At 31.5% G+C, this 57,671-nt stretch carries 37 protein-coding genes (2 of these 37 cut by a window edge); 26 read left to right on the top strand and 11 right to left on the bottom strand.

The genetic code is table 11. The annotated features are described in order from the left end of the window. The 3 genes from MC378_RS11830 to MC378_RS11820 all read right to left on the bottom strand — a co-directional run. Window positions 1-988, bottom strand: the 5' portion of a protein-coding gene (locus tag MC378_RS11830) for a M20/M25/M40 family metallo-hydrolase (RefSeq protein WP_242178966.1). Its footprint begins 446 nt before the window's first position; 988 of the gene's 1,434 nt are visible here — the first part of the coding sequence; it begins with the start codon at window positions 986-988; its stop codon lies beyond the left edge, outside the window. 65 nt (window positions 989-1,053) lie between these two features. Then, entirely contained in the window at window positions 1,054-2,826 is a 1,773-nt protein-coding gene (locus tag MC378_RS11825) for a porin family protein (protein ID WP_242178965.1), read from the bottom strand. Next, a complete protein-coding gene (locus MC378_RS11820) occupies window positions 2,826-5,888 on the bottom strand; it encodes a tetratricopeptide repeat protein (protein ID WP_242178964.1) in 3,063 nt (1,020 codons plus the stop codon). Before MC378_RS11820 ends, MC378_RS11825 begins: the two co-directional genes overlap by 1 nt. Before the next feature lie 164 nt (window positions 5,889-6,052). On the opposite strand from MC378_RS11820, the gene MC378_RS11815 reads away from it, so the two are divergent. Both MC378_RS11815 and MC378_RS11810 read left to right on the top strand, forming a co-directional pair. After that, complete coding sequence (locus MC378_RS11815; protein ID WP_242178977.1) at window positions 6,053-6,739, top strand: cell division ATP-binding protein FtsE; 687 nt, start codon at window positions 6,053-6,055, stop codon at window positions 6,737-6,739. Next, window positions 6,739-7,611 (top strand): glycosyltransferase family 2 protein, encoded by an 873-nt coding sequence (locus tag MC378_RS11810; RefSeq protein ID WP_242178963.1) that lies wholly within the window; start codon window positions 6,739-6,741, stop codon window positions 7,609-7,611. The genes MC378_RS11815 and MC378_RS11810 overlap by 1 nt, the downstream gene beginning before the upstream one ends. Here MC378_RS11810 and MC378_RS11805 read toward each other — a convergent pair. Continuing rightward, window positions 7,582-8,667, bottom strand: coding sequence for a glycosyltransferase (locus tag MC378_RS11805; protein ID WP_242178962.1), 1,086 nt, complete (start codon window positions 8,665-8,667; stop codon window positions 7,582-7,584). The genes MC378_RS11810 and MC378_RS11805 overlap by 30 nt on opposite strands. A gap of 721 nt (window positions 8,668-9,388) precedes the next feature. Between MC378_RS11805 and MC378_RS11800 the strand changes: the two genes are divergently transcribed. The 18 genes from MC378_RS11800 (at window position 9,389) to MC378_RS11715 (ending at window position 42,116) form a co-directional block, all read left to right on the top strand. Beyond that, complete coding sequence (locus MC378_RS11800; protein WP_242178961.1) at window positions 9,389-11,488, top strand: bifunctional aldolase/short-chain dehydrogenase; 2,100 nt, start codon at window positions 9,389-9,391, stop codon at window positions 11,486-11,488. Between the two features lie 21 nt (window positions 11,489-11,509). After that, window positions 11,510-12,781 carry a sugar isomerase gene (locus MC378_RS11795; RefSeq protein ID WP_242178960.1) on the top strand — a complete coding sequence of 424 codons (1,272 nt, stop codon included), beginning with the start codon at window positions 11,510-11,512 and terminating at the stop codon, window positions 12,779-12,781. A gap of 8 nt (window positions 12,782-12,789) precedes the next feature. Then, window positions 12,790-14,169: an FGGY-family carbohydrate kinase gene (locus MC378_RS11790; RefSeq protein ID WP_242178959.1), complete on the top strand. Its 1,380-nt coding sequence runs from the start codon at window positions 12,790-12,792 to the stop codon at window positions 14,167-14,169. 5 nt (window positions 14,170-14,174) lie between these two features. Continuing rightward, window positions 14,175-15,323 carry an alpha-hydroxy acid oxidase gene (locus MC378_RS11785; RefSeq protein ID WP_242178958.1) on the top strand — a complete coding sequence of 383 codons (1,149 nt, stop codon included), beginning with the start codon at window positions 14,175-14,177 and terminating at the stop codon, window positions 15,321-15,323. A 53-nt stretch (window positions 15,324-15,376) separates the two neighbouring features. After that, the gene (locus MC378_RS11780) at window positions 15,377-17,500 is read left to right on the top strand and encodes a right-handed parallel beta-helix repeat-containing protein (RefSeq protein ID WP_242178957.1); all 2,124 of its coding nucleotides are present in this window, start codon (window positions 15,377-15,379) and stop codon (window positions 17,498-17,500) included. A 326-nt stretch (window positions 17,501-17,826) separates the two neighbouring features. After that, window positions 17,827-20,115 carry a T9SS type A sorting domain-containing protein gene (locus MC378_RS11775; RefSeq protein ID WP_242178956.1) on the top strand — a complete coding sequence of 763 codons (2,289 nt, stop codon included), beginning with the start codon at window positions 17,827-17,829 and terminating at the stop codon, window positions 20,113-20,115. A gap of 28 nt (window positions 20,116-20,143) precedes the next feature. Continuing rightward, a complete protein-coding gene (locus MC378_RS11770; protein ID WP_242178955.1) occupies window positions 20,144-21,784 on the top strand; it encodes a T9SS type A sorting domain-containing protein in 1,641 nt (546 codons plus the stop codon). 110 nt (window positions 21,785-21,894) lie between these two features. Beyond that, the gene (locus MC378_RS11765) at window positions 21,895-24,177 is read left to right on the top strand and encodes a T9SS type A sorting domain-containing protein (RefSeq protein ID WP_242178954.1); all 2,283 of its coding nucleotides are present in this window, start codon (window positions 21,895-21,897) and stop codon (window positions 24,175-24,177) included. Window positions 24,178-24,193: 16 nt separating this feature from the next. Beyond that, window positions 24,194-25,231, top strand: a complete 1,038-nt coding sequence (locus MC378_RS11760) for an alpha/beta hydrolase (protein WP_242178953.1) — start codon at window positions 24,194-24,196, stop codon at window positions 25,229-25,231. 6 nt (window positions 25,232-25,237) lie between these two features. Then, window positions 25,238-26,065, top strand: coding sequence for a polysaccharide lyase (locus MC378_RS11755; protein WP_242178952.1), 828 nt, complete (start codon window positions 25,238-25,240; stop codon window positions 26,063-26,065). A 10-nt stretch (window positions 26,066-26,075) separates the two neighbouring features. Beyond that, window positions 26,076-27,575: a sialate O-acetylesterase gene (locus MC378_RS11750; protein WP_242178951.1), complete on the top strand. Its 1,500-nt coding sequence runs from the start codon at window positions 26,076-26,078 to the stop codon at window positions 27,573-27,575. Window positions 27,576-27,644: 69 nt separating this feature from the next. Further along, window positions 27,645-30,026 (top strand): alpha-L-rhamnosidase-related protein, encoded by a 2,382-nt coding sequence (locus MC378_RS11745; protein WP_242178950.1) that lies wholly within the window; start codon window positions 27,645-27,647, stop codon window positions 30,024-30,026. Between the two features lie 21 nt (window positions 30,027-30,047). Next, window positions 30,048-32,348 carry a GH36-type glycosyl hydrolase domain-containing protein gene (locus MC378_RS11740; RefSeq protein ID WP_242178949.1) on the top strand — a complete coding sequence of 767 codons (2,301 nt, stop codon included), beginning with the start codon at window positions 30,048-30,050 and terminating at the stop codon, window positions 32,346-32,348. A 4-nt stretch (window positions 32,349-32,352) separates the two neighbouring features. Continuing rightward, entirely contained in the window at window positions 32,353-34,008 is a 1,656-nt protein-coding gene (locus MC378_RS11735) for an MFS transporter (RefSeq protein ID WP_242178948.1), read from the top strand. A 14-nt stretch (window positions 34,009-34,022) separates the two neighbouring features. Next, window positions 34,023-35,252 carry a glycoside hydrolase family 88 protein gene (locus MC378_RS11730; protein ID WP_242178947.1) on the top strand — a complete coding sequence of 410 codons (1,230 nt, stop codon included), beginning with the start codon at window positions 34,023-34,025 and terminating at the stop codon, window positions 35,250-35,252. 278 nt (window positions 35,253-35,530) lie between these two features. Further along, window positions 35,531-38,704: a SusC/RagA family TonB-linked outer membrane protein gene (locus MC378_RS11725; RefSeq protein WP_242178946.1), complete on the top strand. Its 3,174-nt coding sequence runs from the start codon at window positions 35,531-35,533 to the stop codon at window positions 38,702-38,704. Window positions 38,705-38,707: 3 nt separating this feature from the next. Next, a complete protein-coding gene (locus MC378_RS11720; RefSeq protein WP_242178945.1) occupies window positions 38,708-40,372 on the top strand; it encodes a SusD/RagB family nutrient-binding outer membrane lipoprotein in 1,665 nt (554 codons plus the stop codon). A 16-nt stretch (window positions 40,373-40,388) separates the two neighbouring features. Beyond that, on the top strand, window positions 40,389-42,116 hold the full coding sequence (locus tag MC378_RS11715) for a hypothetical protein (RefSeq protein WP_242178944.1): 1,728 nt from the start codon (window positions 40,389-40,391) through the stop codon (window positions 42,114-42,116). A gap of 89 nt (window positions 42,117-42,205) precedes the next feature. On the opposite strand, the gene MC378_RS11710 is transcribed toward MC378_RS11715, so the two are convergent. Genes MC378_RS11710 through nqrF form a run of 3 tightly spaced genes read right to left on the bottom strand, consistent with a single transcriptional unit; the run spans window position 42,206 to window position 46,222 of the window. Next, window positions 42,206-43,168, bottom strand: a complete 963-nt coding sequence (locus MC378_RS11710) for an aldo/keto reductase (protein ID WP_242178943.1) — start codon at window positions 43,166-43,168, stop codon at window positions 42,206-42,208. Next, the gene (locus MC378_RS11705; protein WP_242178942.1) at window positions 43,165-43,878 is read right to left on the bottom strand and encodes a creatininase family protein; all 714 of its coding nucleotides are present in this window, start codon (window positions 43,876-43,878) and stop codon (window positions 43,165-43,167) included. Before MC378_RS11705 ends, MC378_RS11710 begins: the two co-directional genes overlap by 4 nt. A gap of 13 nt (window positions 43,879-43,891) precedes the next feature. After that, a complete protein-coding gene (nqrF, locus tag MC378_RS11700) occupies window positions 43,892-46,222 on the bottom strand; it encodes an NADH:ubiquinone reductase (Na(+)-transporting) subunit F (RefSeq protein WP_242178941.1) in 2,331 nt (776 codons plus the stop codon). Window positions 46,223-46,409: 187 nt separating this feature from the next. On the opposite strand from nqrF, the gene MC378_RS11695 reads away from it, so the two are divergent. From MC378_RS11695 to MC378_RS11685, 3 genes are all read left to right on the top strand, one after another. Then, entirely contained in the window at window positions 46,410-47,273 is an 864-nt protein-coding gene (locus MC378_RS11695) for an AraC family transcriptional regulator (RefSeq protein WP_242178940.1), read from the top strand. 416 nt (window positions 47,274-47,689) lie between these two features. Continuing rightward, window positions 47,690-50,575, top strand: a complete 2,886-nt coding sequence (locus tag MC378_RS11690) for a T9SS type A sorting domain-containing protein (RefSeq protein WP_242178939.1) — start codon at window positions 47,690-47,692, stop codon at window positions 50,573-50,575. Window positions 50,576-50,602: 27 nt separating this feature from the next. Beyond that, window positions 50,603-50,773: a hypothetical protein gene (locus MC378_RS11685; RefSeq protein WP_242178938.1), complete on the top strand. Its 171-nt coding sequence runs from the start codon at window positions 50,603-50,605 to the stop codon at window positions 50,771-50,773. A 71-nt stretch (window positions 50,774-50,844) separates the two neighbouring features. Here MC378_RS11685 and MC378_RS11680 read toward each other — a convergent pair whose 3' ends face one another. From MC378_RS11680 to MC378_RS11665, 4 genes are all read right to left on the bottom strand, one after another. Continuing rightward, the gene (locus tag MC378_RS11680) at window positions 50,845-52,143 is read right to left on the bottom strand and encodes a TRAP transporter large permease (RefSeq protein ID WP_242178976.1); all 1,299 of its coding nucleotides are present in this window, start codon (window positions 52,141-52,143) and stop codon (window positions 50,845-50,847) included. After that, on the bottom strand, window positions 52,143-52,607 hold the full coding sequence (locus MC378_RS11675) for a TRAP transporter small permease (protein WP_242178937.1): 465 nt from the start codon (window positions 52,605-52,607) through the stop codon (window positions 52,143-52,145). Before MC378_RS11675 ends, MC378_RS11680 begins: the two co-directional genes overlap by 1 nt. A 69-nt stretch (window positions 52,608-52,676) precedes the next feature. Continuing rightward, window positions 52,677-53,657 (bottom strand): TRAP transporter substrate-binding protein, encoded by a 981-nt coding sequence (locus MC378_RS11670; RefSeq protein WP_242178936.1) that lies wholly within the window; start codon window positions 53,655-53,657, stop codon window positions 52,677-52,679. A 118-nt stretch (window positions 53,658-53,775) separates the two neighbouring features. After that, window positions 53,776-54,810, bottom strand: coding sequence for a LacI family DNA-binding transcriptional regulator (locus MC378_RS11665; RefSeq protein WP_242178935.1), 1,035 nt, complete (start codon window positions 54,808-54,810; stop codon window positions 53,776-53,778). 181 nt (window positions 54,811-54,991) lie between these two features. Between MC378_RS11665 and kduI the strand changes: the two genes are divergently transcribed. The 3 genes in view from kduI to MC378_RS11650 are tightly spaced (at most 18 nt apart) and all read left to right on the top strand, a layout consistent with a single transcriptional unit that may run on beyond the window. After that, the gene (gene kduI / locus MC378_RS11660; protein ID WP_242178934.1) at window positions 54,992-55,834 is read left to right on the top strand and encodes a 5-dehydro-4-deoxy-D-glucuronate isomerase; all 843 of its coding nucleotides are present in this window, start codon (window positions 54,992-54,994) and stop codon (window positions 55,832-55,834) included. A gap of 18 nt (window positions 55,835-55,852) precedes the next feature. Then, the gene (locus MC378_RS11655; protein ID WP_242178933.1) at window positions 55,853-56,647 is read left to right on the top strand and encodes a gluconate 5-dehydrogenase; all 795 of its coding nucleotides are present in this window, start codon (window positions 55,853-55,855) and stop codon (window positions 56,645-56,647) included. A gap of 13 nt (window positions 56,648-56,660) precedes the next feature. Further along, a protein-coding gene (locus MC378_RS11650; RefSeq protein WP_242178932.1) for a DUF4861 family protein crosses the window boundary here: on the top strand, window positions 56,661-57,671 show its 5' portion. 165 nt of this gene lie beyond the right edge of the window; only the first 1,011 of its 1,176 coding nucleotides appear in the window; it begins with the start codon at window positions 56,661-56,663; the stop codon falls past the right edge of the window.

Genomic DNA, 57,671 nt, shown 5'->3' with positions numbered 1-57,671 from the left:
TATTTTTGGGCTTGATATTGTTTTTTTTGAATAAATACGCAACTTCTAAAGATTGTACAATTCCTGCACCATCATCATGAGCGCCTTCTCCTAAATCCCAAGAATCTAAATGACCGCCAACAACCATAATGTTTTCTGGGGTTTGAGTGCCTTTTATTTCGCCAATTACGTTAAAAGAAGGTACATCTGCTAAAGTTTCACAGCTTTGTTTAAAGTAGAATTGTAAGCTTGGGTTTTCTTTCAAATCGATACTTAACATATTTGCTGCTCTTGTGCTAATGGCTGCGGTAGGTATGTGTTTTTCTTTGGGCAAATCACCATAAATCATTGTTCCTGTGTGAGGAATGTCATCAACGGCATTTGTCATTGAACGTACAATTACGCCTTTTGCTCCAAATTCTCCACAAACGGCTGCACCTGCGACCCTTTGATCTACACAGCCTCCGTAGGCTCTAAATGTATTGATTAAGGTATTGTCAAAAGGACGGTTAAAGAATACGATTTTTCCTTTCATTTGATCTCCTAAAGCTTTGGCTTCTTCTATGCTTTTTACTTCTATGACTTCTGCAAGAATTCCTGTTTTTGGTGTTGCTACCGAAAATCCTAAAGCACAGATTGGAACATTTTTCTCTTCGCCATTTATAGTGTAAGTTGCAATTTCTTTTTCTCCTCTTACCCAATGAGGAACCATAACGGGTTGTAACCAAACAGAATCTAAACCAACTTCTTTCATTAATTTTTCTCCCCAAAGAACACTTTTAGCAGCTTCTGGAGAACCCGATAAACGTCCTCCAATATTTTGAGTTAAATCTCTTAACCATTCATAAGATTTACCATCTGTTAATGCGCTATTAAAAAGGGTTTTGATATTTGCTGAATCAATTTTTTCTTCTGAAGACAAAGTTGTTAGATCCAGAATCTTTTCATTTTTTTGATTACACGAAATAATAGATATTAATAAGGTAAGTAAAAGGATTGATTTTTTCATTTTGTAGAGCTAGTTAATTATTTTAATTGTTAAAGCTACAAAAATGAAATGAGAAATTAATTTATTTAAAAATCAAATTTATAAGTTATACCTCCTAAAACTTGAAAACCTTGTGTATCAAAATTTGCAAAACGCTGGTAATTGCTATTTAAAATATTGTTTAATTTTAAAAAGGCAGAAAATTTGTCGTTAAAATGATATCCTCCATTTAAGTTTATATCAACAAAATTAGCAAGCCATTTTGTTCCTTTAATACTAGACGGGTAAGCATCGTTGTATATAACACTCTCTCTATCACTAACGTAAAAAATATTACTAGTTGCATACCATTTGTCACTTTTATATTTTCCAAAGATAGTTGCTTGCATATCTGGTAAATTCCATTTTGTGATGGCATTTGTTACAGTATACATATCATATTGAAAATTTGTACCCAAGGTGATTTTTTTAGAGAAATCATATGCGATTTCTCCAAAAATGGTTGTTGTTTTTACATCATCGTAAAAAATATCAAAAGAATTTCCATATTCATATCCTAAAAGACTAAGTCCGTTGCTAAAGTTTGAGGTTCCATCTGACTTAGAGTTGTTTCTAAAAAAGAGCGGTTTGTCTTCTTCGGTTTTTAAAATTCCAACAATATTAAAACTAATATTGTTATTGACCTTTCCGTTAAAGCCTAAATAGAAATTAGATGTTTCGGCTGTTTGAGTAATAAATAATGTTGGAGAAACATAAGGGTTCTCTTCTGTGAAATTTTTATATGTATTTGTTTTTAGTCCACCTGTTAATCCTCCATAGGCATTTAAGTAATCTTTAATAATTTCTCTTTGAATTTTAATTTCTGGAAATAGAAATAGATTTGTTATATCGTTTTCAGAATCAAGAGAGGCTATGATTTTTAAGCCTGTGTTTAAAGAAAATCCTTTGTAGCTTAATTTATATTCTGGATGAAGTTTTGCTGTAACAGTAGAGTATGTTACTTTATTTTTATCAGTATAACTATTGTTAAATTCTCCTTTTAAAAATTCTACGCTTGCTTTTACCGAAATGTCATCGAGTCCAAGGTGTAAAAAACTTAAAGGAAAATCTAATTTGGCATTAAAATTAGCAAGTATTTCTTTGCTACCATAATCATCTGTAAAATAAGCTGCAGAAATTTTTCCGTAATCAATATAAGAATCTATAAAATTAAACTCACCTATTAAATTAAGGTAGTTGTAGGTTTGTTGAGGATTAATTAGGCTAATGGTAGATTCTGTGTAAGGAGTTTCGCTTGGTAAACCATACCAATTGTATCTATTTCTTTCTGTATTTAAAGTTGCTTTCCAGTGAAAATAACGATCTTCTTGTTTATAAAAAAAGCTAGTATTAAAATTAGAGAAATTACTATTTAATACAGAACGACTAACATTATCTTGTGAAGATAAGTATTTAGCAGACAGTCCAAATTCATTTTCAAAACGAGTACTGTGATGTATGAAGGCTTCAATATATGGTGTTGTGTAATTACCAAAACCAGCAGCTAAATAGTTTTTATAAATACGTTCTTTTACGCCTACATCGATTCCTTTAACTACTCCGCTTTTTGGCGTAAAAGTAGATGCAACAGGAGCAGAAAAAATAGTGTATTCTAATTTTTTTTTCTCGCTTTTTTTAAGCAATTTAATAGTTGGGTTTTTCTTTATTTTTTTTGCATCAGCAATTTTTGGGTTATACTTTGTAATTACATTTACAACCTCAGTTTTTACTGTGTCTTTGGCTTGTTCTTTTTTCTTTTCTTGAGCAAATATTGCAGAAAAAACAAATAGCGATAAAAATAGTGTAAAGCCTTTTTTCATTAATTATCGTTTTCTTTTTTTATGATTTCTGTTTTTTTAGGGATAACAGAATTGTTTGTTTTGGCTTCGTTTTCTTTAATTTGGTCTAATTCTTTTTGCGCCTGTTTTACAATATCTTCATATTGTTTAAAGTTTTTAATGATGTTTTCTAACACAAAAGTTGCCTGATAAACATCTTTTAATCCGTAATAATTTTTACCCATTATTACATAACTTTTTACTGCCCAATATTTGTAAGCAGAGTAGTCCGCAATTAATTTTTGAACAACTTTATTAGAGGCTTCATAATCTTTTTGTTGATTTTTGAAAAGCGCACTATAATACAGTGCTTCTGCTTTTAATTCGCCATTTGCAATTCTTTCTATTTCCGTATAATATTCTTCAGAGGTAATAAAGTCCTCATTTTTATAGGAAGCTCTAGCTATTATTATTTTGGCATCGTGTTCTAAACTTAGATCTAGTTTGTCTCTTGATAAAATCTTTTTGGCGTATTCTATAGCAAAATCATAAGCTTCGGTTTCATAATAACCTTTCATTAAATTACTCTGAGCAAAAAGTACATTTTCTGTCGTATATGCTTCTTGTTCTAGCCTGTCTAATAAAGGAAGTGCATTGCTAAAATCTTCTTTTTGTAAATAGATTTGAGACAATTTGTTTAAAGATTCTTCACTAAATTCGTTTTGTTCTTCTTCTAAGACTACTTTATAGCTAGGTATTGCCTTTTCAAATTCTTTAACTTTAAAATAGATTTCACCTAAATAAAAGTTGGCTTTAAGTTTATGAATTCCTTCTGGAAAAGTTCTAATATATTTAAACAAACTGTTTACAATTTCATTACCATCTCTAGATTCAAAATATTTTTTCTCTGCAACGGCAAAAGTAGTATTGTCAATGTCAGAATTTGTAATATTGATGAATTTTAAGGTCTTAATCCATTTTAAATATTCATCTAAATTACCATTGTCAATATAAATGTTACGTGCATTGGCAACAGCTTCAAAAGCGTCTGGAGAATTAGGAAATTTACTTGTGGTTAGTTTGAATTTTTTTAAAGCTTTTTCATTATCGTTATCGTTATAGTACAATAGCCCCTGTCTTACTAAAGCTTTTGGTAAAAACACACTCTTAGGATGTTTTTCTAGTAATCTATCGTAAGCTAAATGTGCTTTTTCATTGTCTTTTAGTTTTGTGTATGTGTTTGCCAATTGATACAAAGCATCATCTTTTAAAGAAGAAATTTGATATTCATTCACAACATTTGTCAATGCTTTTATTTTGGCTTCATGATTGTTTAAAAAGCCATAACTCATCCCTATTTGATATTGGGCATAATCTGCTTTAGAACCAATTTCGTCTACAACATTTTTGTAAGAATCAATTGCTTTTGTATAATTTCTTGTCGCAAAATAACTATCTCCCAAACGTATTCTAGCATCATCTTTTACGTCGTTTTCAATAGCCTCTGTTTTTAGGAAATTTTCAAATGCATCTGCTGCTTTTTCATATTCTTTTAATTGAAAATAACTGTAACCAATATTGTATTCTACCAATACAAAATCTTTGTCTTTTTTAGAGTTTAAGAATTTGTTTAAAATAATGAACTTTGTTAAAGCTTCTTTGTAATTCTCTAATCTATAAAGGGTTTCTGCTTCCCAATATTGTGCTTTTTGATTAATTTCTGGGCTTTCTGATTTCTTGCTTTCTGTGAAAAAAGGGAGTGCTTCTTTAAGTTTTTTATTGTTGAATAACTGAATTCCTCTGTACAAACTAACTTCTAGTGCTAAGGCGATATTTTCTTCAGATTTTTTTTTAGATAAAAGCTCTAGAGCACCCTTATAATTTTGTTGATGAATGAATGAAGAAACAACGAGTTCATTAATTTCATTATACGCTTTAGATTTTGGATATTTTTTTAAATATTCTTGTAATATATCAGAAACATTTCTAAAAGGATTTCCTTCTTCGTAACTTAATTTGGCATAATTTAATGCGGCATCTTGCTGAATATCTTCACTAAAGTCCATTTCAGAAGCTGTTTTAAATGCATTTAGAGCCTCTGTTTTTTGCTCTAAATTTAAGTAACATTCTCCTAAATGGTAGTAAGCATTTTGTGCAATAGCATTTTTTTCATCTATGATTTTATTAAAGTAATTAATGGCATTTTCAAAATCATTTTGTTTAAAATAGGCATATCCTAATTGGTAAAAATCGGTATTATTCCATTTTCCTTTTTTTCCTTTATAACCTTTTAAATAAGGAATGGCTTCTTTGTATTGTTTTAAGTTAAAATAACTTTCTCCAATAATTTTAGAAATCTCAGATTGTTCTTTCTGTCTAACAGTACCAATTAATTTAGTTCCAACATCTATACATCGTTTAAACTTTCCTGCTTTAAAACTGATGTCTAATAAATAATATGAAATTTCTGCTCTGTAAGATTCGTTATCAGCAATTTCTTTTAAAGTAGATTCGGCAATGCCATAATCTTCTAGTTTGTAGGCAATATAGCCATAGTAATATCTTGAGTCGTTACCGTATTTTGCATCGTTAATTAACGGTAAAAAACGTTCTTTAGCAAGCGTTAAGTTTTTAGTTGTTAAAAAACAATATCCCATTTTAAAATTCAACTCTTTTCTATTCTCTTTAGAGAGTTGATCGGCATTAACTTTCTGAAACCATTTTAAAGAATAAGCGGCTTTTTTGTTGGCAAAATAATAATTCCCAACATTAAAAAAAGCTTTGTTTTTCTTGTTGCTAGTTGGATTTTCTTCAACAAAATTCAATACTTTTTTATCTGCTTCGGTTTGATTTAATTTTACAGCACACATTGCATCATAATAAGATGCATCTGCTTTTAGGTTAGAATTAGGGATTGCATTTTCTTTAACTTTAACAAAAGTTTTTTGAGCTGCCGCATAAGATTTATTGTTAAATAAACTTAGGGCGTTATTAAAATCGGTTAAAATGCTAGCATCAATAATAGATTGCTGACAAAAAACCAGAGTAGAAATAAAAAAAGAAAAAATGAATAGAAATAGTTTTCTATTATAAACAAACTTCATACAATTATTTTTGATGCTCAAAATGAATAACGCACTTTTTTTTATTTTGTTGGATAGATAAAGAAAAAAAAAGTAAAATATTTTGTATCAAAAATAAGAATTGTTTGCAATTCATAGTAAAAAAATCGTTAGAAACTTCTAAGTTTGTAGAAACTAGTTATTTTATGGAAAAACCTGTCTTACATTTAGAAAATGCTGATATTTATCAACGAGATAATTTAGTCTTGTCTAAGGTGAATTTAACTATATTTAAAGGGGATTTTTACTATTTAATAGGAAAAACGGGAAGCGGAAAAAGTAGTTTAATGAAAACCTTGTATGGAGATTTAAACTTACAAAAAGGTACTGGCTCAATTGTTGGTTTTGATTTAAAGGGTTTGAAAGAAAAAGAAATTCCTTTTTTAAGAAGAAAAATTGGTATTGTTTTTCAGGACTTTAAATTATTAAACGATAGAACTGTTTTTGAAAACCTAAAGTTTGTTTTAAAGGCAACAGGGTGGAAAAATAAAGAAGAAATTAAGTCTAAAATTAATGAAGTTTTGCAGAAAGTTGGGATGCAAGAACAATATTATAAGAATACGTTCGAACTTTCTGGAGGAGAGCAGCAAAGAATAGCTATTGCAAGAGCTTTGTTAAATGATCCGGAGTTAATTTTGGCAGATGAACCAACAGGTAATTTAGACCCGAAAACTTCATTAGAAGTAATGGAGCTTTTAAATGACATTCATAAAAGTGGAAAAACCATTTTAATGGCTACGCATGATTATCAATTAATTGTAAAGTTTAAACAAAAAACCTTAAAGTGCGAAGGAGGAGATTTGTTTGAAGTTGCACAACAAGCTACTGTTTAATGCTTTCGGTTTTAGTTGCTACATATAATTGGGATATACGTTTATTGGTAAAAAAACTCTATACTCAATTAGAAAAAGCTTCAATTCCTTTTGAAATTATTTGTATTGATGATGCCTCTGTGTCTGAGCGAAATATTAAAAACGAGCAGTTAAATTCTTACAAAAATTGTTCTTTTACAACACTTTCTAAAAACATTGGTAGAAGTAGTTTAAGAAATTTGTTGGCTCGTAAAGCAACTTACGATTCATTATTGTTTTTAGATGCTGATGTTTTTCCTGTGTCGGATAAGTTTATAGAAAACTACATTTCTAATCTAGATAAAGTTAATGTTTTAATTGGGGGAATAGCTTATAAAGATGGTATAGACACTTCTAAATTACGTTGGAAATTAGGAAAGAAAAGAGAAGAGTTTTCTGCGGATATAAGAAATAAAAACTCCTATAAATATTTTTTCACAGGAAATTTTTTGATTAAAAAAGAAATGTTTCACCATTTACAATTTGATGAAAATTTAATTAAATATGGTTATGAAGATTTGCTTTTTAGTAAAGAATTAGAAAAGAGAAATATAAAAATTAAGCATATTAATAACCCTGTTTTTCATCTAGGAATTGATGAAAATACTGTGTTTATTGAAAAGACAAAACAGGCAATTAAAAATTTAGTTTTTTTAATTTCAGAGAAAAAAATTTTAAAAGAAGATACTACTTTAACTGCTACTTATTTTAAATTAAAACGCTTTGGTCTCGTTTTTCTTTTAAATAAAAGATCAAAGAAATTAGAGAGCTTAGCCATTAACAAATCGTCATTGTTCTTTTTACAACTGTTCAGATTAAGTTATTTACACCAAGTTCTTAAAAATACCAATTAATTCTTCTTCTTGATTTTCCCAAATCAAATCATTTTTCGCTTTTTGTAATGCTTTAGAAAAGTCTTTTTTAAGCATCTTTTTAATTTGATCTGCTATTATTTTTGGATTTCTATTTAATGCGATTTCACCTACATTATAATTTAGAATCACTTGTTTCATTTCGGGTAAATTAGAAACTAAAACAGGAACTTGAGCCTGTATATAATCGAAAATTTTATTGGGCAATGCAAACCTGTAATTTAAGCCTAAATCTTCTTCTAAACTTATTCCAATAGCTGCCAATGGTGTAATATTGTGTAGTTTTTTTGGATCGATTTTCCCTAAGAATTTAACTTTATCCTCTATTTTTTTAGCAATAGTTTCTTTTTGTAAACGATCAAGAATATCTCCAGAGCCTGCAATTACAAAAATACAATTCGGCAAATGTTGTACTGCTTCAATCATTAATTCTAGTCCTCTACCAATATTTACGGAACCTTGATATAGAATTACTTTTTTATCATTTACTTGAAAAGGAAAATGAGAGGGTTTCAGTTCTTTTTGTAATGGCAGGTTTTTAATAATCTTAAACTCTGAATTATATTTTTCAGAGTAAAAATCAGCAATACTTTTACAAACAGTATAGTTGTTTTTAAGTTTAGGAATCATCAATCTTTCTAGACTTAACCAAAATTGTTTAATAGAAGGCTTATTTACCAATTCTGGAGTTTCAGAAAATAATTCATGACTATCAAAAACAATGGGTTTTTGCTGTATTTTACTAACAAGAAAGTTGGCTAGTAAAGTGTCTAAATCGTTAGAAAGCAAAATGTCTTTTTTAGAAAAAAGTAAAAGAAAAAAAAGCCTAAAGTTGTATTCTGCATAAAATAAAAAGCCTTTATTAAAAAGTAGTTTTATACGCTTAGTTTTGTAGTTTCTTTCTATTTTTAAGCTGTTTTTTTGTTTTCTTCCAACTAATAAAATATTGTAACCAGCAGTATGTAAAGTTGTACAAACTTTTGCAACGCGTTGGTCAGTAGATAAATCAGTGGTAACAGAAACAATAACTCTTTTCAAGTAAAAATATTTAGCAAAGGCAAGATAAAATAAAAATAGCACTTCTATGTCAAAGTAGAAATATTGCTTAAAAAAAAGGGAATACTTTTTTAATTATTTTTTGATTGGAATTTATTTGTAAATAATTATAAAACACCTGTTTTATAGCTAAAAACAATCAAATACTACCCAAATACTACCTTGTTTTTTTTACAAATATATCTTTTTAAGGTGTAAATTTGTAGAAAGCTATTCTTTTACCCTAATAAATTTATGGCGGAACAAATGGTCCCCCAATATTTAATAAAAACCTTCAATGATAAATTGGAGGTTTTTTTTGTTGATAAATTATTCTAAAATCAAAATCTTGCGATGAAAGTAATTCGTATTCTCATACATCTAAAATTAGAGGATAATTATAACCTTACTTTTTTAAGGATATCTTACTCTAAATTTCCTGTTGGTAAGTTCAATTTTATACTTTTATTTCGCAAAACTTCCTGTTTTATACGATCTGCTTAATTGCTTGTTTTATTTGCCTTTTATGTGGTTCCGGTAGTATTTAAGGCGTAGAATTGTTGCCTATTTATGTATTTTTGAAATTGTCAAAAGTTTTTACTCTCGTTTAAAATGAGGTTCTTTATTAAAAGAAAGTTGCATTTTATTTCACACAAAACGAGTGAAAACTGTTTTTAATAAGAACCTTATTAAATGTATTTTAATTTATAAAAACCACCAACAAATGTCAATAAAGAAATATCGTTACGTTAATGATCTCTGGGATGAAAAAAAAGTAGCACAAATAAAAAATGATGAAGTAGCACAGTTTTTATATCGTTCTAACATTCTTGGGAGTGACCTTAGAATTACCAATTACGGAGGAGGAAACACAAGTTGTAAAACGATAGAAAAAGACCCGTTAACAAACAAAGATGTTGAAGTAATGTGGGTAAAAGGTTCTGGTGGTGATATCGGAACTTTAGACAGAAGTGGTATTGCAGGTTTGTACACAGAGCGTTTACGAGATTTAAAAAAAGTATATAAAGGTGTTGAGTATGAAGATGAAATGGTAGCGCTTTTTAATCATTGTATTTATGATTTAAACAGTAAAGCGCCATCTATTGATACACCATTGCATGGTTTGTTGCCTTTTAAACATATTGATCATTTACATCCTGATGCATTAATTGCAGTAGCTGCAGCAAAAGATAGTGAAAAGATTACCAAAGAAATTTGGGGAGATACTATGGGGTGGGTGCCTTGGAAAAAACCAGGTTTTGAACTTGGGCTAATGTTAGAGAAATGCTTAAAAGATAATCCAGGAATCCGTGGAATAGTTTTAGGAAGTCACGGTTTATTTACCTGGGGAGATACTTCTTATGAATGTTATGTGAATAGCTTAGAAGTTATTGAACAAGCATCTATTTACATCGAAAATAAAATTATAGAAAATGGTGCGGTTTTTGGCGGAAAAATTATTGAAAGTTTACCGAAAGAAGAACGATTAGAAAAAGCTGCAATTTTAGCACCACTTTTAAGGGGCTTATGTTCTTCTGAAAATAGAATGATTGGTCATTTTACAGATGATGATAAAGTTTTAGAGTACATTAATAGTAAAGATTTACAACGTTTGGCTCCTATGGGAACTTCATGCCCAGACCACTTTTTAAGAACTAAAATTCAACCTTTAGTATTAAACTTAGATTCATCTGATGATATAAATGATACCGATGCCATTCTTAAAAAATTAGAACCAGCGTTTGATGTTTATAGAAAAGAGTACGAACAGTATTATGAAACGTGTAAAAATCAAACAAGTCCTGCAATAAGAGATGCAAACCCAGTAATTATTTTATATCCTGGTGTAGGGATGTTTAGTTTTGCAAAAAACAAACAAACAGCTCGTGTAGCAAGTGAGTTTTATATCAATGCAATCAATGTAATGCGTGGCGCTGAAGCGATTTCAGAATATACATCATTGCCTCGTCAGGAGGCTTTTGATATTGAGTATTGGTTGTTAGAAGAAGCCAAATTACAACGTATGCCAAAAGAGCAACCACTATCTAGAAAAGTAGCTTTAGTTACTGGTGCTGGTGGTGGAATTGGAAAGGCAATTGCCGATAAATTAGCTGCCGAAGGAGCCAATGTTGTACTTGCAGATTTGTCTGAAGAAAGATTAAAAGAAGCAGTTGCTACTTACAAAGGTGATACAGCCATTTATGTTCAAGGTGATGTTACTGATAGCAATTCAATTGCAAATACTTATAAACAAGCATGTTTAGCTTTTGGTGGAGTGGATATTGTGGTTCATAGTGCAGGTTTGGCAATTTCAAAACCACTAGAAGAAACCACTGATAAAGATTGGGATATTTTACAAAACGTTTTAGTAAAAGGCCAGTTTGAGTTAGCAAAACAAGGAGTTGCTATTTTAAGAAAGCAAAATTTTGGGGGAGATATTGTAAATATTGCGAGTAAAAATGGATTAGTTTCAGGACCTAATAATGTGGGGTATGGAACAGCAAAAGCAGCGCAACAACATATGTCTAGATTATTAGCTGCAGAATTAGGAGCGGATAAAATAAGAGTAAATGTTGTAAATCCAGATGGTGTTATTGTTGGTAGTAAAATTTGGGAAGGCGAATGGGCAGAAGGACGTGCCAAAGCGTATGGGATTACAGTAGAAGAATTACCTGCGCATTATGCTAAAAGAAACTTACTAAACGAAATTATTTACCCTGCAGATATTGCCAATGGGGTATTTTCGTTAGTTGCAATTTTAAATAAAAGTACTGGAAATATCATTAATGTTGATGGAGGAATGGCAAATGCTTTTGTAAGGTAATTAGCTTTTAAAACTAAAATTATGCAAATAGATAAAAAACAAATAGCCACATTTAATAAAAATTTATTAGTTGAGCATAAAGAGAACTTAACAAGTTTATCAAAAAAGCACAAGAATATTGAGCAAGTTATTGATACAATTTCAAATTATAATATAGCAATACCAAGTTGGGCTTTAGGTGCAGGAGGTACTCGTTTTGGAAAATTTGGTTTTGGTGGCGAACCTAGTAATTTAGAACAGAAATTAGAAGATATTGGTGTTATAAATACTTTAACTAAATCTGCAAATGCCGTTTCATTACACATCCCTTGGGACATTCCTAAAGATGCAGAAGCGATTAAAGCAAAAGCAAAAAGTTTAGGCATTCAATTTGATGCAATGAACTCCAATACATTTCAAGATCAAGAAGGTCAAGAACATAGTTATAAATTTGGATCTCTATGCCATACAGATAAAAAAGTAAGAGATCAAGCTGTTGCTCATAACAAACAAGTAATTGATTATGGTGTGGCACTAGGCTCTAAATCTTTAACAATATGGTTAGCAGATGGCTCAAACTTTCCGGGGCAATTAAACTTTAGACGTGCTTTTGAAAATACATTGTCAAGTTTAAAAGAAATATATGCGCATTTACCATCCGATTGGAAATTGTTTATAGAGTACAAACCTTACGAACCAAATTTCTATTCAATGGTGATTCAAGATTGGGGAACCTCACATATGTTGGCTAAAGATTTAGGAGAGCAAGCCTATACTTTGGTAGATTTAGGGCATCATTTACCAAATACAAATATAGAACACATTGTTGCTACTCTTATGACAAGAGGTATGTTAGGTGGTTTTCATTTTAATGATAGTAAATATGGTGATGATGATTTAAGTGTTGGTGTAATCAAACCGTATCAGTTATTTTTAATTTTTAACGAATTGGTTTTTGGAATGGAAAATAATTCTTCAAACAACCCAATTCCTGCATGGATGATTGATGCAAGTCATAATTTAAAAGATCCTTTAGAAGATTTAATTCAGTCCATAGAGGCTATAGAAACGGCTTATGCAAAAGCATTGCTAATAGATCAAGAAGCACTAGAGAGTGCGCAATTAAATAACGATGTGGTAGAAGCACAACGAATCTTACAGGATGCTTTTAATACAGATGTTAAAACAATTTTAGCAGAAGCCAGATTAAGAAATGATGGAGCTATAGATCCTATTTTAGCATTCAGGAATTTAGAGGTAAGAAATGAATTAATTAAAGAAAGAGGTTTGAAATCTACCGCAACAGGATTATAAAAAATACAATGGACGCTCTATTAAAGCAAAAAGTGATAGCAGTATTTGATATTGGAAAAACTAATAAAAAGTTTTTTCTTTTTGATACTAAATATAGAGAAGTCTATAAAGAATATATTACGTTAACAGAAATAGTTGATGAAGATGGATTTCCAACAGAAGATATTTATGCTCTTCAAAATTGGATGAAATCTCTTTTTGATACAATGTTACTTTCTGATAAATTTGAAATTACAGCGGTAAACTTTTCTACATACGGAGCTAGTTTTATTCATTTAGATGAAAATGGAAAAATACTTACTCCACTTTATAATTATTTAAAACCGATTCCATCAACTATTTTGGACGATTTTGAAAGTACTTATGGAGACATTTCTGTTGAAACGGGTTCGCCAAAATCTGCAATGTTAAATTCTGGAATGCAGTTGTATTGGATAAAAAAAAGTAATCCAGAAGTTTATAAAAAAATTAAATACTCCTTACACTTACCACAATATTTAAGTTACTTATTTACGGGAATTCCGTTAAATGAATATACAAGTTTAGGGTGTCATACGGCACTTTGGGACTATCAAAATAAAGATTATCATAGTTGGGTTTATCAAGAAGAAATTCATAAAATTCTTCCGCCTATAGTTTCTGCTGAAACAAGTATTCATAAAGTTTACAATGGAAAGCCAATTAAAATTGGGGTAGGGATTCACGATAGTTCGTCGGCTCTTATTCCGTATATGAGAAGTTATAAAAAACCATTTATATTGGTGTCAACAGGAACTTGGAGTGTATCATTAAATCCGTATTCTAAATCATTGTTAACCAAAGCTGATCTTCTAAATAATACTATTAATTATATGAAAGTTAATGGTGAAGCAGTAAAATCATCAAAATTATTGTTAGGAAAAGAATATCAATACCAAGTAAATCTACTAAGCAATTATTTTAAAGTTCCTTCTGATTTTCATAAATTGGTAAAATTTGACGATAAGATTTTTAAAAACATAGAAAACAATTTTGCAGATTGTTTTCGTTGGGAATATTTGTCAAATCAAAAGAAACCTATTAAAACAACAATAACTCAAACTAATTTTCAAGAAGCCTATCATCAATTAATGATGGAACTTGTTCAATTACAAATAAAGAATATAGAAGCATCGAAAGGAGTAAATAAATCTATAAAAAACATATTTATAGATGGTGGATTTAGTGATAACGATGTGTTTATTCAATTACTAACATATTATTTAAAAGATCTTAAAGTGTGGTCTACAAACTCCTCTTTAGGTTCTTCTTTAGGTGCAGCTATTGTAATTTCAAACAAAAAACTAGGCGCTAAGTTTTTAAAGAAGAAATATGTGTTAAAAAAACATATTCCATTTATTTTAAAGTAAAAAATATGACACTAAATATAAATTCAAAGTACCCTTCTGTAAACGACTTAAGGTTGAAAGCACAAAAAAAAATACCCAAATTTGCTTTTGAATATTTAGATGGTGGTTGTAATGAAGATGTAAACTTGCATAGAAATACGTCTGAACTTAGAGAGGTACAATTAAAACCAAACTATTTAAGAAATCATTTAAAATCATCTTTAAAAACCAAACTTTTTGGAATTGAATACGATGCTCCGTTCGGTATTGCTCCTGTTGGTTTACAAGGATTAATGTGGCCTAATTCTCCAGAAATATTAGCAAAAGCTGCATTTCAACACAATATTCCCTTTATACTTAGTACAGTAACTACAACAAGTATCGAAAGAGCAAGTGAACTTACGGAAGGTAAAGCTTGGTTTCAATTATATCATCCAACAGAAGATAAATTGAGAGATGCTCTTATTAATAGAGCAGCAGCGGCAGAATGTCCAGTTCTTGTTATTTTATGTGATGTTCCAACCTTTGGTTTTAGACCTCGTGACATTAGAAATGGATTGGCTATGCCTCCAAAAATGTCTGTAAATAATATTTTACAAATATTAGGCAAACCGCATTGGGCTTTAGAAACCTTAAAATATGGGCAACCTAATTTTGAAAATTTAAAACCTTATATGCCAAAAGGATTGGACTTAAGACAGTTGGGGAAATTTATGGATCAAACATTTAGTGGTCGCTTAAATGAAGAAAAAATTAAACCGATTAGAGATATGTGGAAAGGAAAGATTGTTTTAAAAGGTGTTGCTTCTGATTCTGATGCAGAGGAAGCCATACGCTTAGGTTTAGATGGTATTATTGTTTCAAATCACGGAGGAAGACAATTGGATGCAGGGCAATCTACAATAAAACCACTGAAAACGATTGCTGAAAAATATGGAGATAAAATTGAAGTAATGATGGATAGTGGTCTTCGTTCGGGACCAGATATTGCCAGGTCATTAGCTTCAGGAGCAAAATTTACTTTTTTAGGACGTTCTTTTATGTACGGAGTTTCTGCTCTAGGAAAGAAAGGTGGCGATCATACCATCTCTTTATTAAAAACAGAACTACAACAAGTGATGGAGCAAATAAACTGTGAAAAAACAGAACATTTTCCAAATTTCTTAATAAAATAAGGAAACTTTATTTAATTTCATTTGTCTTTTTAATATCAAAAATGTGTAATAGTATGAAAACTTATTTCTATTTTATTCTTTGCTTTTTATCAGTACAAACAATTTTTGCTACCGATTTTTATTGCGACCCAATTCATGGAAGTGAAAATAATAACGGAAGTAAAAATAGCCCATGGAAAACCTTAGAAAGTGTTTTTGAAAAAGGGGTGAAATTTAATTCTGATGATGTAATTTTTTTACTTTCAGGAAATCATGGGGATGTAAAAGTAATTGGTGAAAACCAAAAATACATTAATATTAAAGTATTAAAAGGTCAGAAGCCTATTATTAATTCTATTGTTTTTGGATCGGATGAGTTGCCAGCTTCTAAATGGATTTTTACAGGGATTCTTTTTAAAGAATCTACAAACACGAATACTGTTTTGATAAATCAAAATAGTTCTAAGATTCGATTCATAGGAAATCATTTCATTTCAGAAGGGAATAATGATACGGCAATTGTAATTAATGGAGCAAATTGTAAAATTGAAAATAATATCATTTCTAATTATAAAAAAGGAATTCAAGTTTCGGGTCAAAAAAATCAAATCAGAAATAATAGAATAGATTTTTTTAGCAATAAAGCAATAGAAGTTTCGGGGAGTTATAATCAGTTTGAGTACAACTTAATTAAAGAAAGCAGAGCAACAGACGTAGAAGTAAATACTGCTATGTTCTTAACAGAAAAGGCAATAAAAGGAAATATTTTTAGGGGAAATACAATAATCAATTTTATAAAGTTTAATAGAAATGATATTGGTTTGTTAAATGGTATTTACGCAACAAATTCAATAATTACAGAATCTATTTTTGAAAATAATGTAATTATTACAAATGGTGAAAACGGAATATCACTAAAAGGAACTTTAAATAACTTAAAAATCGTAAACAATACGGTTGTAAACCCCTATTTTGGTCTAAAAATAAAAGGTGAAAATAAAATCAATTCTCCATTGGCAATTAAAGTTATTGGTAAAAATGATTCATCAAATCTTATTATAAGAAATAATTTGTCTAACAATTTTATCTTTGAGAGTATAAAGGGAATTGCAGATTACAATCTAAGTATTCCAGTTTCTGTACATGAATTTGATTTGTGTTTTAAAAATTGGGCGCTTTTTGATTTTTCTTTAAGCGAGAACTCTAAAGCATTAAACAAAGGAACAAAAGAGATGGCTCCTAAGTTAGATGTCAGCCTCAATAGTCGTTCATTAGGAAACTTTATAAATATAGGGGCTTTTGAATATTCTAAAATTAATGAATCTAATGAGATTTTTACAATACAAGCAGAAATTTCAGACAGACAGCTGCACTCAAAAGGGAAAGGAGATTGGGACGGACAACCTCAAATAAGAATTGGTGGTGTGGCAGAAAAAGTAGATGGAGCAGGAGTTTTTCCTTTTAAATTGCCTGTAATACCAGGAGGTAAAGAGATCATCTCTGCAAAATTTAAAATAAACTTATCTAAAATAGATAATCAGCCTAATGGAGGAATTGACTTATATGGATTAACACCAAAATCTAATTTTTGGGTGACTGACGATATGTTTTATCAAGGTACATTTGGACAAGATGTAAAGGCAAGACCAATTCAGAATAATTTTGTAGATTCAGATATGTATTTTGGAGAAATTACAACAAATAACGTTGGAAAAGAAGGATTAAAGTCCTATTTAAATACTGTTTTAGAAACTGGGAGTAAATCGGGAGATTATGTCTTTTTAAGGATCAATCCAAATGCTAAAGATGTTTCCGATTTTAATAGATGGAATTTTGTAAGTGCAAATAGCAAACAAAATGATAAAAAACCAAGCCTAGAAATTACGGTTGGATACCAAGAATTAAATAAAGCTGTTCTTGCTAAGACAAAAACGATAAAAAATACAATTGTTGTAGCTCCAAATCCTATTCGTAATGGTGATGTTTCTTTCTACTTCTTAGGTTTTCAAAAAGATGAGCAAGTACAATTAAAATTATTAAATTTTTTAGGTGAAGTTGTTCTAAATCATACCTTAAAAATGAATGAAGCAACTGAAAATGTTTACCGAACAAATGGCTTAAAATTACCGATTGGTAAATATATTTTAGAGTCAACGGTAAAGTTACAAGCCACAAAACAAATGTTATTTATTTGGTAATTTTTTAGAAATTTTACTTTTGAGTAATTCATAGAATTGATTAAAAATAATTTCAGATAATATAATTTTAGCCCATTTTTTTTATTTAAACTGTTTTATTTAAGAAATTAGATTAAAAAGTATTTCAGGTATTTATACTATCTGTTTATTTGTTTGTTTGATTTGACTTTTTGATGGTTTTTGTGCTTTAAAACTGAATAATTGTCAAACTTATATATGTATATTTGAGAATAGCACTTTTTATTTTTTAATAATTTCAAAAATATTTATTCCTAAAATATTCTTATAATATGTACAAAAAAACCTTTTCATGTCTATTTTTACTTATGGCATTTGTTCAATTAAATGGACAGAATAATTTAAATTTAGATGCATCGGCAAGCCCAAGATTTACCGTAACAGATAAAGTATGGCCTGCAAATGTAGGAGAGGCAGATGTTTGCCTTTGGAATGACGATAAATTGGCAGCTTTTACCGTAACTATAGATGATAATAATGAACAAGATATTCCCTTCTGGAAATCTATGATTACCAAATATGGTTTTCATTTTACTTGGTTCGTGATCAATCAAGCAGATTCTCAATACAATGTTCAAGACTGGAGTCTTTTTAATGACTTAGCAAATATGGGAAGTCAAATTGATGGGCATGATGATCGAAACTGGTACAATAATCCTACTGGAGGAGAAACAAATCCAACAGATGCAGATTACTTAGCAAGATTACAGGCAACAAAAACTAAGATAAATACGGAGGTTACATCTGGAAATAATAACAACTTAACCTATGCTTATCCATTTGGAGAAGGAAACGAAACTGAAGCTAGAAAAGTTTTTATAGGAATCAGAGGAACAAATGGTATTTTAAATCAAGCAAATTCAGTTAATTATTTAGATGTAAATAGTGTTTCTAATCCTCATATCTATGGGAATGATACAGATAGAGATAAGTATATTTTACCAATTTTAGATAAGGTAAGTAAACTTTATGGAGTTAATTATTATAGAGGTTGGGCAAGTACACATTTTCATGGTTTAGATGCTGCTCAAGAAACATTAGCAGATGAATTTTTACAATATTTAGCAGACAAACCAGATATATGGGTTGCTGGTTTTACTGAAGTTACTCAATATTCTCAATCTTTTGCAACTCATAACTTAACAGTTGATAGTGTTTCTGGTACAGAAATAAAATTTACGCTTACTGATGATATGTTAAATACAGCATTCTATTTTCCTTTATCTGTGAAAATTAGAATTGATAACAGTTGGTCTACGGTTTCAGCAATTCAAAACGGAGTAGCTGTTGATACACAAATAATAACAAATAATGGTAACAGGTATGCAATTGTAAAAGCAGTGCCGGATTTAGGTCAAGTTACTGTAACGGGCATTGTAGATGCAGACCCGGCAATAATTAATCCAACTATAGGGAATCAAGCAATGATAGAAGAAGCTACATTGCAAATAGATTTTTCTGCTAGCACAACGGGTTCAGATGCCATTACTTTTACTGTTTCTAATTTGCCAAGCTTTGGAGTCTTCACCGATAATGGAGATAATTCAGGAAAAATTGTTTTTTCACCGGCGATTGCTGATGCAGGAGATTATCAAAATATTGCAATCATAGCAGACAATGGAAGAAGTGTCTCTTCACAATCATTTCAACTAACTGTTAGTCCTAATTCTGGAGGTGAACCTACTACAGAATATACCATCAACCCAACAGGGGATGGAATTATTTCTGATGTTGCTAATTTAGCAGAAGGAAATACAAATCCTTGGTTAAGTGGAAATGATGTAGATGGAACAAAAGTATTAAAGTTAGGACAAAGTGCATCAACAGGTGCTCCTTATACTACCAATGCAATACTTCCATTTCAACTACCTGTTCGTCCTGCAGGAAAATTAGTAACTTCTGCAAATCTAAAAATAAATGTTGCGTATTTAAGACATTGGGTTTCTTCGGATATTGATCTATATGGGTTGCCATATAGTACATCAAACACAATATCTCCAAGTAATTTTTACGATGGAACTTTCTCAGATCCAGAAAGTACAGTTACGGGTATTCAAGATGCATATTTTGTAAGAGATGTAAGCGGTGCAGAACCAACAGGTACAGAGATATTAACAGATAGAGAAGTAAATTCTAACTCTAATGGAGATACAGCTTTGGCTGCTTATATTAATGCACAATATGATGCAGGTGCAGTTGCAGGAGATTATATTTTTTTAAGATTAAGCATAGATGCAACCTCAGGTTCAACGGGCTCTCATTATTACGGTATAAGTGATGAATCTACAGCAGAAGCTCCTGTTTTAACTCTAGAAATAGAAAATGTTTTAGGAGTTGATTCATATGATTTATCAGAGATGAAGCTTTCTCCAAATCCTGTAAAAGATGGTCAATTAACAATTTTATCAGATGATATAGAACTTAATAACGTTAATGTTGCCATTTATACTTTAACTGGGAGTTTAGTGCATAAAGAAATGATTGCAAACAACTCAGATAAAAGGTATAACTTAAGTATTCATCTAAAACCGGGTATTTATATTGTTAAACTAACCAATGGAAAAAAAATAAAAACACAAAAATTAATAGTCCAGTAAAATAAACAAATCCTTAAAACAAATAATTATGATAACAAAATTACTTAAATCATTATTAATCATTTTATTTAGTGTGTCTTCATACATGATGCAAGCACAAACAACAACCTATAATGTAACCCCAGAAATTGTTACAGATCAAGCTTATCATGTAGATGGAATTGTTTCTGATATAACGAATGTTCCTGCAAACAATCCATATTTAAATGGAAATCCAGTAGGTGGAATCAACTCTCTAAAAGTAGGAGCAAGTGCAGCAAATGGAGATCCATACACAACAAGTGCGATCATTCCTTTTAAATTACCAAATAGACCAGCAGGTAAATTAGTAACTGCTGCAAACTTAAAAGTACATGTAAATTATGGGAGACAATGGATCACGTCAAATGTAGATTTATATGGTCTTAAATACAATGCTGCGAGTACAATCGATCCTGCAGATCATTTTGATGCTGCTTATCCAGATACAACAACTGATGTTACTCCAATAGAAGATGATTATTTTGCGAAAAATGCTGCCGCAGGTTCTTTTGATACCGCTCGTTTTGAAGAAACAAGTGCTACAGGAGACGCTGCATTAGTAGCTTATATAAATGCTCAATACGATGCAGGAGCAGTGGCTGGAGATTACATCTTCTTAAGATTAAATGTAGATGATCCTGCAACAACAGGAGCGCATTACTTTGGAATTAGTGATGGTTCTACTGCAAATGCACCAACATTAACTATAGAGGTTGAAGATGCTGCCGTAACTCCAACTACAGATTATGACCTAGTACCAGAAATTGTTACAGATCAAGCTTATCATGTAGATGGAATTGTTTCGGATATAACGAATGTACCTGCAAACAATCCATATTTAAATGGAAATCCAGTAGGAGGAATCAACTCTCTAAAAGTAGGAGCAAGTGCTGCAAATGGAGATCCTTTTACAACAAGTGCGATCATACCTTTTAAATTACCAAATAGACCAGCAGGTAAATTAGTAACTGCTGCAAACTTAAAAGTACATGTAAATTATGGGAGACAATGGATCACGTCAAATGTAGATTTATATGGTCTTAAATACAATGCTGCGAGTACAATCGATCCTGCAGATCATTTTGATGCTGCTTATCCAGATACAACAACTGATGTTACTCCAATAGAAGATGATTATTTTGCGAAAAATGCTGCCGCAGGTTCTTTTGATACCGCTCGTTTTGAAGAAACAAGTGCTACAGGAGACGCTGCATTAGTAGCTTATATAAATGCTCAATACGATGCAGGAGCAGTAGCTGGAGATTACATCTTCTTAAGATTAAATGTAGATGATCCTGCAACAACAGGAGCGCATTATTTTGGAATTAGTGATGGTTCTACTGCAAATGCACCAACATTATCTATTTCAATAGAAAATGTTTTAGATGTTAAAAGTTTTGAAAAATCAACTTTAGGTTTGTATCCAAACCCTCTTAAAAATGGAAGATTAAATGTTTCTTTAAATGGTTTTAGTGATAATGCAAAATTAAATATCTTTTCTGTAATTGGTCAATTAGTTCATTCAGAAAAAATTAGTGTAAACTCAAACAATACTTTTAGTACAACATTAAATTTAAAATCGGGTTTATATATTGTAAAAGTAGAAGATGGAACAACTACTAAAACACAAAAATTAATTGTAGAATAGCAATAAAATAAAAACTTAAAAAACGAGGAGATCAATTTCTCCTCGTTTTTTAATTTAGAAATTAATCAGTAGTACTAAACATATTTTGATCTCTTTTTTAATCACTATTTATGAAATTGAAACTTTTTTATACGCTTCTTTTTAGTTTAAATGTTCTTTTTGCAATTCAAGCGCAAACAACTTATTATTGCGATCCTGTTAATGGAAATAATTCAAATAATGGATCACAAGCAAGCCCTTTTTCTTCATTTGGAAGTGTAAATTGGGCATCAGTTGGTTTACAAGATAATGATATTGTTTATTTATTAGACGGTCTGCATGGTGAAGGATATATAGGAAATCTAACATTTTCTACAAATTTGCTTATAAAATCTTTCAATCCGCAGCAAGCCGTTTTAACAAAAATTCAGATAAATAATAGCAATCATATTACTTTTGAAAATATTAAATTTGATGCTAGTACAGGTTCCTTTTCTAAAGAAGAACCTATTGTTGTTGGGAACAATAATACAAACTATATTACTTTTAATAATTGTTTAATTCAGTCAGCGAATAACGCATCTACTTGGACAAAAACGGATTGGTATAATAATTCGGCAAGTGGTGTTCAGTTTAGAGGAGGAAATATAACTTTAAATAATAATACTTTTTTAAACTTATATCACGCAGTAGAACTAAGAGGAGATAATACACTAATGCAAAACAATCTTATTGAAAATTTTGCTGGTGATGCAATACGTGGTTTGGGGTCAAACAGTACTTACGAACACAATATTATAAAAAATTGTTTTATTGAAGATTATGCGATAAATCATGATGATGCTTTTCAAGCTTATAAATTATCAGGAGATCATATAATTAGTAATGTGATTTTTAGATACAATAAGATAAACATTTTCGAAAATCCTTCACAATTTGTAATCGATAACAATTTAATTGGCGATTCTATGCAAGCTGTTATCATTACAGATGGTTCTGCAGAGGGGTGGATTATTGAAAATAATTTAATTATAAATAATCATTATCACGGAATATCTCTTTACGGAGCTCAAAATTGTAGAATACAAAACAATACCGTTGTTCAAAGTCCTCTTTACACAGATACAGATCAGATTCCAAGAATTTTTATAGATGATCAAGATAAGACCGGGCAAATCCGTGCAAATATGAATAATATTATTAGAAATAATATATGTGCTCAGTATACACCTTGGACTTATGATGCAACTTCAGTTGTAGAAAACAATATAGACATCAACCAAAATGATTTTGCTAATTATTCTAATCATTTTTTAGATTATTCTAATAATGATTTTCATTTAAAAGCATCTAGTCCTTCTGTAGACTTTGGTGCAAATACAAATGCAACAAATGTGGATTTAGATGGGAATAATAGAATTTATAACAATAACATTATAGATGCGGGTTGTTATGAATTTCAAGGGAATTCAGAAGCTACAGCAGAAGATACCTATGGAATTAATCCTTCTGGAGACGGTATTGTATCAAAACCAGAGAGTTATACGGGTACCAATCCATGGTTATCGGGTAATGGAACAGGTTCTCCATCAGAATTAACCTTAAAAATTGGAGGAAGTGCCGCAAATGGAAATGGTGTTACTACCAGTGCTATTTTACCTTTTCAATTACCAGAAAGACCTGCAGGGAAAGAAGTTGTGGAAGCAAATTTAAAAGTTAATGTTCATTATGTAAGAGAATGGATTGACTCTAATATAGATTTATATGGATTACCATATAGTGCAAATAACACTTTAAATCCTTTGAATCATTATGATGATGTTTATACAAGCTCACACGATTCTGATGTTGCCATCCAAAATGATTATATAACTAGAATAGAAAATACAGGAACGGCTCATACTCCAGATAGAGAAGTCTTAAGTTCTTCTGAAGGTCAAACGGCTTTAGTAAATTATATCAATGCTCAATATGATGCTGGTGCAGTTGCGGGAGATTATATTTTTTTAAGATTAAATATAGATACTCCTATCAATCAAAGTTCACCAACTTCTATGCCAACTGCTGCCGCTCATTATTATGGCATTAGCGATGAATCTACAGGAGTAAATGCGCCTTTGTTGACAATTAAAATATCAGAATCTTTATCGGTTATAAATGAAATAGATAATGAACAATTGTTAATTTATCCTAACCCTACAAATGACGGTAAAATTATAATTAAAGGAAATTTGGTGCAGCAAAAAACCATTCTTGAAATTTATTCTTTAACTGGTCAATTAGTTTTTAAAGAAGAGGTACAAGCATTGGAATCAAAAGAGATAAGTATTTTACTTCATTTAAATTCTGGTATTTATGTATTGAAATTATCAAATAAATCTGGAACTCATACACAAAAGTTAATTATAAAATAAAAGTAAAATAGTTCAAATGATTTGTATTGTATTAAGTCTTTTTACTTCCTCTAAAAAAAAAGAAAAAAGTACAGTTGTTGATACTCAAAAGAGTATTCCAATTCCTGTAACAATTTCAAAAGAAGCTATGGCAATGTTGGGTAGTTTTTCTCTTGAAAATAGAGAGGAGAGCGCAAACTTGCCAAAAGACAACGCACCTATTAAGCTTTGGGAAAAAAAACAAGAGGAAGCTAAATTAGCCGCAGAAAAATCAATACCTAAAATCTTAGAAATTTACAAGCCAATTATTGATACTATTTTTCTAGGAAATGTTAGAGCAATTGATGTAAAACCTCAAAATTACCGAGAATCTGATCAAGTAATTATTTATATTCATGGTGGTGGATTTGTGTTTTATCCTGCCGATGTAACCTTATTATCTAGTATTCCTTTAGCAGATGCTACAGGATTAAGAATCATTACAATTGATTATACACTTGCACCACAAGCAAAATTTAATCAAGTTTTAGAGGAGGTTATTCAAGCATATAAAAGTATATTAAAAGAATACAAAGCAAAAAACATTGCTATTTATGGCGATTCTGCTGGAGGTTCAATTGCTGCAGGTGCTATTTTAAAAATGAGAGATTTACGAATAGACTTACCAAGTGTTGTTGTACTTTGGTCACCTTGGTCAGATGTAGATGAAATAGGCGATACTTATTTTACATTAAAGAAGTCAGATCCAAATTTGGTTTATAAGAATTTTTTAGAAAACTGTGCAGAAGCTTATGCGCCAAGAAATGAGTGGAAAAATCCTTATGTTTCTCCTGTTTATGGTGATTATTCTAAAGATTTCCCTCCTACTTTAATTCAAGTGGGTAGTAAAGAAATATTTTTAAGCAATTCAATAAGAATGTATCGTCAATTAAAAGAAAATAATAAAGAAGTAGAATTAGATGTTTACGAGGGTATGTGGCATGTATGGCAGGGGAATTATGATATTCCAGAATCTAAAATGGCTGTTAAAAACACAAAAAACTTTATATTTAAACACATTGGTAAATCAAAATAGAAATTTATGAAAAAAGGAATTTTATATCTTTTAATAGTTAATGGTTTTATTTTTAATTCTTATGCTCAAACTAGTGTAAAAGTTGATGAAATTAAAACTCAAAAAACATTTTTAGAGTTAAATTTTGATACTTCTGAAAAAGGAAAATATACGAAACTAGATTTAGTAAAAGAAGCTGGAGAAATCCGTTGGTCTTTATTTGAAAATAGAGCAAATATTGTTGCTGATCCAGAAGAAAAAAAAGGAAATGTTTTAAAAGTTGATTATCCAAAAGGAACTGTTGGACCACAAACAAACGGTGTGCAGTTTATAAAAACCTTACCAGCTTCTAATGAATATTATTTAGATTATTATCTTTATTTTGAAGAAGGTTTCGATTTTAGACAAGGGGGGAAATTACCCGGATTAACTAGTGGTGGTTCTACCTATACTGGCGGACATCATCCTGATAATGGAGAAGGTTGGAGTGCGCGTTATATGTGGGTTAAAAAAGGAGAAGCAATTGTCTATTTTTATTATGTAGATATGAAATCAAAATATGGGGATGCTGTAAAATTGGGTGTTCATTTTAAAACAGGAAAATGGTATCGTTTAACTCAAAGAATTAAATTAAATGAAGACAACTTATCAAACGGTATTATGCAAGTTTGGGTCGATGGAAAACAAGTTGTCAACAATACAAATGTTAGATATCGTTTATGGGGTAAAGGTGAAATAGATTCGTTCTATTTTTCAACTTTTCACGGAGGAGCAACAGAAGATTGGTCGCCAAAAAACGATTCGTCTGCCTTGTTTGATGCTATAAAAGTAACCAAATCTAAGCCTGATTTTTAATTGTAAAATCATGAATATTAAAAAATTATATTTTCTTGTTTTTTTGCTTTTTCCTTTGCTTTTTTCATGTACGAAAGAGAACTTAAAGGTTGATGCTGTTTTTTCTGATCATATGGTTTTGCAAAGAAATCATAAAATTCCTGTTTGGGGTACGGTTAAACCGAATACAAAAATACAAGCCGTTTTTAACGGCGAAACGCTTACGACAACTTCAAATGGAAATGGAATTTGGAAAGTATATTTTGAGGCACAAAAAGCTGGCGGGCCTTTTCAATTAGAGGTGTCATCAGGTAATCAAACAATTAAATTTAAAGATATTTTAGTAGGCGAAGTTTGGTTAGCTTCAGGACAATCTAACATGCATTTAGATTTAAAACGAACGTTAAATGGCGAAGAGGTAGCCCAAAAAGCTAACAATGCAAATATTAGAATTTATAATATGAGACCTACATATCCAACGGGTAAAGAGGGGGTTCATACCTTAAAAGAGTTAGATAAAATTCAGAATAACAACTATTTCAATACCAAAGGTTGGGTAAAAGTAACTCCAGAAAATGTATTGTATTTCTCGGCTGTTGCCTATTATTTTGCAGAAAAATTACAAGGAAAATTAAACATTCCAATCGGTATTATTCATAATGCGGTTCCTGGATCTCCAATAGAATCTTGGTTGTCTAAAAAAGTTATTGAGGAAGATTCCGAAATAACAAATTTCGTTAAAGAACGTTGGGCAGATAAAGACAATGAAAAAGATGCAATGATTACAGTTGCGAAAAATCAAATTTCTTTAAGTAAAAATGAAAAACAAAAGCATCCGTGGATGCCAAGTTATAATTACGAAAACGGAATATTACCATTAAAAAATGTACCGTTTAAAGGTGTTATTTGGTATCAAGGAGAATCTAATGCAGAGCGTCCTAAGTTGTACCAAAAGATGTTTCAAAAAATGGTTACTTTGTGGCGTTCAGATTTTAATTCAAATTTCCCTTTTTATTACACACAACTTACAAGTCGTGAAGATAGAGCTGCCTGGTCTGAATTTAGAAATGCACAAAGAGAATCATTAAATGAAGTGCCAAATACTAAAATGATTGTTATAACAGATGTAGGGGATAAACAAGATACTCACGCAAAAAATAAGCAACCCGTTGGAGAAAGATTGGCTTTATTGGCCTTAGGAGATACTTACCATACAGTTACAGACTATGAAAGTCCGATGTTTGATACGATTACATTTTCTCAAAACACCTATTTCCTTAATTTTAAAGGAGAATTTAGTAGTTTAAAAACAAAGGAATCAAGAAAAATTGTTGGTTTTGAAATCAGTTATGATAATATCAATTTTCAAAAATTTGAACCAATAATACAAGGTAAATTATTAAAGTTTACAATGTCTGAAAAACATCAAAAACCAATATACATCCGATATGCTTGGAAACCATATACAGAGGCAAACTTAATATCTAACAAAGGGCTGCCAGTTTCTACTTTTCGAATAAAAATTGAATAATTCTAATAAATCTAATAAATCTAATTTTCTATTTTAAAGTTTTACTTTAAGATAAATTGTATATAAAATATGAGTACACCAGAATCAAAAGTTACAGTCAATGGATCCGGAAAGGATATTGATTTACTTAAATATTCATGGAAAGCCCAATGGATTACACATCCAACAGAATCAACACTTGATTATGGAGTTTTTCTTTTTCGTCATGTATTTAGTCTTAAAAAGGAGGTAGATGAATTTAATGTTTTTGTTTCTGCAGACAATCGTTATCGTCTTTTTGTAAATGGAGAGCGAGTTTGTTATGGGCCTTCTATTGGCGATACACAACATCAGCGTTATGAAACCATAGATATTTCTCATCAGTTAAAAGTTGGTGAAAATGTGATTGCTGCTGAGGTCGTAAATTTTGGTGAATACAGAAGTGTTTCTCAGGTTACATACCAAACAGGATTTATTTTTCAAGCAGATAGAGATTTAGATATTGATGTCAATACTGGAAGTGCAGATTGGAGAGTCATTAAAAATCACGCTTTTTCTCCAGTCAATATTACAAGTGAAATGATGAATGCCTATTACGCTGCGGGACCTTGTGATAGGATTGATGATTCAAAATATCCTTGGGGATGGAGTCAATTAAACTTTAACGATAAAAATTGGTTAAAACCAAAAAGTACAACTACCGAGTTTGCGGTAGGGAGAGGTTTTTTATATGGAGGAGCTTGGCACTTAGTGCCTAGAACAATTCCTTTTATGGAAGAAAAAACAGAACAGTTTTCTGAAATTATTAGGGTAGAAGGAATTGAAAAAAATGAAGGGTTTTTAAGAAATAAGGCTTCTGTAATTCCTGCAAATTCTAAAGTAAAAATCCTTATTGATCAATCATATCATACTACAGGTTATCCAGAATTAACGTACAGTAAAGGGAAAAATAGTGAAATAAAAATTACATACGCTGAAGCACTGTTACAAGATGTGAGTCCTAATGAAAATGTTTCTGATGGAAACTTAAATCTTGTCGATTTAAAAGGGAATAGAAATGATTTTGAAGGAAAATCGATTTTTGGTTATTATGATATTTTATTACCTGATGGTGGAGAAAATCGATTCTTTAAACCATTATCAAGAAGAACCTACCGTTTTATTGAATTAGAAATTTCTACAAAAGAGGAAGCATTGGTTCTTGAGAATTATCAGGGTGTTTTTACAGGATATCCGTTTAAAGAAAAAGCAAAAGTAGAAACTGGCAATGCAACCCTTGATAAAATATGGGATGCGGCTTGGAAAACCTTGCGAAACTCTGCAGATGAAATGTATTACGATTCTTACTATGAAAATTTACAATACATAGGTGATACAAAAATTGCCTCTCTAATTTCTATCTATGTTTCTGGAGACGATCGGTTGATGCGAAAAGCAATTCAACAATTTGATGATTCGCGTTTGTCAGAAGGATTGACACAGAGTCGCTATCCCTCCAATATTGTTCAAATTATACCGCCTTTTTCTTTGATTTGGGTTGATATGATTTATGATTATTTTATGTATCGAAACGACCCTGAATTTTTACGTCAGTTTATTCCAGGAATTAAATCGGTGATCGATTGGTTTGCTATAAGAGTGGATAAAACAGGAATGCTTACCAATTTAAAATGGTGGAATTTTACCGATTGGACGATCGATTTTCCTAGTGGAATTCCGCAAGGAGCAGATGATGGATATTCCGCAAATATTGCGCTTCAATTTGTGAAAACATTAGAAAATGCACAGGCTGTATTCAGTTATTTTGATTTAGAATATGAAGTAAAAAACTATCAAACATTATCTAATAAAATTAAAAAGGCTGTTTTAGAAAAATGTTTTGATGCTAAAAAAGGACTGATAGCAGAAACCCCAGATAAAACCGAGTTTTCTCAGCACACTAATATTCTAGGAATTTTAACCGATACTTTTAAAGTAAATGTGCAAGAGGAGGTAATGCATAAAATTTTGGGAGACGATACGCTTTTTCAAGCAACCATTTATTTTAAGTTTTATCTATTCAGAGCCTTACAAAAAGTAGGTTTGGGAGATAAATATTTTGATTTATTAGATTCATGGAAAGGAATGATTGATAATGGAATGACGACCTATGGAGAAACGGATATCAATCCGCGTTCTGAATGTCATGCGTGGAGTTCTAGCCCTAATTTTGATTATCTACATACGGTTGCAGGAATTTATCCACGTGAACACTCTTTCAAATCAGTAATTATTGCGCCAAATTTAGGAAAGTTGAATAGGCTAAAAGCAGAGTTTCCACATCCACAAGGAATGATCAAAGTGAACTATGTAAAAAAAGAGGATTCTATAGAAGCTGAAATATTACTTCCTGAAGGATTAAAAGGAGAGTTTCAATGGAAAGGGAAATCCAAAGTTTTATCAGCTGGAAAGCAAAAATTTTCGGTTAACTAAAAAGAATTTAGAAATATAATTATGAAATACGGTAATTTTAATAATAACGGACTTGAATATAAAATAACAAATCCACAGCCACCAAGAGATTGGTTTAATATGTTGTGGAATCCTCAATATTTAGCAAGTGTAGGTCAAAATTTGAATGGTTTTTCGTTATATCAAAATGAAGCAGGTGTATTGACAAATCTTTTTGGAAAACAAGACGATCGTAGTGCTCCTAGAAACATATACGTAAGAGATAACGAAACAAAAGAGGTTTGGTCAGTGGCTCCAAAACCTACAAGAGTAAAATTGGATGCATATAGCTGTACGCATGGTTTGGGTTATACAACTCTAGAAAGTAAAAAGAACGGAATTAAAACCACTTTTCAACTATTTGTTCCTCGTAAAGAGGCTGGTGAAATATGGTCGGTTACTGTTACAAATGAATCTGGAAGAAAACGCGATATTTCTGTCTTTAGTGTCGCAAAAGTAATCTTGGACGGTGTGAGTTTGACCTATGGTTATAACTCAGCTGTAGATGGATATCACGACAAAGGAAAACAACGTTTGTTTTTTAGAAATAGATCGGTAAGTGTCATGACAGAAAAATATCGTGCGTTTACATATACAGATGTTCCTTATGATCATTTTGATATTAGCAAAGAGGTTTTTTTAGGACACAACCTTAGTTTTCAAATGCCAGAATGTATTGCCAATGGGCAGTTAAATGATAGCGATGCTTCTACAGAATATATGGTGTCTGCACTACAACACAATTTAAGTTTAGAAGCGGGTGCAGAACAGCGTATCAATTTTGTCATGGGAATTGTGTTTGATGAAGAGGAAGCAGATGAATTTACAGCCTTATATGCCAATAGTTCTCTTATTGATGAAGAATTGGAAGCAATCAAAAAACAAAATATTGCAAGGTTAGGGTTGACAGAAATTAATACTCCTGATGCCGATTTTAATAATGTTTTTAATGTTTGGATGAAGCATCAATTGTATTTGATGGCTGATTGGGCAAGATTTTATTTTAAAGGTTATAGAGATACCCTTCAAGATGCAGCAGGTGTTGCTGTGATAAATCCTGATAGAGCTTTGCCTATGTTAGAAAAAGCACTAGAGAATCAAAAAAATAATGGATTCTGTCCTAGAGCTTTTAGAGTATCTTCAATGGAAGTTGCAGCAGCAGATAAACATTATTCAGATTCTCCAAGTTGGATCAGTCATGCTACGTATTCAATCCTTCGTGAAACCGGAGATTTATCGTTACTAGACAGAATAGTTGCTTATGCTGATAGTGGCGAAGATACGATTTGGGATCACAATTTAAAAGCGCTTGATTTTCTTTGGAATGACAGAGGAGAACGTGGTTTGGCACTAATAAGACATGGCGATTGGAATGATTTGATGGACAGAGTTGGGGCTGAAGGAAAAGGAGAAGGTGTTTGGATGAGTATTGCCTTGGCAAAAGCACTTAAAGTTGTAGAAGAAATTGCAGGTTGGAAAGGGGATACAAAAATAGAAAATCAGTGTGCTGAGCGTTATGAAGAGATTAAGAAAAATATTTTAGCACACGGTTGGGATGAAGATCATTTTATTTATGCGTTTACAGATGCTGGCAATAAAGTTGGAGACAATGCTTCCGAAGAAGGGCAAGTATTTATCAATCCGCAATCTTGGGCTGTATTAGCAGGGATTATTGATGCAAAAAAGTATGAGGAAATCATGAAAAAAATAGAGCCCATGGTAGACACGCCTGTTGGGCCTGTTCATAATTGGCCGCCTTTTACAAAATACAATAAAGATATTGGTTCCATTACTGGGATTCCTCAAGGTAATTTCACCAATGGAAATGTATATTGTCATGCAGCTTCATTTAAAATTGCAGCAGATTATGCTGCTGGAAGAAATGACAAAGCTTTTGAAACCTTTAAAAATATTTTACCTTCAGAAGAAAAATCAGAACCTTATGCACAACCTAATAGTTATGTAGGCCCTTCTGCATTAAGGAAAGAAAGAAATGTTTCTGATGACCCTTGGAGAACAGGAACTGTTGCTTGGAATATGTTAAATTGTTTTGATAATCTATTAGGGTTTAAAAGAGAATTTAAAGGAGTAACAATCAATCCACAAATACCATCTCATTGGAATAATTTATCATATAAAAGATTCTTTAGAGGCACTTTATTTAAAATGAATATTTCAAGAGGCACTACTCAAAAAGTAGTGGTTGATGGAGTAACACAAGAAAGTTCATTTATTGAAGTTCCTAAAAATGGTTTAACTAAAAAAGAAGTTACAATAGATTTTCAAATAGGAAAAAACAACTAAAATTATGAGTTCAGAACAACAAAACATCGATTTTAAAGAAAACATTTCAATAAAAGAGAAGATAGGGTTTAGTTTAGGTGATACCGCTTCAAATTTGGTATGGCAAACATTAATGATTTTTCAGTTGTATTTTTATACAGATATTTTTGGATTACCTCCAGCGGTAGTTGGAACGATGTTCTTGATTACAAAAATATGGGATTCCATAAACGATCCTATAATGGGGCTAATTGCAGATCGTACAAATAGCAAATGGGGTAAGTTTCGTCCTTATATTTTATGGCTTGCTTTGCCGTTTGCCTTGTTTGGTGTATTAGCTTTTACAACTCCAGATTTAGGTCTTACAGGGAAAATTATATACGCTTATATAACCTATACGTTAATGATGATGGTGTATACGGCAATTAATATACCATACTCTGCACTGATGGGAGTTATTTCTGCAAGCCCTTCTCAACGTGCTAGTTTTTCACAATACAGATTTATGTTTGCGTTTACAGGAGGATTAATTGTTCAAGCTTTAACATTGCCTTTGGTAAATACGATTGGAGTAGACAATACGGATGTTTTTTCTGCTGAATTAATCAATAATGAAATTATTTTAACTGAAAACGGAATAGGAGCATCAAAGTTAGTTTTAAATGCAGATCTTGTTGATCAAGAAGAGCCTTTAACTAAAAATATTACAGTAGCTATTTATAGAGAAAGTCAAAAAGATGAAATAGATACTGCTACAGACATTTTATATCTTAAAGAAGGTTTTGGAACTCATGCTTTAAAGCCTGAACAGTATTTTGATAAAGCTATTTCGTCCACACAATTATCTGTACAAGTTATTAATGAAGCGAAAGGGTTTCAAGGTACAATGATCGTTTTTGGTATCATGGCAATCATTATGTTTTTAACCACTTTTTATTCTACAAAAGAGCGAGTTTCTCCTCCAAAAGAACAAAAAACAAATATTAAAAGTGATTTTAAAGATTTGGTAAGTAACAAGCCTTGGGTAGTGCTATTATTTGTTGGAATTATAAGTTTAGCTTATGTAGCCATCCGTTATGGGTCCATTATGTATTATTTCAAATATTATATTGAAGATGAATCTTTGGTAAGTGCTTTCTTGGTTTCTGGAACCATTGTAACAATTATTTCAATTTCATTTACAGAGAAACTTTGTAATAGATTCGGAAAAAAGAAAGTAGTAATTGTATCTCAATTGATTACAGGCTTTTTCACTGCCATGTTTTTCTTTGTTGATAAATCTAATATTACAATGATATTTGCTCTTAATATAATTGTAAGTTTAGCTTCTGGTCCACCAGCACCTATTTTATTTGCTATGTATACAGATACGGCAAGTTATTCTGAATGGAAAAACAATAGACGTGCTACTGGTTTAATTATGTCTGCTTCAACAATGGCACAAAAATTTGGACTTACAATTGGGGCTGCACTTGCTGGTTGGATATTGGCATTTTACGGATTTAAGGCAAATTCAACACAAACAGCTGATGCGGCTTATGGTATTCTTTTGATGGTGAGTTTGATTCCTGCAGCAGGTAGTTTTATTGTGGCTGGTATCATGAGTTTTTATCAATTAGATAACAAAACGATGGATAAAATTGAAGGCGATTTAAAGGCTAGGAGAGAATTATCAAAATAATAAAATGTATAAATATGGTCTCAAAAATAAAATTAATTGTAACCTTTCTATTAATCACAACACTATCCTCTTGTAAAAAAGAAGATATAAAAAAGGAAAATAACGTAGAAACAAAACAAGAGCTCATAAAAAGGGTGTTTAATTTAGCAGAAAACCAATATCGTTTTTTAATAAAAAAAATTGATACTATAAGCCCGTTATTACAGCCAAGAAGTCTAAACAAAGATGGGACTTTAAGAATGGCGTATAAACAAGATTGGACCAGTGGTTTTTTTCCAGGTTCTCTTTGGTATTTGTTTGAACATACTCAAGATAAAAAATGGAAAACAGAAGCAGAAAAATTTACAGAAGCTTTAGATTCTGCTCAATTTGTAAAATGGAATCATGATGTAGGTTTTATGATTCAAAATTCATTTGGACAAGGTTACCGTTTAACAGGAAATGAAACTTATAAACAAGCTGTTATTGATGCCGCAAAATCTTTAAGCACACGTTACAGACCTATTGCAAAAGTAATTCAATCTTGGGATACAGATGCCCCTTGGATTCAGGGAAAAGGATTGGATATGCCCATAATTATTGATAATATGATGAATTTAAATTTGTTATATCAAGCATCAAAACACAGTGCAGATACTACTTTTTTAAACATTGCAAATTCACACGCTATAACCACAATCAAAAATCAATACAGAAAAGATTATAGTTGTTATCACATTATTGATTACGATCATATCACAGGTAAAGTTCGTAAAAAAGTAAATTTTCAAGGTTTTGCTGATGAATCTTCTTGGGCTCATGGACAAGCTTGGGGTTTGTATGGGTACACAGAAGCATATAAAGAAACAGGGAAAAAAGAATTTTTAGAACAAGCAAAACACATTGCTTCTTTTATTATGACTAACAAAAAAATTCCTAATGATAATATTCCATATTGGGATTATGATGCTGAAAGCAAAGAAGTAATTCCAAGAGATGCCTCGGCTGCAGCTATTGTAGCTTCGGCTTTAATCGATTTACAAAAATTTGACCCCGTAAATAAAAAACAATATTTAGAATACTCCGAAATAATTATAAGGAACCTTTCTTCTGGAAAATATTTAGCAAAGGAAGGTGAAAATGGTGGTTTTATTTTAAAACACTCTGTTGGTAATTTTCATGAAAATAATGAAAATGATGCTCCTTTAAATTATGCCGACTACTATTTTTTAGAAGCACTAATTAAATGGGATGCTATTAAATAATCAAAATGACATTTATTTGATAAAAAAAATATAGATATTGTATTTCTTATCTGTTTTTTTTGTTAATATATAAATTTATACTATCTGCTTAAACCTTTGTAAGTTTTGTCTTTTTCTTAACTTTAGTAGGGTTTCATACCAATATTCAAACATGTTTTTATATATATTTGAGGATATTAATTAACAATAATTTAGCAAAACAATTTTTTTTTAAGTTAACTCTCTCCATTTATTAAGAACTTATAATTAATTGTATAAACTTTAAATTCATTTTTTGTATGGGAATAAAAAATTTTAAATTCATTGTATTTTTTGGGCTCTTATTAGTTGCTAGTGTAACTAATTTACAAGCTCAAGAAATTAAAATAACAGGTAATGTTACTTCATCTGAAGATGAACAGCCTATTCTAGGAGTATCAGTTACAATTTCAGGAACAACAAAAGGAACAACAACTGATTTTGACGGTAATTATTCAATTGTAGCAAATAAAGGAGATGTTCTTTCATTTAGCTATATTGGTTATATCGATAAAAAAGTTACAGTAGCCGATAAGAATGTTATAAACGTAAAGTTGCTTGAATCGGTAGAGCAGCTTAAAGAAATTGTTGTAACAGCCTTAGGGATTTCTCGTAAAGAACAATCTTTAGGATATGCCATTTCTAAAGTAGACGGAAAAGAATTAGCAGAAATTAAAAGTATCAATGCTGTAAATTCATTGTCAGGGAAAGTTGCAGGAGTAGATATTGCACAACCTAATACTGGTGCAGGAGGTTCTTCTAAAGTTATCATTCGTGGTAATACGAAGTTTAATGGCTCTAATCAGCCTTTGTATGTAATTGACGGAATACCAATGGACAATGGTACTTTTGGTCAAGCAGGACAGTATGGAGGACAAGATTTAGGGGACGGAATCTCTTCTATAAATTCAGATGATATTGAAACTATGTCGGTGTTAAAAGGACCTGCAGCTTCTGCACTTTATGGTTCAAGAGGAAGTAATGGTGTTATATTAATTACAACGAAATCTTTTAAAGAAAATCAAAAATCAAAATTTAATATAGACTTCTCTACCAATGTGACATTCGATCAAGTGGTCGGAGAATATGACGATGTGCAACATGTTTATGGTCAGGGAATAAAAACACCTCCCAAAGATATTGGGGATGCTACAGGAATGTGGAGTTGGGGTGGAAAAATGGATCCGGATTTAGAATTTATTTCTTTTGATGGAACAGTAAGAGATTATGGTCTTAAAAATGACCATATTAATTCTTTTTTTAGAACAGGATTTACAATTCAAAATACACTGGCATTTTCTGGAGGAAACCAAGGTGCAAACTTTAGATTTTCTGCTTCTGATGTAAGTATGGATGATATTGTACCTAATAGTGGTTTGCATAGAAATAATTTCACATTAAAAGGGTCTATGAAAATGTGGGATAAATTAAGTATAGATGCAAAAATAAATTACACTATAGAAGATGTAGATAATAGGCCTTATTTAGGTTTTTCTGGTGCAAATACGGCTTTAGCTCTTTTAGGCTTGCCTGGGAATTTTGATCAAGAATGGTTAAAAGATAGTACTGTAGATGCAAACGGAGATTATATATTTTGGAATTCTTCAACAAGAATTATCAATCCTTATTTTTCTTTATATAATATGAAAAATGAATCTAAAAAGAATAGATTAATAGGTTATGTGTCTTTAAATTATAAAATGACGGATTGGTTAGATCTTAAATTTAAATCGGGTATAGATACTTTTACTTACGATTATTATAACTTTTCACCAAGAACAACTCCACTTGCAGAGTGGGGTGAAATGAGACAAATTGATTCTAAAACTACAGAAACCAATACAGAGTTTTTAATTTCTGCAAATAAAGAATTAAATGATAATTGGTCAATTGGTGCTAGTATCGGAGGAAATATTATGAGTTTCGAAAATGAAACTACAACCATACTTGGTAAAAATCAAGGGTCAGAAGATTTGATTTCTATAAATAATTATAATGATTTTGTGGTAGGAAGAGATAATCCTAGAAAAGAAGTACGATCTTTTTATGGTTTTGCGAATATTGGTTATAAAGATTATTTATTTGTAGATGTTACTGGAAGGCAAGATTGGTCTTCAACTTTAAAAATAGGGAATAATAGTTATTTTTATCCTTCTGTAACTGGAGCCGTAGTTTTAACTAAAGCTATAAAAAGCTTAAAAAGTAAAAACTTACCTTATTTAAAACTAAGAACCTCTTATGCAGAGGTAGGAGGAGATACAAGTCCTTATGCCAACAATTCATACTTCGATTACCCATATTCTTCTAACGGAACTAATTTTTCTACCGTAAATGAAAATACTTACTATACCAATATAAATCCTTCGAGAACAAAAGGTTATGAGTTTGGTATAGATGCAAAACTTTTTAACTGGAGAGTAGGATTAGATATTACACATTATAATCAAACTACTTTTAATGAGATTATGAATATTCCTATTTCAAATTCTAACGGTTTTGAAACAGCTAGTATAAATGCTGGTGAAATCAATAATAAAGGATGGGAAGTAATGGTAAACATTGTACCCGTAAAAACAGAAGATATACGCTGGGATTTAACATTTAATTTTGCGAAAAATGAAAACAAAATTGTAAAATTACATAAAGATGCTAAAAGACAAACTATAGCTACAGCAGATTGGATTAGTTCTTTAATAACAGCTGATGAAGGTGGTTCTTACGGAGACATTGTAGGATATGACTTTAAACGTACTGCTGATGGAACACCAATAATTGGCGCAAACGGATTGCCGCTTCGATCTGACGAACAAGTTTCATTAGGAAATGGACAATATAAATTTACCGGAGGTATTACAAATACTTTAAAATACAAAGGATTTCAGTTAAGAGCTCTAATTCAAATAAAATCGGGAGCAGATATATTATCTATGACCAATCAAAAACTATATCAACAAGGTGCACATATTGGTACTTTAGAAGGAAGAGAAGAATGGGCACTATCAGAAGCAGCAAGAGAAGATGCAGGTGTGCTTCCTAGTAACTGGGTTGCAACAGGTGGATACTTAGCTAATGGTGTAATTGAAGATGTTGTTAATGGTGGATACAAAGCTAACGATGTTTATGTAGATCCTAGAGATTATTGGGGTAATGTAGCAAATGCTCATATTATCAAACCTTTTATTTATGATGCTTCTTACATCAAATTAAGAGAAGTTTCTCTTTCTTATACCTTAGATGATGTAGCAATGAAAAAAATTAAGTTTTTAAAAGGATTAACTTTCTCTATTATTGGAAGAAATTTATGGCTTATTCATTCCAATGTGCCTAATATAGATCCTGAATCTACTTATAGTATTAGCAACGGACAAGGTTATGAATATGGTTCTTTACCACAAAGAAGAAGTTACGGATTTAACTTAACTGCAAAATTTTAAAAAATGAAGAAAAGAATATATATAATGGCATTGTTTGTGTTTTTAATGACACTTACTCAAAGCTGTGACGATTTTAAAGATTTAAATGTTGATCCTACTACTTCAACAACAGCAAACCCAAAAACATTAATCTCAAAAGTACAAACTAGTTACTCTGGAGATAGAGAAACTCAATGGCGTTCTTTAGCTGCATATCACATGTCTATCACACAGATGATTTCTGATGGATGGACAGTCTCTCACGGACAAGCATATAAGTTAGATATAAGTTATATGGAGTACATGTGGAAAAGTTCTTATCGTGAAATAAATGATTTAATTTTAGCCATACAAGAAGCAGAAAAAACTCCAGAACTTGTAAATTATGTTGCAGTTGCTAGAATTTTAAAAGTGATGATTTTTGCTCAGCTAACAGATTCTTATGGTAATATTCCATATTTTGAAGCTGGTGCTCAGGCAGATTCAGACAATTTACACCCAGCTTATGATAAGCAAGAAGATATTTATAACGATTTCTTTAAAGAATTAAAAGAAGCTTCAGCTCAATTAAATAGCTCAATGCCTTTAGAAGGAGATCTAATTTACAGTGGAAACGTAGACAAATGGAGAAAGTTTGCAAATTCACTAAGATTAAGATATGCAATGAGATTGGTAAATGTAAACGAATCGAAAGCACAATCAGAAGCATTGCTAGCAATTAGCGCAGGTGTAATGAGTAGTGTTGATGATGCTGCCACAGTGATACATGGGAATTTTAATGTTAGTACAAGTGGTGCAAATGAAATTAGAGGAAATGGTTTTTCACAAGTTCAAAATTTTTCTGAAGAAATAATTGTAGCCTGTGAAACTTATGTTTCTTATTTAAGAGACAATAACGATCCAAGATTGTCAATGATGTTTGGAATGTATGCAGCTTATCAAGAAGATGCTACGTCTAGATACAATTCAAAATCTTCAACAGATACAAGTTTAGAAATAACAGATGAATATTTAGCAAAATATGGTGCTATCGAAGGATATGCTCCTGGTTACTTTTTATGGGAAGCTCCTCAAGGTGCACCCTCAGATATTTGGTCGCCACGTTTTGTAGAAAAAAATGGTAAAATTGTGCAAATAGATAAGTATTTTAAATCACTTCAAATTAGAAGAAACTTAACAAGAATTGATCTACCATCTATATATCAATCTTATTCTGAAGTAGAACTTTGGTTGGCTGAAGTAGCCCAAAGAGGATGGTCTAATTTTGGGGGAGATGCAAAAACTCATTATAAAAATGCCATTTTTGCCAACGTTGATGAACTTGTACAAGTATTAGGAGCAGAACCTAATTTGAATTTGAATACAGATGTTTATGCAGAAAATTTATGGAACAATACTCCAAATAAAATGGAAGCAATAAACATGCAACATTATGTAAATAACTTTTTCAACGGAATAGAAGGTTTTGCTAATTGGAGAAGATCTGGTTTTCCTAAATTAAAACCAACTACAAACAATGCTTATACAGACCAATCTTTAAATGGTTTAATTCCAAGAAAATTACCATATCCTAATACAGAAATGAATTTCAATAGAGATAATCTTGAACCTAATTTAGACAATGGAGTTAATTTTTGGGGAGCACCAGTTTGGTGGGATAATAGTTTAACCAGAGGAGTAGATTTGTAAGAATAAAATAAACATTATGAAAATAAATAAATATATAACAAGTGTTTTAGGTATTTTAATACTCTTTATTGCTTCTTGTGATGAAGAACAATTAAGTAATCCTACATTATCAGATTCAGACTTAAAAGTTTATTTCTGGGGAGAAGGTGATAACGTATCGGGTATTGCTTGGGAAGGATATGATGTCCTTATAGGAGAATCATTAACGATAAAATTACAAGTATCTCCTAAAGAAGATACAAAAGTTAAATGGGTAGATGATGCTACCGGTGAAGTACTTAGTGAAAGCTTAGAGTTTACTTATGCTCCTACTAGAGAAGAATCCAAAAAAGTTAATTTTATTGCAACAAGACCATCTGGTTATGAGAAAATAATCGTATTTAACTTTAGAGGAAATATAGATGGGTATACCAGTAAAATTAACGATTGGCAATCGGTATTAATTCCTCAAGGGAATCAAACAGGAAATTTTACAGTAGAGTTTGATATGATTCCTAGTAAAGATATTATGGATGGAATTGTAGGTGTTTTAGACGGAATTGCAACTACGTATTCAGATAACTCTTGTATTGTTAGATTAGCACCATCAGGAAAAATAGATGCTTATAATGATACGGGTTATGCCGCTAACAATGATTTAACTTACCATGCAGGTCTAACATATCATGTAAAAATGGATGTAGATGCTGTGAACATGTCATATGATATCTATGCGAATGAACAGGGGGGAAGTGTGGTAGAAATTGGAAGGGATTTTAAATTTAGAAGAAAGATTACACATTTAGATTATTGGTCTATGGTGGCAGGGAATTTTAATTTAACTGATCCTGGTACTCATAGGGTTTTAAACATGCAAATTACAACGCATTCTCAAAATCAAGCTCCTGTTTTTATAGCTGTAGAAGATGTATTGATGCCAGAAGGAACAGAGCTAGAAGTAGAAATAGAAGCAATAGATCCTTTAGGAGGAAATATTGTCTTAGAAGCTAATAACTTGCCTCGTTTTGCAGATTTTGTTGATAACGGTTTTGGTAAAGGAACCATAACCTTTAAGCCTTATGCTAATTGTGGAGGTTGTGATTTAGGTTTATTTGATATTAATATTGTTGCAACCAATAGCCTAGAATCTACTGATTTGAATTTTAAAGTTGAAGTAGTAGATCCTAATGCTGCTTTTGATGTAAATGTAGATTTAGGGGATGCTACAATTTGGAGTGGCGGTTCTGTTGATCCAACTTGGACTCAGTTATTTGGAGGACATGTTGATGCAGGTATTGGAGGAGATGACCAGGTTGTTGGTGTAATGCCATTTGCTTTACCTACGATTCCTGCGGGGAAAAAAATTAAATCTGCAGTGTTAAAAGTAAATGTAATTGCTAATAACTCTTGGGTTCCTGTCGAATATGATGTATATGCGCTTACTGCTCGTGCAACTTCAGAAGTGTTTGCTACAGATTTCTTTTTGGGAGACTTTGATACAGATGCCAATGCAACAGGAGTTAGTCAAGGTTTTATTAAAAATGGAGACCCTCTTGGTGAATACGTAATGGATGATTCTTCGGGTGAAGCCTTAGCAACCTTTATGAACAATCAATATGCTAATGGGGCAAATACTGGCGAATTTATTTTTCTTAGAATAAATGCTAATAGAAGTGATATGCCTCTTTGGGCTCACTTACAATATGATAGTGGAGAAGTTGCTGCAACGGCTCCTATATTAACAGTTACTTTAGAAGATATTTAGAATAAATAGAACTTTTAATTATCAAACTAAAAAACCTCAAAATATTTTATTTTGAGGTTTTTTTTTATAAAAATTTTAAAATGATATTTTTAAGCGGCTTCAAAATCTTTTTTTAATAATTCTTTTGCTAAAGTTAATTCTGCTTCCGTAAAAGGTTTTGCATCTGATGCAGAAATAGCTCCTTTTAACTCGTTAATATTTTTAGCTCCAGACAATACTGTTGAAACTCCTTTTTGATCTAAAACCCATCGTAAAGCTGCTTGTGGCATATTTGTAACATCATCTCTAAGTAAAAATTTAAAAGCTTCTACTTGGTCAACTCGTTCGGCAATTTCTTCTCTACTATATCTTGCGTTTAGAGTACCTTCTGTAAAAACGGTATTTTTATCAATTGCTCCTGATAAAAAACCATTTGCTAAACATTCTCTTCCAAAAACGCCAATAGGATATTCTTGTAATTCTTCTATTAATTGTTGCGATTCTCTGTTCATTAAACTTAAAACTACTTGTACAATATCAATCTTGTCTTCTTTTGCCCATTGACGCGCCATATCTTTGGTTTGATGAAACATAGAAATAGAATGCCCTACAAAACGTACTTTTCCTTGCGCTTTTACTTGCTCTATTCCTCTCCAAACATCCTCACTAATTTCATCAGGAGAAAATGGTGAATGAAAGAAAAGAACATCAATATAATCGGTTTGTAATCGTTTTAAACTTTCGTTGACAGAATCCACTACTCTCGATTGATAAAATTGTGAAGCACCATTTTTAATCGTTGGATTTCTACCAAACTTTGTAGAAATATGCACTTTATCACGTTTCCCTTTTAAAGCTTTTCCTAATACAATTTCGGCAACTCCATCTTGTTCTGCTGTACCATATTGCGGAGCCGTATCAAAAATATTTACGCCCATATCAATACCAGCATGAATCGTATTAATTCCTTCTTTTTCTTCAACACCACCATAAACCTTGTTACCAAATGCCCAAGTGCCTAAACTAATTTCACTAATTTCTAGGCCGGTTCTTCCTAATTTTCTATACTTCATATATATATTTGAATTAATTCTTCTAATTTTATAGAAGCATTTTTTAAATATGTTTTTACTATTTTTTCGCCAAATTCTTTGGTTGCTAATCTTGGGTCTTTACCAGAAACGGCATCTAATTCTAAACAAATTTCTCTATCTTTTGGTAAAGAATCCAAATCTACAGTGGTAGGTGCATAATACAATTGCAAAGATGTTTCTCCAAGGGCAGAATGGTTGGCTACTAATAAGTCATCAGGCAAAATGTCAAATTCTGCAAATGCCCAAAAATAGTTGTCTGGATATTTTTTATTGAATTCTTTGGCAACACTTTTTAAGATGTTTTGGTGCGGTTCACCTGCATGTCCCGATAACAACACTATAATTTTAAAATCTTGCTGAACCAATTGTTCTAAATATTCTTCGCAAATATTTCGGATTAGTTTTTCTGAAAATTCAATAGAATGTTTAGGGAAATCAACACCTGGGTATGATTTAATTAAATTTGCAGCCAAATGAACTACAGGAAACACAAGTCCGCCTTTTTCTTTTGCTAAATCAATACATAAATTCAGAGCTTTAATACTATCTAGTCCTGTCGGATTGTGATTTCCATGATATTCAATGGCTCCCCAAGGCAAATAAGCAATCGGAGTTTTTTTTTGAATAGCTTCTATTTGTTGTGGACGCATTTGGTCATAAAGCCCCCAAATTTCATTTATATTTTTCATTTTAATTTTTTAATTAAAATTCATCAAATGCTATTTGATTGTTTGAAACTCCTAACTCACTTAGCATTTTAGAACATGCCTTTATCATCATTGGCGGCCCACATAGATAAAATTCTATGGCTTTTGGATTTGGATGATCTTGTAAATAATTTTCAAGTACAACTTGATGAATAAACCCTGTACTACCGTTCCAATAATCATTTTCAAGCGGATTAGAAAGTGCTATTTCAAAATTAAAATTAGGATGCATTTTTGCAATTTCTTTAAAATAAGCATCATAAAATATTTCTTGTTTAGAACGTGCTCCGTACCAAAAACTAACTTTTCGATGTGTCAATTCATTTTCAAATAGATGAGCAATATGGGCACGTATAGGGGCCATTCCTGCACCACCACCTATGTAAACCATTTCTTTATGAGAAGGTTTTATATGAAAATCTCCAAAACTTCCAATGGCTGAAATTTGGTCTCCTGGTTTTAAACTAAAAAGATAACTAGAACCTATTCCTGGTGCACAATCTTGTCCTGCTGGAGGTGTGGCAATTCTAATATTAAACTTTACAACCTCTTCTTTTTGTCCATTATTTGCTAAAGAATAATTATTAAATCTTTCTAATTCTGAATTACTACTATTTAAATCAAATATATTTTGGTGTTTCCAAACAGACGCGTAAGGTTCTGGTATGTCAAATTCATTAAACTGTATTTCCTTGTATTCTGGGATTTTGATTTGCATATAATCTCCAGGAATAAACGCTATTTTTTCATCAGTTTTTATAGGTTTAAGTACAAGTTCTTTTATAAATGTTGAAACATTTTGATTGCTTATAACCTGCAAATCATAATTCTTTTTCTTTTGAGCACCATCTCCTCCTGCTCTTTCTATATTAAGCCAAATTTTGTTACCTCGAGTTTCTATAGGATAGGTAGCCAAACCTTGACAAATAGGTGCACGTGCAGGGGTTCCATCTTCCATATTAAAACGCCCATTGTGTTTTGGACATTCTATGATTTCCCCTTTAATGAAACCCTCACTTAAGTGGGTATTACCATGTGTACAGATACCATCTGTAGCGTATAATTTACCAGCTTTATTTCTAAATAGTGCATAGGTTTTTTTTAGATGATCTAATCTAATAATATCTTCATTACCAAGATCGCTACTTAAACAAACAGCTAACCAACCTTCTTCATCGGGTACTAAATTAGATTTTACAATGCCTTCGGTGTTTCTTTTTTTTGCTTTAGGTAATTTTCTTTTTACATAAAAAGAAGGTTCTTTTACTTGTTTTATAATAGTGGGTATAATTTCGCTCCATGCAGCATAAATAGAAGTGTAAACAGGAGGGCAATCATCTTTTATAAGCTCGTGTAGTTTGGGGAGCGCATGATAGGGAACCAGTGGAAACATATGGTGTTCTATATGATAGTTCATATTCCAATAAATAAACCTACTAATAGGATTCATATAAACGGTTCTACAATTCAAACGATGATCCAAAACATTTTCTGCCAAACCAGCATGTTGTGTTGTATTGTGAACAATCATAAGCCAGGTTCCAAAAAAATGAGGAAAAACAAATAAGAATATAGGAATCCAAGATTGTATAATGATTGCCAAAGTAATGATGCCTATATAAATAAAAAGGTAAATTCTTGCATTTCTAATAATGCTTTTAAATTCTGTTTTTGGGATATATGTTTTTTCTGCATCTAAAATTTTGCCAAATGCATGTCTAATTAAACTAGGAAAATAAGATTGATATCCACCAATATTAAAAATAGAAAGGATAAGACCTTTGATGTCTGGTGGACGAGGAATTTGAATTTCTGGGTCTCTACCAACAATAATAGTGTCACTATGGTGTCTTGTATGACTCCATCTCCAAACTACAGATTCTCGCATAACCATAAAAGAAGCTACTTCATAAACAACATTGTTCATCCAATCGGTTTTAAAAGCAGTTCCATGACTACATTCATGCCATCTAGAGTCAGAACTTGTTGCATAAAAAACGGCATAAATAAGATAAGGAATCACACTCCACCAGGTTCCCCAAAAGATAATTGTACTAATTGCTGTAGTTATTAAAATAAAAAGAAGAAGCAATGTATCCCTAATGGCCGGACCATCTTTTCTAACCAATAATTTACGCATGGTTTTACGATCTATTGGACTTTGATACCAATCTGCTTCAGCAAGCCCTAACTCTATTGCTTTTGTTGCATTTTTACCTGTTAAAGAATAATCAAATTTAATTTGAGGAATGGATTTATAGGTATCTTGAACCAATGTTTTTTTATTAGGGGATCTTTTTGTTTTAGCCAAGGATTCTGAATTCATCATTTTAATTTTTTTCTTTTTCTTCCTTAATTTTAAATCGATGAATTAGTTTTGAGTAAAACAACTAGAAAGTACTTAAAATATTTTACTGAATTCTTCATGTTGTACAAACATAGAGGAATCACTTATGTTAAACAATAGACGTTTTGTTGGTTTTGTTGTTCAAAATGTCTAAATTTGATTTGTTATGGACAACTTTTTTCATTATTTAGCGGAAGATACAGAAGCAGAAGATTGGGGTGTTTATGTGCCAACATGTGGTTATCAGCATATTTACCCTGGAGATTCTTACCCTTTAGAAGGTCATCCAAACACACATACATTTAATCAAGTAATTGGAAGAACTTTACCTGGGTGTTACCTTGTTTACATTCCAACCGGAAGAGGTACCTTAGAAACAAAGCACGGTAAATGGGAAGTAAATTCTGGAGATGTAATGGTTTTATACCCTGGAGAATGGCATAATTACAAGCCTTCTGAAGAAACTGGATGGGAAGAATATTGGATAGGAATTAGAGGCGAAGTTTTGTCAAATAGAATTCTAAAAGATTTATTTCCAGAAAATACGTCTTATGTAAAACAGATGGGGCATCAAGAAGAGCTCATCTTTTTATTTAATCAGTCTTTAGAATTGGTAAAAAGAAATAGTTTTGGCTTTAGAAAAATTCTTTCTGGTATTGTAATTCAATTAGTTGCTTCTATAATTTCTCATGAAAACAAGAAATTAGGAAGTCGTGAAGAAGAACTTTGTAAAAAGGTAATAGACTTTATAAGAGAAAATCTTAATACTGAAATCGATTTTAAGAAACTTGCCAGTGAACATCACCTTAGTTACAATAGATTTAGAACTGTATTTAAAAATAATACAGGGGTATCTTTACAACAATATCTTATCCTAGAAAGATTAGAACATGCCAAAAGATTAATGGTGAATACCGATCTTTCTATCAAAGAAATTGCTGCAAAAACAGGATTTAATTCTTTGTTTTATTTCTCAAAAGTTTTTAAAAATAAAATGGGATATTCTCCGGGTCAAATTAGACGAAAGTAAGATTACAATACAAAATACTTTTAATTACTTAATTTTATAGGACTGCAATTTTTCTGTGCGGTTTTTTTCTTTTTTTTATAAAAACGATCAATTCATAGTAACAATGTCATTTTATAACCTATATATCATAAATAGGTATAGATATATGCACTGTTTTTTTACGATTTACAAACAACTTTCCTTAAAATCATAAACACAGAAAAATCCATAATAAAAACATTTTTAATTATGAATTTGATATAAAACAGTGTTTAAAAGTATTTATATGCTAAAAAAAGACATTTTGAACAATAAAAACGACAAAATGTCTTATTTGTTTCATTTATGTTTGGCGTATTAAGAATTTCTTTAAATGGTTTAGATAATAATACAACATTGGAAATTTCACAATACAGTTAAATTTAAAACTAAAAAATATGAAAGCAAAATTATTTAAATTAATGTTGTTTGTTATGTTAAGTGCTTCTCCACTTTTATTGCAAGCACAAACCACAACATATAATGTAACCCCAGAAATTGTATCAGGACAATCATATCATGTTGATGGTATTGTTTCTGATATTACTAATGTGCCAGCAAACAACCCATACCTAAATGGAAATCCAGTAGGAGGAATCAACTCTCTAAAAGTAGGAGCAAGTGCTGCAAATGGAGATCCATACACAACAAGTGCTATCATTCCTTTTAAATTACCAAATAGACCAGCAGGTAAATTAGTAACTGCTGCAAACTTAAAAGTACATGTAAATTATGGTAGACAATGGATCACGTCAAATGTAGATTTATATGGTCTTAAATACAATGCTGCGAGTACAATCGATCCTGCAGATCATTTTGATGCTGCTTATCCAGATACAACAACTGATGTTACTCCAATAGAAGATGATTATTTCGCAAAAAATGTAACCGCAGGTTCTTTAGATACAGCTCGTTTTGAAGAAACAAATGCTAGTGGAGATGCTGCACTAGTAGCATACATAAATGCTCAATACGATGCCGGTGCAGTAGCTGGAGATTATATCTTTTTAAGATTAAATGTTGATAACCCTGCAACAACAGGAGCACATTATTTTGGAATTAGTGATGGTTCAACAGCAAATTCACCAACTTTAACAATTGAAGTTGAAGATGCAGCAGTAACTCCAACAACAGAGTATGACTTAGTGCCAGAAATAGTTTCAGGACAATCATATCATGTTGATGGTATTGTTTCTGATATTACAGATGTTCCTGCAAACAACCCGTATTTAAATGGACACGATGTGGGTGGTGTAAATTCTCTAAAAATAGGTGCAAGTGCAGCTAATGGAGATTCATTTACTACAAGTGCAATTATCCCTTTTAAATTGCCAAATAGACCAGCAGGTAAATTAGTAACTGCTGCAAACTTAAAAGTACATGTAAATTATGGTAGACAATGGATCACGTCAAATGTAGATTTGTATGGTCTTAAATATAATGCCGCAAGTACAATTTATTCAGCGAATCATTATGATAGTTCATATCCAGATGCAACTGCAGATGTTACAGAGATAGAAGATGATTATTTTGCGAAAAATGTTTCTAATGGACAATTGGATACAGCTCGTTTTGAAGAAACAAGTGCTAGTGGAGATGCTGCACTAGTAGCATACATAAATGCTCAATACGATGCCGGTGCAGTAGCTGGAGATTATATCTTTTTAAGATTAAATGTTGATAATCCTGCTACACCTGGCGGTAATTATTTTGGAGTTAGTGATGGTTCAACAGCAAATGCACCAACTTTAACAATTGAAGTTGAAAATACAGCAGTAACTATAACAAACACTTGGAATGGTGGTTCAACAGATTGGGCCACATCTGCTAACTGGAGTGAAGGTCATATACCAACAGCAGCAGAAAATGTGGTAATACCAGATTTAGCAAACGACCCAATTATTGGGGCTACTACAGGAGCACTTGCTAATGACATTACTACAAACGGTGTTTTAACAATTGCAAATGGAGGTTCTTTAATTGTAAGCGGAACTGCAACTGGTAATGTAACCTATAATGTAGCTGTTGGTGATGATAAATGGTATTTAATTTCTTCACCGGTTGATAACCAATCCTATAATGATACTTGGGTTACCAACAATGACATTGATTCTGGAACTGGTAACAACAGAGGAATTGCTACTTATCAAAACGGAGCAGCAAATGCTACCACCGGTCAGTGGGTATATCTTCAAGCTGGAGGATCAGGAACTTTTGGACAAGGTGTAGGGTATTCTTTAAAAAGAACAGCTGCAGGATCTTATGCTTTTACAGGTGAATTTGCTTATAACACTAAAACACCTGCAATTTCAACAGGAAATAACAATTGGAACTTAATAGGAAACCCTTATGCTTCTTATTTAGACATTGCTAAATTTATTACAGAAAACACTACAACTAATGACAATTTATCGGATGCTTACCATTCGGTTTACGTTTGGGATCCTAATAATGGCTCAGGTGCATATACAAGTGTAACAGAAGGTTTTATTAGCCCAGGACAAGCCTTTTTTGTACACTCTAAAGTTGACGCTAATGCTTCTATTACAGAAGCAATGCAGAGTGATGGTACAGTAGGAGGGGCTATAAGAAATACTGTAACTTCTATTGATTTAAATCTTACTAATGGAACAAGTATTAAGAAAACAAAAATTAACTATGCAGAGGGTACCACAACAAGTTTAGATCCTGGGTTTGATATTGGTATGTTTAATGGTCTAGCCTCTGATTTGCGTATTTACACTCAATTATTAAACAATAACGAAGGAATTTCTTTTTCAAGACAAGCATTACCAAATAGTGATTTGGAAAATATGATAGTCCCAGTAGGTGTAAATGCAGAAAGCGGACAAGAACTTACGTTTACTGCAGCAGCCATGAACTTGCCATCTGATATCAAAGTATTTTTAGAAGATAGAGACAATAATACGTTTACACGTTTAGATGAAGCGAACAGCGAATATGCGGTTACTTTAACCGAAAGTTTAAACGGAATCGGAAGATTTTACATACACACAACACCAAGTGTATTGTCTGTACATGAAACCAACTTACAAAACATTAGTGTTTATACAACAAGTGCATCTACCTTACAAATGGTAGGTTTGCCACAAGGAAAAACAACTGTTGCTATGTATAATGTTCTTGGAAAACAAGTATTAAAGACCTCTTTTAGTTCTAACGGAGTACAAGAACTAGCGTTACCAAAAGTAGCTAGTGGTGTTTATATTGTTCAATTAGAAACAGAAAAAGGAAAATTGAATAAAAAAATCATTTTAGAATAATCTGCTAATTGTAAAAAACGAAACATCATGAAAAAAAATATAGCAAATACAACAGACGAAATTACACGTAAAGATGCTCTTAAGAAAATAGGGAACTACGGAAAATACGCAGCATTAACTGCCTTAGGAACTTATATGATATTGAATCCACAAAAGGCACAAGCAGCAAGTCCTGAAGCACCAGGAACAGGGTTTTAACACTCAATAAAAAGAATAAAAAAGCCTAAAACTTCTAGAAGTTTTAGGCTTTTTATTTATATCATACTTTTTTATATAAGACCAAATATTCTAGGTAACCAAAGACTCAATTCAGGAATATAGGTTACTAAAAATAACGAAACTATCATTGCTAAAAACAGTGGCAAGAGTGGTTTTATTACTTTTTCTATAGTTGTATTGGCTACTCCAACGCCCACAAAAAGTACAGAGCCTACCGGTGGAGTACATAAGCCAACGCATAAATTTAAAATCATTACAATTCCAAATTGAATTGGATCCATTCCTAATTCTGAAATAATAGGTAAAAATATTGGTGTAAAAATTAAAATGGCAGGAGTCATATCCATAAAAATTCCCACAAAAAGTAAAAGTAAATTGATAATTAATAGAATAACAATAGGATTATCACTCAAAGACAATAGTAAATTACTAATATCTTGTGGAATATTTTCAAAAGACATCACCCAAGACATGCTCATAGAAGCGCCTATTAGCAACATTACAATGGCTGTTGTGCCACAAGAGTCTAATAAGATTTCAGGAAGATCTTTTATTTTAATTTCTTTATAATAGAATCCTAAAATAAGTGTGTATAAAACGGCAACTGCAGAAGCTTCTGTTGCTGTAAAAACACCTCCAACAATCCCTCCAATTACCACAAATAACAAGGTTAAACTAGGAAAAGCTTTTATAAAAGTGCTTCCTACCTCTTTTAAAGTGCTTTTTTTACCCACTTTATATCCTTTCTTTTTTGCCCAAAATGATGCAACAAGCATTAAAAATAATCCGGTTAAAATCCCTGGAATATAACCCGCAATAAAAAGTGCTGCAATAGAAACACCTCCACTTGCTAATGAATAAATAATTAAAACATTACTTGGGGGTATAATTAAACCGATTGTAGATGAGGTAATATTTACAGCGGCTCCAAATTCTTTAGAATATCCTTCTTTTTCCATTTCTGGTCCTAAAATACTTCCCATTGCAGATGCAGATGCCATTGCAGAACCAGCGATAGACCCCATTAACATTGCTGCAATTACGTTGATTAAGGCCAATCCACCAGGTAATGAACCTACCAAAGTCTTTGCAAAATCAATTAATCGATGTGCAATGCCTCCTTTATTCATCAATTGCCCAGAGAGGACAAAGAAGGGGATGGCAAGTAGTGCAAAGCTATCTAAACCTGTACCTATTCGTTGTGAAACGGTTGTTAGTGCGGGTAAAAAAGGAATGCTAACCATCATGGTTAGTAATGATGATATAGCGATACTCCAAGCCACCGGAACACCTATTAATAATAGAATTAAAAAACTAAAAACTAAAACGAGTATTGGTAAATATTCCATCATAATTGTTTGTATAAGATATCAGAAATTTTGTAGTAGATAATGAGTATTCCACTAATAGGAATTACTAAATAAACTAAGGATAGAGGAATCTGCAATGCAGGAGAATACTGTTCTAAGGTATAGGTAATATATACCAATCTAAAACCTCCGCCAATAAAAGCAAAAAAGCAAAAAAGAATGATAATACAATTGATAAAGATCTTCAATTTTACTTGCCCTTCTTTATGTAACCTAGTTGGCAATAAATCTATTGCAACATGCATTCTTCTTCCAGAGATATAGGCAGCACCAAGTACTCCAACCCAAATCATTAAATATCGTGCAAGCTCATCTGTAAAAGAACTTGGGGTACCTACAACAAATCGTGTAAATACTTGCCACAAAACATTTATAACCATTATCCCCATAATTGTAGCTAGTAATGCGCCAAGGATTTTGTCAACTTTTTTTCTAAATTTCATTTTTAATAGTATTTAATAGCAAAAGCATAAAGTTGTGAATAGTTTTATAATTACAGAATAGTATTCTGTTTATTGAACTGCCTTAATTTTTGTAATCAATTCATAAATTGCTGTATTGTTTTTATAATCATCATAAAGCGAAACCATCTTTTCTTGAAATATAGTTTTATCTGGTTTTACTACTGTTACTCCAGCTTTTTTAACAGCTTCTAGAGCATCTGCTTCTGCTTTGGCCCACAATTCTCTTTGGTATTTTACAGAGGCATCTACGGATTTTTGTACCCAAACTTGTTCTTTTTTAGATAATTTATTCCATAAATGGGTACTCATGATCAATACATCGGGTATGGTTGTGTGCTCGTCTAAAGAATAAAATTTACATACTTCATAATGCCTAGATAGGTAAAATGTAGGAGGATTGTTTTCTGCACCGTCAACAACCCCTTGTTGTAATGCCGTATATAATTCACCTGCAGAAATAGGGGTAGGTGAGCCTCCTAAATTACGAACCATATTCATTGCAGTAACACTTTCCATTACTCTAATTTTTAAACCTGCTAAATTTGCTGGTTTTAAAATAGGTGCTTCTTTAGTATAAAAACTTCTGCTTCCAGCATCGTAATACCCCAATCCTTTTAACCAATACTTTGTTCCTCCATCTAATAAGCTTTTTCCAATTTCACCATCTAAAACATGAAAAGTATGCGCTTTGTTTTTAAATAAAAACGGCAGTCCTAAAACTTTCATATTGGGTGAGAAATTTTCCATAACCGCAGCAGAAACCTTGGTCATATCTAAGCTTCCTATTTGTAATAACTCTAAACACTGACGTTCTGAGCCTAATTGTTGATTTGGATAAATTTCTAATTTTAATGCGCCTTCAGAATTTTTTTCTAATTCTTGTCCCATAAAAACCATTGCTTTATGAACAGGGTGACTAGTGTCTAATCCGTGAGCTAATTTTATGGTTTTTTGTTGATCTAAAGATTCACAAGAATTAAAAATAATTAAAATTAAAGCGAGTATAACAAATGTTGATTTATTTTTCATTCAATAAAATTTTTAAATTCTGCTTATTAGTTTTTATTTTTTTTAGGGTTAATATTATCAATTCTAAAGTATTTAGAAACATCCTTTTTAATTTTAGCAATATTTTAAATAAGCTAGATTATTCGTGTTTTTCGATTCTTAATGATGATTTACGTTCTATTAGATTTGTTTTAACAATGATAGTTTCGTGAATTTGTTTTTTATCGTCATTAGAAATTTTGTCTAATAATAAGTTGGTGGCTATCTGACCAATTTTAAAACCAGATTGATGAATCGTTGTTAAAGCAGGATCTATAACAGAAGATGTGGTTTCGTTACTAAAACCTACAATGGCAATGTCTTCGGGTATTTTTATTCCTATTTTTTTTAAATATTGAATAGCTCCTATTGCCACCACATCATTTGCGCAAAATAGCCCATCTACTTGAAAAGGTAAAGACAATATTTTTTTTATATTTTTTGCTCCGTCATCTTCCATTAAACTAGAAGCTATAACCAACTCCTCTCTAAAAGGAATCTTGTAGTTTTCTAAGGCAGCTTTATATCCTTTAAATCGGTTTTTATAAATCTCTAAGTTTTGGGGTCCAGAAAAATGAGCAATTTCTGTGCTTTTTTGCTGTATTAAATGTTCGGTAGCTCTATAAGCAGCTTCAAAATCATCTATAACAACTTTACTTGTTTTAGAAATATTACAATGTCTATCAAAAAAGACAAAAGGAATGTTTCTTTGTTCTAAGCCTTTAAAATGCTTGTAGTTTTCTGTCTCCATAGAAATAGAAATCAAAACTCCATCAACTCTATTAGCAACTAATGTATTTATAATACTTTGCTCTCTTTCTAAGCTTTCTAAAGACTGACAAATAATAACATTATAGCCTTCTTTAAAAGCAGCTTCTTCAATACCTGCAATAGCAGAAGAGAAAAAATGACGAGAGATTCTAGGCACAATAACACCTAATGTAAATGTTTTGCTTTTACGTAAATTAGAAGCCAAATCATTTCTCTGATAACCTAATTCATTGGCTTTTTTAAGAATTTTGTCCTTGGTTTTTTGAGCAACTCTAGGACTGTTGTTTAAAGCTCTAGAAACCGTTGAACTGTTTATTCCTAAGATTTCAGCAATATCATGTATTGTTACTTCGTTCGTATGCATTCTTAATAAAAACGCTAATTATTAGTTCTATTATTTTTTGATGCTTTTAAGCATAAAATATACTTTAGCATAAAGCAAATATAAAATTATTAAAATACAATCGATTGTATTTTGGCGATTTTTATTACTTTTGTAATAAATCAGAGAAAATAACTTTCATTTTAAAGATCTAAATAGAATTATGAAAACAAATTATAGTACAAGATATGCTGCCTCTCCACAAGATGTAAAAAAATACGATACAGCAAGAATTAGAGAAGAGTTTTTAATAGATAATTTAATGGTTCATAATACTATAAACTTAGTTTATACACACTATGATCGTTTTATTGCAGGTAGTGCAGTACCTACAAATTCATCTTTAAAATTAGAAACAATTGATGCTTTAAAATCTGAAAACTTTTTAGATAGAAGAGAATTAGGAATTATAAATGTGGGGCAAACAGGAACGGTTACTGTTGATGGAACTGTTTATGTTTTAGAACATAAAGAGGCTTTATATGTAGGGCAAGGAAATAAAAATGTAGAATTTGCTAGTAAATCAGCAGAAAATCCTGCCATGTTTTATTTAAACTCAACACCAGCACACAAGGCTTTTCCTACCAAAAAAGTAGGTAAAGAAGATGTAGAAACTATAGAGTTAGGAGCGCCTGAAACGGCAAATGCAAGAACATTAAGAAAGTATATTGTAAATAGTGTTGTAGAGGTTTGTCAATTGCAAATGGGAATGACAACAATCAAACCAGGTAGCTCTTGGAACACCATGCCGGCACATGTTCACGATAGAAGAATGGAAGTGTATTTTTATTTTGAAGTTCCTTCGGATCAAGCAGTTTGTCACTTTATGGGAGAACCAACGGAAACAAGACATATTTGGATGGCTAATAATCAAGCTGTAATTTCTCCACCTTGGTCAATTCATTCGGGTTCTGGTACAAGTAGTTATTCTTTTATTTGGGGAATGGCAGGAGAGAATTTAGATTATGGTGATATGGATCATTGTAAAATAAACGAATTGAGATAAATCTACAAAAACAGAAATATGTCAATTAATTTATTTGATTTAACAGGAAAAATAGCTTTAATAACTGGTGCTACTCATGGCCTTGGAATGGCAATGGCTAAAGGTCTTGGAAATGCAGGTGCTAAAATTGTTGTGAACGGAAACTCGTCTCAAGAAAAATTAGACAAAGCTGTTTTAGAATATAGAGCTGTAGGTATTGATGCTCATGGCTATCTTTTTAACGTAACCGATGAAAAGGAAGTTGAAAAAAATATAGCAAAAATTGAAGCAGAAATTGGGGCTATTGATATTTTAGTTAATAACGCGGGTATTATAAAGAGAACTCCTTTAGTAGAAATGGAAGTAAAAGATTTTAAAGCGGTAATAGATGTAGATTTAGTCGCTCCTTTTATTGTTTCTAAACATGTAGTTAAAGGAATGATTGAAAGAAAAAGCGGAAAAATTATTAACATTTGTTCTATGATGAGTGAACTAGGACGAAATTCTGTAGGAGCTTATGCTGCTGCCAAAGGGGGGTTAAAAATGCTAACTCAAAATATGGCAACAGAATGGGCAAAATTTAATATCCAAACAAACGGAATTGGACCAGGGTATTTTGCAACAAGTCAAACAGCACCAATAAGAGTAGATGGGCATCCTTTTAACGATTTTATTGTAAACAGAACGCCTTCTGGAAAATGGGGAAATCCGGATGATTTACAAGGGGCTGCAATTTTTTTAAGCTCTAATGCAAGTAATTTTGTAAACGGACAAGTGGTTTATGTAGATGGTGGAATTTTGGCAACTATTGGAAAACCTGCAAACGAAGATTAAAAATCAATACAATATGAACACTATTAAAATACTCTCGTATTTGGTAATTGTTTCTTTTTTATTTTCTTGTTCTCAAGATAAAAAAACAACAATTATTACGGTAAAAAATACACTCAATTTTGAACGAACTTCAGAAGTGGTAGAAATCAATAAAACAACATTACATACCAAGAATATTTCTTCTAACATTGGAATAAAAAATATAGAAACAGGTGAACTTCAAATTACTCAATTAGTAGATCTTGATGGTGATGGAACAATGGATCAACTTTTATTTCAACCCAAAATAGCAGGGAATTCTGAAGTAAAGTTTGAGCTTGTAAACATAACTGATGCCGAAAAACCAAAAGCAGAAGAACTTTGTTACTCTCGTTTTGTACCAGAACGTACAGATGATTATACTTGGGAAAACAATAAAGTCGCTTTTCGTGTATACGGACCTGTGGCTCAAAAAATGATTGAAGATAATGTTCCTGGAGGAACTTTGTCGAGTGGAGTGGATGCTTGGTTAAAAAGAGTGGAATACCCGATAATTAATAAGTGGTATAAAAAATACACAGAAAAAACTGGAACCTACCACGAAGATACCGGTGAAGGTTTAGATAATTTTCATGTGGGAAAAAGTCGTGGAGTAGGAGGAATTGCTGTGAAAGTAGATGACACCTATTACTTTTCTAAAAACTATACTAAATGGAGAACCATAACAACCGGACCTCTACGTACTAGTTTTTATTTAGAGTATGAAAGTTGGAATGCTGCTGGAAATAAAATTACAGAATCGAAAACGATAAGTTTAGATTTGGGAAATAATCTTTCTAAGTTTGCTACAAATATTAAAGGAACAAATACAATTTCTGCGGGTTTAACCTTACACGAAAAAGATGGTCAAGTTACAGGAAATAATAAAAGTGGTTGGGTAAGCTATTGGGAACCACATGCAGATTCTGAAATTGGAACAGCAATTATTGCAGACAAGAATACTTTTAACGGTTTCGAAAAATACGATGTGGAAGCAGCAGATTTA

This window comes from Polaribacter marinus, from assembly GCF_022662535.1.
Taxonomy (GTDB): Bacteria; Bacteroidota; Bacteroidia; order Flavobacteriales; family Flavobacteriaceae; genus Polaribacter; species Polaribacter marinus.
Note: the sequence above shows the minus strand (reverse complement) of the source record. Positions and strands in the feature narration are given on the sequence as shown.

Excerpts from the sequence above, each read along its gene's own strand:
- MC378_RS11825 (WP_242178965.1), bottom strand. The coding sequence starts at position 2,826 with ATGAAAAAAGGCTTTACACTATTTTTATCGCTATTTGTTTTTTCTGCA.
- MC378_RS11820 (WP_242178964.1), bottom strand. The coding sequence starts at position 5,888 with ATGAAGTTTGTTTATAATAGAAAACTATTTCTATTCATTTTTTCTTTT.
- MC378_RS11815 (WP_242178977.1), top strand. The coding sequence starts at position 6,053 with ATGGAAAAACCTGTCTTACATTTAGAAAATGCTGATATTTATCAACGA.
- MC378_RS11810 (WP_242178963.1), top strand. The coding sequence starts at position 6,739 with ATGCTTTCGGTTTTAGTTGCTACATATAATTGGGATATACGTTTATTG.
- MC378_RS11800 (WP_242178961.1), top strand. The coding sequence starts at position 9,389 with ATGTCAATAAAGAAATATCGTTACGTTAATGATCTCTGGGATGAAAAA.
- MC378_RS11795 (WP_242178960.1), top strand. The coding sequence starts at position 11,510 with ATGCAAATAGATAAAAAACAAATAGCCACATTTAATAAAAATTTATTA.
- MC378_RS11790 (WP_242178959.1), top strand. The coding sequence starts at position 12,790 with ATGGACGCTCTATTAAAGCAAAAAGTGATAGCAGTATTTGATATTGGA.
- MC378_RS11785 (WP_242178958.1), top strand. The coding sequence starts at position 14,175 with ATGACACTAAATATAAATTCAAAGTACCCTTCTGTAAACGACTTAAGG.
- MC378_RS11780 (WP_242178957.1), top strand. The coding sequence starts at position 15,377 with ATGAAAACTTATTTCTATTTTATTCTTTGCTTTTTATCAGTACAAACA.
- MC378_RS11775 (WP_242178956.1), top strand. The coding sequence starts at position 17,827 with ATGGCATTTGTTCAATTAAATGGACAGAATAATTTAAATTTAGATGCA.
- MC378_RS11770 (WP_242178955.1), top strand. The coding sequence starts at position 20,144 with ATGATAACAAAATTACTTAAATCATTATTAATCATTTTATTTAGTGTG.
- MC378_RS11765 (WP_242178954.1), top strand. The coding sequence starts at position 21,895 with ATGAAATTGAAACTTTTTTATACGCTTCTTTTTAGTTTAAATGTTCTT.
- MC378_RS11760 (WP_242178953.1), top strand. The coding sequence starts at position 24,194 with ATGATTTGTATTGTATTAAGTCTTTTTACTTCCTCTAAAAAAAAAGAA.
- MC378_RS11755 (WP_242178952.1), top strand. The coding sequence starts at position 25,238 with ATGAAAAAAGGAATTTTATATCTTTTAATAGTTAATGGTTTTATTTTT.
- MC378_RS11750 (WP_242178951.1), top strand. The coding sequence starts at position 26,076 with ATGAATATTAAAAAATTATATTTTCTTGTTTTTTTGCTTTTTCCTTTG.
- MC378_RS11745 (WP_242178950.1), top strand. The coding sequence starts at position 27,645 with ATGAGTACACCAGAATCAAAAGTTACAGTCAATGGATCCGGAAAGGAT.
- MC378_RS11740 (WP_242178949.1), top strand. The coding sequence starts at position 30,048 with ATGAAATACGGTAATTTTAATAATAACGGACTTGAATATAAAATAACA.
- MC378_RS11735 (WP_242178948.1), top strand. The coding sequence starts at position 32,353 with ATGAGTTCAGAACAACAAAACATCGATTTTAAAGAAAACATTTCAATA.
- MC378_RS11730 (WP_242178947.1), top strand. The coding sequence starts at position 34,023 with ATGGTCTCAAAAATAAAATTAATTGTAACCTTTCTATTAATCACAACA.
- MC378_RS11725 (WP_242178946.1), top strand. The coding sequence starts at position 35,531 with ATGGGAATAAAAAATTTTAAATTCATTGTATTTTTTGGGCTCTTATTA.
- MC378_RS11720 (WP_242178945.1), top strand. The coding sequence starts at position 38,708 with ATGAAGAAAAGAATATATATAATGGCATTGTTTGTGTTTTTAATGACA.
- MC378_RS11715 (WP_242178944.1), top strand. The coding sequence starts at position 40,389 with ATGAAAATAAATAAATATATAACAAGTGTTTTAGGTATTTTAATACTC.
- MC378_RS11710 (WP_242178943.1), bottom strand. The coding sequence starts at position 43,168 with ATGAAGTATAGAAAATTAGGAAGAACCGGCCTAGAAATTAGTGAAATT.
- MC378_RS11705 (WP_242178942.1), bottom strand. The coding sequence starts at position 43,878 with ATGAAAAATATAAATGAAATTTGGGGGCTTTATGACCAAATGCGTCCA.
- nqrF (WP_242178941.1), bottom strand. The coding sequence starts at position 46,222 with ATGAATTCAGAATCCTTGGCTAAAACAAAAAGATCCCCTAATAAAAAA.
- MC378_RS11695 (WP_242178940.1), top strand. The coding sequence starts at position 46,410 with ATGGACAACTTTTTTCATTATTTAGCGGAAGATACAGAAGCAGAAGAT.
- MC378_RS11690 (WP_242178939.1), top strand. The coding sequence starts at position 47,690 with ATGAAAGCAAAATTATTTAAATTAATGTTGTTTGTTATGTTAAGTGCT.
- MC378_RS11685 (WP_242178938.1), top strand. The coding sequence starts at position 50,603 with ATGAAAAAAAATATAGCAAATACAACAGACGAAATTACACGTAAAGAT.
- MC378_RS11680 (WP_242178976.1), bottom strand. The coding sequence starts at position 52,143 with ATGGAATATTTACCAATACTCGTTTTAGTTTTTAGTTTTTTAATTCTA.
- MC378_RS11675 (WP_242178937.1), bottom strand. The coding sequence starts at position 52,607 with ATGAAATTTAGAAAAAAAGTTGACAAAATCCTTGGCGCATTACTAGCT.
- MC378_RS11670 (WP_242178936.1), bottom strand. The coding sequence starts at position 53,657 with ATGAAAAATAAATCAACATTTGTTATACTCGCTTTAATTTTAATTATT.
- MC378_RS11665 (WP_242178935.1), bottom strand. The coding sequence starts at position 54,810 with ATGCATACGAACGAAGTAACAATACATGATATTGCTGAAATCTTAGGA.
- kduI (WP_242178934.1), top strand. The coding sequence starts at position 54,992 with ATGAAAACAAATTATAGTACAAGATATGCTGCCTCTCCACAAGATGTA.
- MC378_RS11655 (WP_242178933.1), top strand. The coding sequence starts at position 55,853 with ATGTCAATTAATTTATTTGATTTAACAGGAAAAATAGCTTTAATAACT.